43 protein-coding genes and 1 tRNA gene (1 of these 44 cut by a window edge) are annotated in these 44486 nt (G+C 33.9%); 11 read left to right on the forward strand and 33 right to left on the reverse strand.

Annotated elements, in window-relative coordinates; genetic code table 11:
* The 6 genes from MR053_RS12165 to bshC form a co-directional block, all read right to left on the reverse strand.
* Positions 1-400 carry the beginning of a CTP synthase gene (locus MR053_RS12165; RefSeq protein WP_242132700.1) on the reverse strand. It extends 1241 nt beyond the left edge of the window, so the window shows 400 of its 1641 coding nt (coding positions 1-400); its start codon is at positions 398-400; its stop codon lies off the left edge, out of view.
* A 104-nt stretch (positions 401-504) separates the two neighbouring features.
* A complete protein-coding gene (locus MR053_RS12170) occupies positions 505-738 on the reverse strand; it encodes a DUF3820 family protein (RefSeq protein WP_242132701.1) in 234 nt (77 codons plus the stop codon).
* A 22-nt stretch (positions 739-760) separates the two neighbouring features.
* On the reverse strand, positions 761-2695 hold the full coding sequence (locus tag MR053_RS12175) for a PBP1 and LysM peptidoglycan-binding domain-containing protein (RefSeq protein WP_242132702.1): 1935 nt from the start codon (positions 2693-2695) through the stop codon (positions 761-763).
* Positions 2696-2929: 234 nt separating this feature from the next.
* On the reverse strand, positions 2930-4465 hold the full coding sequence (guaA, locus tag MR053_RS12180; protein WP_242132703.1) for a glutamine-hydrolyzing GMP synthase: 1536 nt from the start codon (positions 4463-4465) through the stop codon (positions 2930-2932).
* Between the two features lie 59 nt (positions 4466-4524).
* Entirely contained in the window at positions 4525-5895 is a 1371-nt protein-coding gene (locus MR053_RS12185; protein ID WP_242132704.1) for a pyridoxal phosphate-dependent decarboxylase family protein, read from the reverse strand.
* A gap of 2 nt (positions 5896-5897) precedes the next feature.
* Positions 5898-7499: a bacillithiol biosynthesis cysteine-adding enzyme BshC gene (gene bshC, locus MR053_RS12190; protein WP_242132705.1), complete on the reverse strand. Its 1602-nt coding sequence runs from the start codon at positions 7497-7499 to the stop codon at positions 5898-5900.
* 150 nt (positions 7500-7649) lie between these two features.
* Here bshC and MR053_RS12195 point away from each other — a divergent pair, with 150 nt between their 5' ends.
* A complete protein-coding gene (locus MR053_RS12195) occupies positions 7650-8912 on the forward strand; it encodes a carboxypeptidase-like regulatory domain-containing protein (RefSeq protein ID WP_242132706.1) in 1263 nt (420 codons plus the stop codon).
* On the opposite strand, the gene rimO is transcribed toward MR053_RS12195, so the two are convergent.
* The 15 genes from rimO to recR form a co-directional block, all read right to left on the reverse strand.
* A complete protein-coding gene (gene rimO / locus MR053_RS12200) occupies positions 8909-10210 on the reverse strand; it encodes a 30S ribosomal protein S12 methylthiotransferase RimO (protein ID WP_242132707.1) in 1302 nt (433 codons plus the stop codon). The two genes, MR053_RS12195 and rimO, sit on opposite strands and share 4 nt — an antisense overlap.
* Before the next feature lie 67 nt (positions 10211-10277).
* Complete coding sequence (locus MR053_RS12205) at positions 10278-10706, reverse strand: SRPBCC family protein (protein ID WP_242132708.1); 429 nt, start codon at positions 10704-10706, stop codon at positions 10278-10280.
* Positions 10707-10767: 61 nt separating this feature from the next.
* On the reverse strand, positions 10768-11721 hold the full coding sequence (gene ftsY / locus MR053_RS12210; protein WP_242132709.1) for a signal recognition particle-docking protein FtsY: 954 nt from the start codon (positions 11719-11721) through the stop codon (positions 10768-10770).
* A gap of 250 nt (positions 11722-11971) precedes the next feature.
* Complete coding sequence (locus tag MR053_RS12215) at positions 11972-12124, reverse strand: DUF4295 domain-containing protein (protein ID WP_099565580.1); 153 nt, start codon at positions 12122-12124, stop codon at positions 11972-11974.
* Positions 12125-12130: 6 nt separating this feature from the next.
* Positions 12131-12313: a 50S ribosomal protein L33 gene (gene rpmG, locus MR053_RS12220; protein ID WP_007648529.1), complete on the reverse strand. Its 183-nt coding sequence runs from the start codon at positions 12311-12313 to the stop codon at positions 12131-12133.
* Between the two features lie 24 nt (positions 12314-12337).
* Positions 12338-12574, reverse strand: coding sequence for a 50S ribosomal protein L28 (gene rpmB / locus MR053_RS12225; RefSeq protein WP_242132710.1), 237 nt, complete (start codon positions 12572-12574; stop codon positions 12338-12340).
* A gap of 83 nt (positions 12575-12657) precedes the next feature.
* The gene (locus MR053_RS12230; protein ID WP_242132711.1) at positions 12658-13908 is read right to left on the reverse strand and encodes a competence/damage-inducible protein A; all 1251 of its coding nucleotides are present in this window, start codon (positions 13906-13908) and stop codon (positions 12658-12660) included.
* On the reverse strand, positions 13908-14249 hold the full coding sequence (locus MR053_RS12235) for an Hpt domain-containing protein (RefSeq protein WP_242132712.1): 342 nt from the start codon (positions 14247-14249) through the stop codon (positions 13908-13910). Before MR053_RS12235 ends, MR053_RS12230 begins: the two co-directional genes overlap by 1 nt.
* A gap of 2 nt (positions 14250-14251) precedes the next feature.
* Positions 14252-14863 carry a fumarylacetoacetate hydrolase family protein gene (locus MR053_RS12240; RefSeq protein WP_242132713.1) on the reverse strand — a complete coding sequence of 204 codons (612 nt, stop codon included), beginning with the start codon at positions 14861-14863 and terminating at the stop codon, positions 14252-14254.
* 22 nt (positions 14864-14885) lie between these two features.
* Positions 14886-15662 (reverse strand): 3'-5' exonuclease, encoded by a 777-nt coding sequence (locus tag MR053_RS12245; protein ID WP_242132714.1) that lies wholly within the window; start codon positions 15660-15662, stop codon positions 14886-14888.
* Between the two features lie 97 nt (positions 15663-15759).
* Entirely contained in the window at positions 15760-17076 is a 1317-nt protein-coding gene (locus MR053_RS12250) for a dihydrolipoamide acetyltransferase family protein (RefSeq protein WP_242132715.1), read from the reverse strand.
* A gap of 105 nt (positions 17077-17181) precedes the next feature.
* Positions 17182-17805 (reverse strand): haloacid dehalogenase-like hydrolase, encoded by a 624-nt coding sequence (locus MR053_RS12255; RefSeq protein ID WP_242132716.1) that lies wholly within the window; start codon positions 17803-17805, stop codon positions 17182-17184.
* Positions 17795-18382, reverse strand: a complete 588-nt coding sequence (locus tag MR053_RS12260) for a phosphoribosyltransferase (RefSeq protein WP_242132717.1) — start codon at positions 18380-18382, stop codon at positions 17795-17797. The genes MR053_RS12255 and MR053_RS12260 overlap by 11 nt, the downstream gene beginning before the upstream one ends.
* A gap of 33 nt (positions 18383-18415) precedes the next feature.
* Positions 18416-19312: a glycosyltransferase gene (locus tag MR053_RS12265; protein ID WP_242132718.1), complete on the reverse strand. Its 897-nt coding sequence runs from the start codon at positions 19310-19312 to the stop codon at positions 18416-18418.
* 24 nt (positions 19313-19336) lie between these two features.
* Positions 19337-19954, reverse strand: a complete 618-nt coding sequence (recR, locus tag MR053_RS12270; protein WP_242132719.1) for a recombination mediator RecR — start codon at positions 19952-19954, stop codon at positions 19337-19339.
* Between the two features lie 239 nt (positions 19955-20193).
* On the opposite strand from recR, the gene MR053_RS12275 reads away from it, so the two are divergent.
* Positions 20194-21642 (forward strand): sodium:solute symporter, encoded by a 1449-nt coding sequence (locus MR053_RS12275; protein WP_242132720.1) that lies wholly within the window; start codon positions 20194-20196, stop codon positions 21640-21642.
* Here MR053_RS12275 and MR053_RS12280 read toward each other — a convergent pair.
* Positions 21613-21975 (reverse strand): CoA-binding protein, encoded by a 363-nt coding sequence (locus MR053_RS12280; protein ID WP_242132721.1) that lies wholly within the window; start codon positions 21973-21975, stop codon positions 21613-21615. The two genes, MR053_RS12275 and MR053_RS12280, sit on opposite strands and share 30 nt — an antisense overlap.
* A 98-nt stretch (positions 21976-22073) precedes the next feature.
* Between MR053_RS12280 and MR053_RS12285 the strand changes: the two genes are divergently transcribed.
* Positions 22074-24566: a TonB-dependent receptor domain-containing protein gene (locus MR053_RS12285; RefSeq protein ID WP_242132722.1), complete on the forward strand. Its 2493-nt coding sequence runs from the start codon at positions 22074-22076 to the stop codon at positions 24564-24566.
* Between the two features lie 360 nt (positions 24567-24926).
* On the opposite strand, the gene MR053_RS12290 is transcribed toward MR053_RS12285, so the two are convergent.
* Entirely contained in the window at positions 24927-25934 is a 1008-nt protein-coding gene (locus MR053_RS12290) for a 3-oxoacyl-ACP synthase III family protein (protein WP_242132723.1), read from the reverse strand.
* A gap of 269 nt (positions 25935-26203) precedes the next feature.
* Between MR053_RS12290 and htpG the strand changes: the two genes are divergently transcribed.
* The 3 genes from htpG to MR053_RS12305 all read left to right on the forward strand — a co-directional run bounded on the left by htpG (position 26204) and on the right by MR053_RS12305 (position 30378).
* Positions 26204-28114, forward strand: coding sequence for a molecular chaperone HtpG (gene htpG / locus MR053_RS12295; protein ID WP_242132724.1), 1911 nt, complete (start codon positions 26204-26206; stop codon positions 28112-28114).
* A 277-nt stretch (positions 28115-28391) separates the two neighbouring features.
* Positions 28392-29534 (forward strand): glycoside hydrolase family protein, encoded by a 1143-nt coding sequence (locus tag MR053_RS12300; RefSeq protein WP_242132725.1) that lies wholly within the window; start codon positions 28392-28394, stop codon positions 29532-29534.
* A gap of 211 nt (positions 29535-29745) precedes the next feature.
* On the forward strand, positions 29746-30378 hold the full coding sequence (locus tag MR053_RS12305; RefSeq protein ID WP_242132726.1) for an MOSC domain-containing protein: 633 nt from the start codon (positions 29746-29748) through the stop codon (positions 30376-30378).
* Between the two features lie 8 nt (positions 30379-30386).
* Here the strand turns inward: MR053_RS12305 and MR053_RS12310 are convergent, their stop codons facing one another.
* Together MR053_RS12310 and MR053_RS12315 are read right to left on the reverse strand one after the other, a co-directional pair.
* Positions 30387-30788 (reverse strand): hypothetical protein, encoded by a 402-nt coding sequence (locus tag MR053_RS12310; RefSeq protein WP_242132727.1) that lies wholly within the window; start codon positions 30786-30788, stop codon positions 30387-30389.
* Positions 30769-31359, reverse strand: a complete 591-nt coding sequence (locus tag MR053_RS12315) for an RNA polymerase sigma factor (protein ID WP_242132728.1) — start codon at positions 31357-31359, stop codon at positions 30769-30771. The genes MR053_RS12310 and MR053_RS12315 overlap by 20 nt, the downstream gene beginning before the upstream one ends.
* Before the next feature lie 140 nt (positions 31360-31499).
* On the opposite strand from MR053_RS12315, the gene MR053_RS12320 reads away from it, so the two are divergent.
* Positions 31500-31841, forward strand: a complete 342-nt coding sequence (locus MR053_RS12320; protein WP_242132729.1) for a DUF6249 domain-containing protein — start codon at positions 31500-31502, stop codon at positions 31839-31841.
* 63 nt (positions 31842-31904) lie between these two features.
* Here MR053_RS12320 and MR053_RS12325 read toward each other — a convergent pair whose 3' ends face one another.
* Entirely contained in the window at positions 31905-32570 is a 666-nt protein-coding gene (locus tag MR053_RS12325) for a M15 family metallopeptidase (protein WP_242132730.1), read from the reverse strand.
* Between the two features lie 423 nt (positions 32571-32993).
* Here MR053_RS12325 and MR053_RS12330 point away from each other — a divergent pair, with 423 nt between their 5' ends.
* The 4 genes from MR053_RS12330 to MR053_RS12345 all read left to right on the forward strand — a co-directional run bounded on the left by MR053_RS12330 (position 32994) and on the right by MR053_RS12345 (position 37029).
* Entirely contained in the window at positions 32994-33923 is a 930-nt protein-coding gene (locus MR053_RS12330; RefSeq protein ID WP_242132731.1) for an alpha/beta hydrolase, read from the forward strand.
* Between the two features lie 120 nt (positions 33924-34043).
* The gene (locus MR053_RS12335; protein WP_242132732.1) at positions 34044-34769 is read left to right on the forward strand and encodes a PorT family protein; all 726 of its coding nucleotides are present in this window, start codon (positions 34044-34046) and stop codon (positions 34767-34769) included.
* 244 nt (positions 34770-35013) lie between these two features.
* The gene (locus tag MR053_RS12340) at positions 35014-36279 is read left to right on the forward strand and encodes a DUF819 family protein (protein ID WP_242132733.1); all 1266 of its coding nucleotides are present in this window, start codon (positions 35014-35016) and stop codon (positions 36277-36279) included.
* 48 nt (positions 36280-36327) lie between these two features.
* Entirely contained in the window at positions 36328-37029 is a 702-nt protein-coding gene (locus MR053_RS12345) for a DUF4369 domain-containing protein (RefSeq protein WP_242132734.1), read from the forward strand.
* Between the two features lie 66 nt (positions 37030-37095).
* On the opposite strand, the gene MR053_RS12350 is transcribed toward MR053_RS12345, so the two are convergent.
* The 7 genes from MR053_RS12350 to MR053_RS12380 all read right to left on the reverse strand — a co-directional run.
* Positions 37096-37169: transfer RNA gene (locus tag MR053_RS12350), tRNA-Thr, on the reverse strand.
* A gap of 56 nt (positions 37170-37225) precedes the next feature.
* On the reverse strand, positions 37226-37495 hold the full coding sequence (locus MR053_RS12355; protein ID WP_242132735.1) for a hypothetical protein: 270 nt from the start codon (positions 37493-37495) through the stop codon (positions 37226-37228).
* A gap of 154 nt (positions 37496-37649) precedes the next feature.
* The gene (locus tag MR053_RS12360) at positions 37650-38060 is read right to left on the reverse strand and encodes a 6-pyruvoyl trahydropterin synthase family protein (protein ID WP_242132736.1); all 411 of its coding nucleotides are present in this window, start codon (positions 38058-38060) and stop codon (positions 37650-37652) included.
* Positions 38060-38584, reverse strand: coding sequence for an isopentenyl-diphosphate Delta-isomerase (gene idi / locus MR053_RS12365; protein ID WP_242132737.1), 525 nt, complete (start codon positions 38582-38584; stop codon positions 38060-38062). Before idi ends, MR053_RS12360 begins: the two co-directional genes overlap by 1 nt.
* Positions 38585-38663: 79 nt before the next feature.
* The gene (locus MR053_RS12370; RefSeq protein ID WP_242132738.1) at positions 38664-41330 is read right to left on the reverse strand and encodes an OmpA family protein; all 2667 of its coding nucleotides are present in this window, start codon (positions 41328-41330) and stop codon (positions 38664-38666) included.
* A 7-nt stretch (positions 41331-41337) separates the two neighbouring features.
* Positions 41338-42264, reverse strand: a complete 927-nt coding sequence (locus tag MR053_RS12375; protein ID WP_242132739.1) for a PorP/SprF family type IX secretion system membrane protein — start codon at positions 42262-42264, stop codon at positions 41338-41340.
* 18 nt (positions 42265-42282) lie between these two features.
* On the reverse strand, positions 42283-44486 hold a 2204-nt coding region (locus tag MR053_RS12380; RefSeq protein ID WP_242132740.1), incomplete at its 5' end, for a T9SS type B sorting domain-containing protein.

The raw sequence follows: 44486 nt of genomic DNA on the forward strand, positions 1-44486 counted from the left end.
TTCCTAATATCTGTATGCGATCCTTAATTTCATCAGTTATGTGCGGTACAACCTGAACCGTTTTTCCCAGAAACTCACCTTGACGTTCTTTTTGTATAACACTTTGGTAAATTCGTCCTGTAGTTACATTATTGGCCTGACTAGTTGGGGTGTTTAAAAAACGCTCATAATGGCCTAAGTCCAAATCAGTTTCAGCCCCATCTTCGGTTACATAGCATTCACCATGCTCATATGGGTTTAAAGTTCCAGGATCTACATTAATGTATGGATCTAATTTTTGTATAGTAACCCGATATCCTTGTGCTTGTAAAAGTTTGGCTAAAGATGCTGCTATTATTCCTTTTCCTAATGAAGATGTAACACCACCGGTGACGAAAATGTATTTTGTACTACTTACCATAATGCGCTTATAAACGCAGGCAAATTTACAAAATTAAAACAGTTATAACCGAATAAGTTTTTAGTTATTTAAAGGTGGTTATTAACAAGTCAAGAAAGTTTTTGCTAACTTGTTTTTGAATACTGCCTTTGAATAGTTCTTACCAAATCTTCCAATCCGTTTAACTTTAGCTCATAAACCTGTTTAAGCATATTGCCTAATTTACCCTCGGGAAAACCCTTGTTATGGTACCATACTATATAATACTCAGGTAAATCTATTAAATAACGGTCTTTATACTTGCCATAAGGCATCTTGGCATGAGCCAATTTTATAAGAAAATCTTTGTTGGGCGACACTGCAATAATAATTAGATAAAACCTATGGTCTTACCTCTACAATAGTTAAATCTTGATGTTTTAGCAAATACACCGCTTCGTTATAATAGCCTCCAATCAATTTTTTTTTGTAAGCAAATTTATTTTCCAAATATTCCGTTAGCGGTACTTTGTTTACTGATGCATATAAATCTTCCGAAGATACTAATCGTAATACCACGTCCATAGTTAAATCAAAACCTTTAACCGCTCCATTACTTGGTGCTACAAAATATTTCTTTTCATAATCCTTGACAAACAGACTATAATCATTTTCGTTATATACCCTAGCTCCACTTGCATAATGGAATTGAAGTTTGGAAAGATAGTAGTTTGAAATTTCATCGCCCTCAAATGCCCTATTATAATTTGTAGTGTTTAACCTAATGGACACTTCCTCAATCTCCTCTTTTTTGTTTTCCTTTTGAATTAAGGATGCCAAAATACTTATGACATTAGAAACAAAACCCTCATTTTGAGTTTCTAAAAACACAATGTTGTTTCCTGGCTTCAAAACATTTTCTATATCTTCTTTTATAACATAAAAACTGTCCTTACCATCCTTATCTTTACGAGAATACACCAATTTAGCTTGATTAAACTCACGCTTTAATTCATTGGTTATATCCTGATTTTTAGAATCTGAAATGACTATAATGTTACTTTTTAAGGTATCGGACTTTACAAAACTTATAATCTTATCCTTAAGCAATTCTTCTGGCGTACGTATTTGAAACACATTATCCAATAATCTTAATTTATCACCTGAACCAGTCGGTGATATTATAGGCGTATTATACTTACCTAATTCGGTAGCAGCACGATTAAAATTATTAGAAATTAATGGCCCTATAACGGCGTCTACAGATTCAAAATTATTTTCATTAATAATTCTGGATACCTCACTTATTTCATTTTTTGTATCGTAAACGTCCACCTTAAGTGAAATACCCAATTGCTTTAATGAATCTACAGCCATTAATACCCCTGAATGGAAATCCAATGAAGCCTTTAAATAGGGATCATTCTTGATACTGTTTTTAGTACCTATAATAGAATCATAATCCACACGGTTTAACCTAAAGGGCAACATAATGGCGATATGCTTTTGAGAGAAATCTGAAATACTATCTATTAAATTAATACGATTACTTTCTTCTCCTAGTATGGAATAAGTTTCAGAAAAAGGAATTTTCAGAAGCATACCAACCTTTAATCCACTCTCACTTAAACCCGGATTTAACATTTCCAATTCTTCTTGTGTTACCCCAAGTTTCACTTTTAATCGATAAAAGCCTTCTTTAGGCAATACTTCATAATAGCTATACCTATCATCAATCTTCTTTTTTTCTTCATCTTCAATATTAGGTACATTAATTTCTTGACCAGCTTGCAAAACCTCACCCATATCAGGATTCAAAGCCTCTAATTCCTTTATCGTTATACCATATTTGTAGGCAATACGCCATTTGCCTTCTTTTGGAAGTACTTTGTAAATGTTGGTCGGGTTTACTTCTTCTACAGTTTCCGTAATCTTAAAAACAGGTATTTGCAACTTATCTCCTTTACGCAAGGGGTCGGCATACAAAAAGGTATTATACTTTTTGATCTCATCAACGGTTACTTCATATTGCCTAGCCAAACTGTATAGGGTTTCTTTTTTCTTGACCCTATGGTTTTTAAATCCTTCCAATTCCTTTGTAATGGTTATTTTAGGTTTATTGGCTTTAGAAATAGGAATAATTAATATAGTATTAGGTTTAAGTTTAGTCTTAGAATCTGGATTTAAACTATAAATATCAAAAGGAGTGACATAATACAATTTTGCTATGTCTTCAACTGTTTCGCCTTTTTTTACTTTATGTGTACTAAAGTTTTGAGCTTTAACAGAAACTGTAAACAATAAAGCTAAAGCTAAAACTGAAATTAATTTATTCATATATTGTTTTTTTATAAACCGATGTCAAATAGTTTATATACGATTATTTTAGATAATAAGGATGTATTGCTAAACACATACTTTTCATTTATGCATATAATATGCCAAAAGAACAAAAAGACAAATTATTGGCTTTAAAACTACAGTTTTTATAATTGCAGTAAAACCAACAAAGCTCTAAAAATAGCTAATAAATCTAAACTTAAATAGAAAAATAATTAAAAAGACATGCTTTTACTCCCATTCTATGGTTGCAGGGGGTTTAGAACTAATATCGTAGACTACCCGATTAACACCTTTAACTTTATTTATGATATCGTTAGAAGTCTTTTGCAGAAACTCATACGGTAAGTTAACCCAGTCGGCTGTCATACCATCGGTACTTTCAACAGCTCTTAGTGCCACACACTTTTCGTAGGTACGCTCATCACCCATAACACCAACACTATTGACCGGCAATAACATGGCTCCAGCCTGCCAAACTTTATCGTAAAGCCCCCATGCTTTCAATCCGTTTATAAAGATAGCATCAACTTCCTGCAAAATACGCACTTTTTCTGCAGTAATATCTCCTAATATCCTAATCCCCAAACCAGGCCCTGGAAATGGATGACGTCCTAAGAGTTCGGGATCTATCCCTAATGTAGTACCCACACGCCTTACCTCATCCTTAAACAAAGCCTTTAGTGGTTCAACAATTTTTAGTTTCATAAAATCAGGTAATCCGCCAACATTATGATGACTTTTTATGGTAGCCGAAGGCCCTCCTGTTGCTGAAACACTTTCTATTACATCAGGGTAAATAGTCCCCTGTGCCAACCAAGTCACATCTTCTATTTTATGGGCCTCATCATCAAAAACTTCTATAAAGGCATTACCAATGGCTTTACGTTTTTTCTCCGGATCTTGAATACCCTTTAAAGCTGCCAAGAACCTATCTGATGCATCTACTCCTTTTACGTTAAGCCCCATACCTTCATATTGGTTCAATACATTTTGAAACTCATTTTTACGAAGCAACCCGTTATTAACAAAAATACAATACAAGTTTTTACCAATGGCTCTATTAAGTAAGACAGCTGCTACCGTTGAATCCACTCCACCAGAAAGCCCTAAAACAACTTTATCATCTCCTACTTTTTCCTGTAAGGATTCGACGGTTTCCTCCACAAAAGATTGTGGCGTCCAGTCTTGATGTACACCAGCTATACTTACTAAAAAGTTTTCCAGTAATTGTTTGCCATCGGTAGAATGATATACTTCTGGATGAAACTGAATAGCATAAGTTTCTTCACCATTAATACGGTAAGCGGCATTTACCACATCGTGTGTACTTGCTATAAGCACCGCATTGGTTGGTAATTCTTTAATGGTATCACTATGACTCATCCATACCTGACTACCTGTATGGATATGTGCCAAAAACGGCTCGTTACTCTTTATGAAAGATAAATTTGCACGTCCATATTCACGAGTATTGGAAGGTGCTACTTCACCTCCTGAAAAATGCGCTAAATATTGTGCACCATAACATACAGCCAACAATGGTTTTTTACCACGTATGTTTGTTAAATTTGGATGTAGAGCCTCTTCTCCCCTTACAGAATAAGGGCTACCTGAAAGAATAACAGCCTTGTATTCATCAACATTATTTGGAATTTTGTTAAATGGAATAATTTCGGAGTAGATGTTGAGTTCCCTAACTCGACGCCCAATAAGTTGGGTATATTGTGATCCGAAGTCTAAAATTAATACCTTATCGTGTTGCATGCGCAAAAGTAATAATTGATTTTAGATTGACGAATTACGATTACGATTTTTTTATTTTTTTAAACCATAGACTCCAAAATATCCTCAATATCGGTTTCGGTGGTATCGGGGTTGATAAAACAAAAACGCGATACTGTTTCATAAGTATCTGCTATTTTCCATTTTGTAGGCGTAACCAAAGCAAATCCTTTTTTATGGTTTTCATAGGTCCAATGCCTGTAATCATCTGGCGTCCATCCTATTCTTCTATATAATACACAGGACAAACTAGGTTCCCTCACTAATTCTACATGGGGTTTTTCATTTATCATCTCACCTGCTATTTGAGCTAGCTGCAAGCCACGTTCAACTGCTTCTTTATATTTATTGGTACCGTGTGTTGCCAACGAAAACCAAAGTGGCAAGCCTCTTACCCTTCTTGTAAGTTGTATTTGGTAATCGGCCGGATTAAAACCCTGTGCTCCTTCATCCTTAAATATTTCTAGGTAAGAACCTTCTTGAGAATGTGCTTGTTTGGCCAATTCTGGTTTTTTATATATAACAGCTCCACAATCATAAGGTGAGAACATCCATTTATGTGGATCGACTGTAATGCTATCTGCTTTTTCTATACCCTTAAACAAATGCCTGACAGAATCAGCTACTAGCGCTCCTCCACCATACGCAGCATCGACATGAAACCATAATTTTTCTTTTTCACAGATAGCAGAGATACCTTCCAAATCATCTATAATTCCTGCATTTGTTGTCCCTCCAGTTGCTACTACAGCGAACAATCTTTTTCTTTGATGGTAATTTAAACTACCTATAGTTTTACTAAGGTCATCACCGGTTAACCTCTCTTCGGATTCAACTAATAATATATCTACATCTGCAACTTTTGCCATAGCTTTAATAGAAGAATGCGCTCCAACAGAAGTAATTATTAAGCCTTTTTCTCTTTTATACGTTTCATCTTCCCGCCAATATTCCCTTGCAGTAACAATAGCTGATAGATTAGCTGCTGTTCCGCCACTGGTAAATACGCCAAAGGCTCCTTTTGGTAAACCGGTTAAAGAAACAATCCATTTCATCGCTTCATTTTCACAAAAAATACCACCAGCACCTTCCATCCAGTAAGCTCCATGAATACTGGAGGCCGAAGTAACCAAATCGAACATAATAGCAGCCCTTGTTGGTGATGCGGGTACAAATGCCAGATGCCTTGGGTGATCTATAGGAACCGTAGCTTTCATTAAATACTTCTTCCAAAGATTGAATGCATATTCTCCTCCCACACCTTCTTCTGTAATAGTTTCACCTACCAAAGCCTTAAGCTCTTCTTCCCTTTTGGGCTTTCCTATTTTAGGATTTGTAGATGAAATTCTATCAATAGCATATTTCATCACATCCAATGTCATTTCTATAAGCTCAATATCAATTTTATGCATTACTAAAAGTTTAAAATAAGGAACTCCATTTTTAGAGGTTGTAATTGCCCTATTAGTTTTAGTATAAGGGTATCGCCATATTCTAAATAAAACTCCGAGAAATTAGCATTACGCTCTTGCAAGCCTTGGTTAGGGAACAATTGGTTTTGTAACTCTGTAATTCGTAAAACTTCATCTGAAAGTTTTCTTTTTTGAGCCTTCAACAATCGTTTTTCCAATTTACTTAAGCCTTTCAACTGTTTCACTTCTTGTGCCTTAACGGCTCCCACAAACGATTTTTCAGTTTGATTAGCCATTTTATACAGTTCTTCAAATTGCTGCTTTAAATGTTCTTTTTGAACAGAAAAGTCAATATCGATATTTGATATTTCCCTTACTTTTTTATTGATTAAGGTATCTCTTTTTAAAAAGATATCTTTATTTGAAATTCCTAGATTCTTAAGTTTTTTAAATTGATTTTCAGACTGGATCAACACTGAATTACGCAATAAAAGCATAGGGAATGTAACAGATAATCTATTGAAATAATCTCTCAATTGCAACCAATAGGCCAACTCACCTCCACCACCTATGTAACACAAATTAGGTAAAATGACTTCTTGATACAAGGGTCGCATAATGACATTAGGTGAAAATCGCTCGGGATGTATAGAAATTTCCTTTAATATATCCGTTTTGCTAAACGATATTTTTGTGTTCAATACTTTGTAAATCCCTTCTTCCAAAACAATACGTTCCCGTAAATTACCCCTTAAATAGAATAGATTGATCTCTCTGGGATTTACTTGTATATTATAATTTTCAGGCAATTCACTTACACTCTTATTGGTCTTCGACACAGCTTTAAATGAACTTTGGTTAAGCAGTTCATCTTCAATAAAAGGAACAAATAACTGCTTTAATTCTTTCTGGGCTGCATCTATAATTACCAACCCATAATCCTTGAACAATTCATTGATTAAGTATCTTGTGGCGTCGGTTAAATTATTGTTTTTTAAATAAGTACATTCAAACAACTTTTTAATATAACTTGCATTTTTACTACCTCCTATTTCTTTAGAAAATAAATTATAAACAGTCTCCAATCCTTCAGTTGATAAACCTCCGACAGCTCCTTTTGCCTCTCTGTTCCATTGGATTTTTTTTCCTTTAAAATTGAAAAAATTAATCTCATCAAAATCATGATCTTCGGTGGCCATCCAATATATTGGCACAAAATTGTAATTGGGATACTTATGCTTTAATGTCTTGGTGAGATTTATAACTGAAATAATTTTGTAGAGAAAATATAGTGGTCCAGTAAATATATTTAATTGATGTCCTGTGGTCACCGTGAATGTGTTCTCTTTACTAAGGGAATCAATATTCATCAAGGTTAGCGCCGAGCTTTCAGTTGCTTTATATTGCTTCTTTAGACACTCTACTAAAACAAATCTTGACTGCGCATTAACAGACAGGCTTTTCTCTTCTATTTGTGCTTTGAAATTTTCTATTTTAGGATAACGATTATAAAACGGCGACAAGGTTTGTTTTTCATCTAAATAATCACAAATAAACGACGAAAAAAAGCCCGTGTCCTGATACCTAATATAATCCTGATCCATACTCTAATTAAATTTATGTAAATATACAGCTATTCAATCTCGAATTCTAAAAATTTAGTTAGCAGTCCAGTTATAAAATCGTTAAAAAGTTTAAAAATCAACTAAAATTTTGTAAATTAAAAGCGCTATAAATCTAAATTACCGCTAGTTATGAAAACGAAAATCTTTTTTAAAGCAATCTCCCTTTGTTTAGCTATTATATCATTATCTACCTTAGGCTATGCTCAAATTGATCAAAATTATAAAGAAATTGAAGGGAAAATTATAGACGAGGACACAAAATCACCACTAATATTTGCCGATTTAACTGTTAGCAATTCTAATATTAGTACAGTAACTAACAGTGACGGTGAATTTTTATTAAAAATTCCACTTACCCACTTAAAAGAAACCTTAACCATTTCATATTTGGGTTATCAAGATAAAATTCTAAGTATTGAAAATTTAAAAAACAATTCTAAAATTACATTAACACAAGCTTATACCGAACTAAACGCCATAAACATTACTTCTTTGAAAATGAGTGCCAAACAACTGGTACTGGAAACCCTTAAAAAGAAGCATTCGGCTTACACCAACAATAGTACCTTAATGACAGCATTCTATAGAGAAACTATAAAGAAAAGACGGAGAAATGCTTCTTTATCTGAAGCTGTTGTAAAAATACACAAACAACCCTATAGTAGTTTCAGAAACGACCATATCGAACTTATTAAGGCACGCAAAAGCACCAATTATTCAAGATTAGACACTATTGCCTTAAAATTACAAGGAGGCCCTTTTGGTAATCTTTATACTGATATTATAAAATATCCCGAGTATATTTTTACAGATAAAGGGATAGCGGATTATGATTTTAGCTTTGGTGAAGCTACACAAATAAACAACAACTTAGTCTATGTGGTTAACTTTAAACAAAAGGAACACCTCAATGAACCATTATATTATGGAAAACTTTTTATAGACTCTAAAACGTTAGCGCTTACCAGTGCCGTATATAGTTTGAATGTTGAGAACAAAGAATTGTCCAGTCAAATGTACATTCGTAAAAAACCTAGAAAAGTTGACGTGTATCCAACTGAAGCTTCTTACAGGGTAAACTACCGTACCAGTAATGGTAAATGGCATTATGCCTATAGCAATATTGCATTAACGTTTAAGGTGAATTGGAAAGGTAAACTGTTTAATAGTATTTATACCTTAAGTAGTGAAATGGCTATTACTGATTGGGAATTAAAAGAGTCTAAAATTGCAAATGTTAAAAGTCAGTTGCTGCGGCCTACAACCATTTTAACCGATATGGCTTCTGGGTTTTCAGATCCAATGTTTTGGGGCGAATACAACATTATTGAGCCTGAAAAATCAATAGAATCGGCCATTAAAAAAATACAAAAACAGTTGAAACGGACTTAAACGATCTCTGCATATAGGTCGAAATCTCCTGCATTTGTGATGCTAACATCATAAAACTCACCTGTCTTTAAGTAGGTTTTTGATGCATCTATGAGCACCTCATTATCGACATCGGGTGAGTCAAATTCTGTACGTCCCACAAAATAACCACCTTCCATTCTATCAATAATCACTTTAAAAGTCTTACCTATTTTTTCTTGGTTCAATTCCCAAGAGATTTGTGATTGAATTTCCATGATTTCATTGGCTCGTTCTTGCTTAACCTCCTCGGGCACATCATCCTTTAAAGTAAAGGCATGCGTATTTTCTTCATGAGAATAGGTAAAACAGCCCAGGCGTTCAAAACGCATATCCCTTACCCATTGCTTTAATATTTGAAAATCTTCTTCGGTCTCTCCTGGATAGCCTACTATTAAGGTGGTTCTTACAGCCATGTCTGGCACCATTTCTCTAAACTGCCGTAGCAACTTTATCGTTTTTTCCTTAGTCGTGCCACGACGCATACTTTTTAATATATTATCTGAAATATGCTGCAAGGGAATATCTAAATAGCTACAAATTTTAGGCTCACGATTCATAATTTCCAAAACATCCATAGGAAATCCTGTTGGAAAGGCATAATGCAAACGAATCCACTCAATTCCTTCAACATTTACCAAAGCTTCAAGAAGCTCGGCTAAATTTCTTTTCTTGTATAAATCCAACCCATAATAGGTTAAATCCTGTGCAATAAGAATAAGTTCCTTAACGCCTTTAGTTGCTAATTTTTCAGCTTCAATAATAATTTCTTCTATAGGTGTACTTCTATGTTTACCACGCATTAATGGAATGGCGCAAAACGAACAAGGTCTATCACAGCCTTCCGCTATTTTTAAATAGGCATAATTTTTAGGTGTTGTGGTTAAACGTTCACCAATAAGTTCATGCCTATAATCTGCCCCTAAAACCTTTAACAAACCTGGTAATTCTGTAGTTCCAAAATATTGGTCGACATTAGGTATTTCTTTTTGCAAATCTGGCTTATAACGCTCCGATAGACACCCGGTCACAAAAACTTTATCGATTTCACCTTCTTCTTTCTTTTGAACATATTCAAGTATTGTATTAACACTTTCCTCTTTGGCATTATTAATAAAGCCGCAAGTGTTAATAACAATTATGTTCCCTTCTTGTTCATGCACAACATCTTTACCGCTAGCTTTTAGTTGCCCCATAAGCACTTCGCTGTCGTAAACATTTTTACTACAACCCAGTGTCACCACATTAATCCTGTTCTTTTTAAGTGATTTTGTCCTCATGCCCTTATTTTAAGGCTGCAAAGATACACAAAGGATATGGACTTTAAATAAATTAGTGTTCTACTAGCTAATTCCTTTCTTTAAAAGGTACTATAATACCTTTTTCCAAATAGTTTTTTAAACCATTAAGCAATATGGCCCAACAAAACGAAGCAATCTTAAAATGATTATTGATTTCTTTCCAACCGATATGGCTAAACTCAACATGAGTTTTTCCGTCTATTTCTTCCAAATTAAAACCAAAAGTAGTTGGTAACCAGTCTGTATCACACTTGGTCATCTTAAAATGAATAGACTTATCTGTTTCTAACTTTGAGATTTTGCAATACCAATCATATTGATCGGTAAAGTTTAGATTATAAGTTTCTCCTAATTTCGCTATACCTGAACTTTTGAGCGTCCACCAATTATCAAGATGTTTCGGTTGTGAAACAGCATGAAAGACTTGCTTTGAAGGTACACTTATATTAAAGTTGTGGTATATTTTGAAACTCATAATCTAAAATTATGAAAAAATATTGATTAAGGGCTAGCACTAAATATGATGCTAATGAGTTTTATTTAAAGAAGGAATCTACAAATTCATATTTGTTAAATACTTGTAAATCATCAATACCTTCTCCAACCCCTATATATTTTACTGGGATTTTAAACTGGTCACTAATACCTATAACAACTCCTCCTTTAGCAGTACCATCTAATTTGGTCACCGCTAAAGATGTAACTTCGGTAGCCGCAGTAAATTGTTTGGCCTGTTCGAAAGCATTTTGTCCGGTTGAGCCATCTAACACCAATAAGACATCATGTGGGGCATCGGGAATTACTTTTTGCATGACTCGCTTCACTTTAGTAAGCTCGTTCATTAAATTAACTTTGTTATGTAATCGTCCAGCCGTATCTATAATCACCACTTCTGCATTATGGGATACAGCACTTTTAAGGGTGTCGAAAGCCACAGATGCTGGGTCACTCCCCATATTTTGTTTGACTATTGGAACCTCTACACGATCAGCCCAAACCTGTAATTGATCTATCGCAGCTGCTCTAAAGGTATCGGCCGCTCCTAGAACTACTTTTAAACCTTGCTTTTTAAACTGACTAGCCAATTTACCTATGGTTGTTGTTTTGCCCACACCATTTACCCCGACAACCATGATAACATAAGGTTTTTTATCTTTTGGAATGGCAAACTCCGATTCTTCTCCAACATTGGTTTCACTCAATAAACCTGCAATTTCTTCACGTAAAATTTGGTTCAACTCCTCAGTTCCTAAATATTTGTCTTTGGACACACGCTCTTCAATACGCTCTATTATTTTAAGCGTGGTTTCTACACCTACATCACTTGTAACCAAAACCTCTTCTAGATTATCCAAAACCTCATCATCTACTTTGGATTTTCCAGCGACAGCTTTACTTAATTTATCAAAGAAACTTGATTTTGTTTTTTCCAATCCTTTATCTAGTGTTTCCTTTTTTTCTGAAGAAAATATTTTTTTAAAAAAACTCATTAAATTAAAGTTTATAAGGTTTATGAGTTTAAATGCTTATTTGTATAAACTCTGTTTTGCGTTATGAATTGCAGCAAGCTACCATGTATCGACCTTGATCTTGTTTCAGGGTAACTCCCAATTTACCATTGTCAATTATTATTCCACAGTTTTTTACTGCTATAATGGCAGTAAATTTACTAAAATATAAGTATAAAAAAAGCTGCTTTCAAAATTGAAAGCAGCTTACTTATATTATGAAGTATGCGACTTATTTCTTGTTTAAAAAGTCATTTACTAAATCTGGGCTCATAATAGACTCTACAAACATGTAGGCCCCTGTTTTTGGAGACTTAACCATTTTTATAGCCTTTGTTAATCTTTTAGATCCTGTCTGTAACGATGCTACTGCTTTCTTTGCCATGACTTATTATTTTATCTCTTTGTGAACGGTCATACGCTTAAGGATAGGATTAAATTTTTTAATCTCCATTCTATCTGGCGTATTCTTTTTATTTTTAGTTGTAATGTATCTAGATGTTCCTGGTTGTCCAGATTCTTTATGCTCTGTACATTCTAAGATTACCTGTATTCTATTTCCTTTTTTTGCCATCTTAATTTATTTTAAATACAGCTGTTATTTTAAAAAACCTTTTGATTTTGCTTGTTTAATTGCCTCAGAAATACCTATTTTATTTATAGTTTTTAAAGCAGAAGTAGAAACCTTTAAAGTTATCCATTTATCTTCTTCTGGAATGTAAAAACGTTTCTTAACTAAATTAGCATCAAACTTGCGTTTAGTTCTATTCAATGCATGAGACACATTGTTACCAACCATTGCCTTCTTTCCTGTAAGTTCACAAACTCTTGACATTATTTCTACCTTTAAATTTGTTGTTGTCTAAAAACGAGGTGCAAATATACTAAATCTTTATTTTATAGCAATCTAATTTTTTATCAATTTTTAAAAATTTCTTTTTGCAACATTTCCAAAGCTTTTGATACAGCTTTTCCTATTACTTTAGCACGATAATTTCCAAAATTAAATCTTTCGGAGTATACACTATTTTTTGTTGCTATAGCAATAAACACAGTACCTACTTCGGCATTGGAATCTCCTTTGGTGGGCCCTGCGCTTCCTGTAGTAGCAATGGCATAATCTGCTTTATATAATCGCAATACATGCACAGCCATGGCCTGAGCAACTTGTTCACTAACCACAGAATATTCTTTTATTATTGTTTCTGAAACACCCAAAACATCTATTTTAGATTGTGTTGAGTAGGTCACCACACCTCCTTTTAAATATTGTGAAGCTCCAGCTATTGAAGTAAACAACTGCGCCAACTTTCCTCCCGTACAACTTTCTGCTATAGCCAAAGATTTTCCTAATGCTGTAAGTTTTTTGGCAATAATAGCTTCTTCATTACCATCCTCATCTTCAAAACCAAAAAACTCCTTTTCTATTAAAGGGATTAACCTACTTATTTGTTCATCTACTTCATTTTTTATGTTTTGTTCATCATAACCTCTGGCTGATAAACGCAACCTCATCTTCCCCAAACTGGGCAAATAAGCCAATTTTATATGCTTTGGCAACGCATCTTCCCAAGATTCAATACGATTAGCCAAGGTACTTTCTCCTAATCCGTAAACCAATACCGTTTTATGTAAAATAAAAGGACAGTGGTATTTGTCCTTTAACTTGGAAATGACATCTTGTGTTAATAAAGCTTTCATTTCGTAGGGTACCCCTGGTAGCGATATAAAGGTCTTGTTTTCTTTTTCTAACCACATTCCCGGTGCCGTTCCCAAGGTATTCATCAACACTTTGGCTTTTGTAGGTACTAATGCCTGATCCTTATTTACCTGAAGAAGTGTTTGTCTATTGTATTGTTTCCATAATGATTCTATGTTTTTTAAAACGGAAACATCTAGAACTAAGTTATCGTTAAAATATTCGGCAATTGTTTTTTTGGTAATATCATCTTTTGTAGGCCCCAAACCACCTGTAATTATAATTATGTCAACATGGTTTTCGGCATCCTTTAAGGCCTGTAAAATATGATCTCTATCATCTTGAATTGAAGTAATTTGATATACAGATACCCCTATTTTATTAAGCTCTTTAGCAATAAATGCTGAATTTGTATCAATTACCTGACCAATGAGAAGTTCGTCGCCAATGGTAATTATTTCGGCCTGCATTACAAATTAAAATCAGACTTTATTTCTGTTAATGCATGATCTACAGCAGCTGTAACAATATTGAGTTTCTCAGTAATGTCAACATCAGTTTTTGTAAACTTTCCCCAATCCTGAACCTCAATTAAATCATCTAGAATACCTAGTTCAAACAAATCAATTGTAGGCTTCATTTTATGTGCTGCTTGATACGCTTCTTGGTAATTTTTTGAAGTGACAGCATCTTTTAAGCGCTCAACATCTTCCGACACTTCTTCAACAAAAGTTTCAGCTAATGTTAAGATAAAATCCTCATCGTTATCAGCCAACTCACGTACCCTATATAATTTATAATGTTGTTCCATAATTATTTAACTGTTATTGAAAACATTTGTTTGCTTTCTATAAAACCTATTAGTTTATCGTCGGCTACAACTTTGCCTACGCCAGCAGGTGTGCCCGTAAAGATAACATCTCCAATCTTTAAAGTGAAATATTTTGAGACATATTCTATCAATTCATCAATTTTCCAAAGCATATGGCTTGTATTTCCATTTTGTACAACAGTATCGTTCTTTTTTAAGGAAAATGAAATGTTGTTTAAATCTTCAAACCCATTTTTATCGACCCATTGACCAATAACAGCTGCACCATCGAAGGACTTTGACTTTTCCCACGGTAGTCCTTTTGATTTCAATTTCGCTTGAAGATCACGTGCCGTAAAATCGATACCCAAGCCTATCTCATTATAATATTTGTGGGCAAACTTTTTGTCTATGTATTTACCTATGCGGTTTATCTTAACCAGTATTTCCAATTCATGGTGCACGTCTTCTGAAAAATCCGGAATAAAAAATGGTTGTCTTTTTAGCAGAATTGCAGTATCTGGCTTGAGAAAGACAACTGGCTCTTGTGGTCTTTCGTTTTCCAGTTCCGCAATATGTTCAGCATAATTTCTTCCTATACAGATAATTTTCATGTTTTGGTAAGAATAGTAAGTATTACAATAATTTGTTATTAAAATTACGCAGCTTTATGGCCGTTAACACTTTTTTTGTATATAATGGAAAATCGGCATTAAGCAACCAGCCAAAATACCCTGGTTCGTTCTCTAAAATTTCGGTTACTAATTTGCCCTTATGCTTTCCAAAGGAGAAACATTCTTCTCCTTTTTTATTATAAACAATAAAACCTGCAAAATCCGCAAATTTTTTACGAGAGCTAAACTCTGCTAAAAATTTGGTGTCGTTTTCAATCTCATCGTATTTAGCTATTTGCGCTTTCAATACCTCGTAAGTCGCCATGGTATCTGCTTCCGCACTGTGGGCATCTTCTAAATTTTTATCACAATAAAACTTGTAAGCTGCGCCTAATGTTCGTTGTTCCATCTTATGAAAAATAGTCTGTACATCAATCGTCAACCTATTTTTCATGTCGAAATCCAAATCTGCCCGCAACATCTCCTCTGCCAGCAAGGGAATATCAAAGCGATTGGAATTAAATCCTCCTAAATCGGAATCTTTGATTAAGTTATGAACCTCTTTTGCAATGTCCTTGAATGTAGGTTTGTCAATTACATCCTCATCACTTATACCGTGTATAGCCGTAACCTCCTTGGGAATTGGTATTTCAGGATTCACTAACCAACGATGGTTTTCTTCCTTCCCATTTGGATGCACTTTTAAAACTGCAATTTCCACCACACGATCTGTCGTAATATTTACACCAGTCGTTTCTAGGTCGAAAAAGCAGATAGGTTTAGATAAGTTTAATCGCATGAATTATTTTTTGACTGTAAAGATACTAAACTCAAAAGTCTAGCAAATAAAAAAACCAACCGAAAACGATTGGTCTTTTTATAAATATTCTAGTCATTTATATTTCCCTGTTTATATCCCAAGCTTCCAAATAGTCCTTAACCGCTCTAACAAACTGTCCGCCAAGTGCACCATTCACAACACGATGATCGTATGAGTGCGATAAAAACATTTTGTAACGGATACCTATAAAATCACCTTCTGAAGTTTCAATTACAGCAGGCACTTTACGTATGGCACCCAAAGCCAAAATCCCTACCTGCGGTTGGTTGATTATAGGTGTTCCCATAATGCTTCCAAATGTTCCTACATTAGTAACAGTATAAGTACCTCCTTGTATTTCGTCTGGTTTTAATTGGTTCAACCGAGCACGATTTGCCAAGTCATTAACCTGTTTGGTCATACCCACCAAATTAAGCTGATCGGCATTTTTAATAACGGGCACAATTAAATTCCCATCGGGAAGCGAAGCTGCCATTCCCAAGTTGATGTTTTTCTTCTTAATGATAGTATCTCCTTTAACGGAGATATTCATCATAGGAAAATCTCTTAAAGCCTTAGCTATGGCCTCCATGAATATTGGTGTAAAGGTTAGGTTTTCGCCTTCGCGTTTCATGAAGGTATCCTTAACCTTTTTTCTCCAATTCCAAATTTTGGTAACATCGGCCTCTATAAAACTTTGTACATGTGCAGAGGTTTGAACAGACTCTACCATGTGATGGGCTATAAGTTTACCCATTCTGGTCATTTCTATAATTTCATCCTCTCCACTTGTAACTATTGGCGCATCAGAAGCTTTAGGCATTTGAATTGGGGGAACTGGAACAATAGGCTTTTGCTCTTGTTGTATTTCCCGAGATTTACCTGCCCTACTTTCAACATAATCTAAAATATCATTTTTGGTGACGCGTCCGTCTTTTCCGGTTCCATTAATGGCACCTAGTTCTTCTTGCGACACCCCTTCTTCTTTAGCAATATTTTTAACCAATGGTGAATAAAAACGGGAATCATTCGAGGTAAAGGCAGAGCTAACAGTCTCTCTGGCGATAGATATCGTTTGTTCTACATGCTCAACGGGTTGATTGGTTTCCATTATTTCTGTAGCAATAGACGACGTGGATGGGATATCTTCACCTTCGGTCTCTATAATTGCCAAAACGTCTCCCACTTGAACAACATCATCTACATCAAAACGTTTTTCAAGTAAAACACCTTCCACTTCACTGGGCACTTCGCTATCTACCTTATCGGTAGCAATTTCAACAACTGCCTCGTCCAACTCAATTGTATCTCCAACTTCTTTTAACCAAGAGGTTATTGTTGCCTCTGCAACACTCTCTCCCATTTTTGGTAACCTAAGCTCAAACTTTGCCATATATTTAACGTAATGCTCGATTTTTTAATTTCGTTTGCAAAATTAATAAAAAACCACAGCTTTGTTTAATTATTCTCCACAAAAACTTTCTGTCAAATTCTACAATTAGCCATAGTTAGCAACCTTATAATCTATTTCAAGTGCTTGTAACATTTTTTCAAATCGTATGTTAGGATTAACAATAATATTTCTTTTCGAAATCTTAATTAATGGCAAATCATCAACATGATCTGTAATTAAAAGATCGACAGAATCCAGGCCCTTAGTTTTCAAATAACTTAAAACATTTTCCTTTTTATTTTCCTTTGAGTTTTCATATTCTTTATGATATCTTGAATTTGGATTTTTGGTAGCTATACAAACATCAAACCCCTGTTCTTTTGCTATTATTCTTGAATAAATTTCCGGAGCCGCCGTAGCCAACACTTTCAAGTTGTATTTTTGACTTTGCAATACCATGATATTGCGCTTATAAATACATAAAGAACTAACAAAATCACTCTTATCTATATAAGATCTATTAGCAATAAAACTAAGGAAATAGAACTTTAATTCAGCATGACCAATAATTCTAATTAACCTCATAATAATTAAAAAAAGTACTTGAAAAGATAGAATTATATCGACATTCATAATGCTACGTATCCATACGTATTTAATAAATTGACGAAAAGTATTGGTCGCATAAAGCGTTCCGTCTAAATCAACTACTAAAACTCTAATTTTCAAAATCTTTTCCTTTATAGTCTTTAGACCACGGAAATCTAACTAAGACGTTTTTATATAAAAAATAATCCGGTTTAATTATTGCCTTTTCTATAGTCCATGACAAAACAGCGGTTTTGACAGCAGCTTTCGGAAATTGTTTTTCTAAACTACGTTTTATTAGAAACATTGTTTTTCCTGTATCTATTGCGTCATCAATAATAAGTATATTCTTTAAATCTGGGTTGTGTTCAATATTAATTTTAAACGTTTCCTTTGATAGGCAATTTAAGTTAATTTTACTTAATGATTTTTCTGCTCTCTTAGATTCATATTTTCTTAATTCATCCAAAATTGAGTAAGGCAAAATTTTCATTAAAAACTTAAAAACAAAATTCTTTTTTAAGCCTTCTCCTTTTCTTTGTACTTTAATAGAATAATAAGTTACCTTATTGAATTCTCCTCTTGTTCTAAGCGCATCTCCAAAATGAGCTCCAGCATTTTTTATTTGCACAATAACATCTGGCACAAAATCAATGCTTTCGAAAAGCTCATCGACCTTTTTCAAAAAATCAGCATTGTTTAATGTTATCACTCGCATCAATTGAAAATTTTATTTTTTAAACATAAGATTTTAATCCTTTACATTTATATTAATACTTAAAAACCCCAATTTATAAAAATCAAATAATGTAAGGTTTACGTAGCCTTTTGAAAAAGCATACCTCATTACCGGTTTTAAAACATCAAACAAAAAAGCAAATACATCTTTATATTTGTAGTATTTATAATAGAACCTTAGTAACTTAACATCATCAATAAACTCTTTATCGTAATTTATAAACTTAAGTATATTAACCAAGTTAAGTATTGATTTTTCAACACTAAGAATATAATCTAGGTTATTTTCCAAGTCTCCATTCAAAACTGGGTTATAAATATGAGAAACCATGATACCTGCTTTTTTTAATTGAAAACCAAATAATGTATCTTCATGACCATAGGCATAAATCCTTTCATCGAATTGAACTATTTCAAAGACATTTTTGCTCACAACAAAGTTATTTGTCATGAAAGACCTGTTAGGGTATTTACTTCTAACATCATAGGGCTTTGACTCTTTATAAACTCCATATTTCCATCTTAAAATCTTATTCCTTGCCGGCTTCTCTTTTGGATATATTCTACCTCCACATATTACCGATACATTAGAAAGTTTAATTGATTTTACATAGATTTCTAAAAAATCTAATCTTGGAATAAAAGAATCACAATCCAAAAAAAGCAAATACTCATATTTAGTGAATTCCAGAAACTTGTTTCTTATAACTGCTCTGCCTAAATTATTTTTAAGCTTTATATAAGTATGCTTGGAACACTCTTTGTCATTTAAGGATTTAAAATAAGGGTTTGAACAATCATCAATTAGTATAATTTCAGATGGAACATCTAATCGCTTAGATTGAAGATTTAACTCCACTAGTAGATTTGTAACATCAAAATTATAAATTGGAACACAAATTGAAATCATAAAAAAATAGACAAGTATATTGGCTTACAACTTCAACGACGATTCAAACGGCACCCTGTTTAAAATACTTCTTCCTAAAGTAATCTCGTCTGCATATTCTAATTCGTCACCAACTGAAATTCCTCTTGCTATGGTAGAAACTGCAATTTCACAATCCTGTATTTGCTTGTAAACATAAAAATTAGTAGTATCCCCTTCCATAGTAGAGCTTAAAGCAAAAATCAACTCCTTTACAAAACCTTCTTTAACCTTGTTTACCAAAGGTTCTATGTTCAGATCATGAGGACCTATACCATCCATTGGAGAAATTTTACCTCCCAAAACATGGTAAATACCTTTAAAAGAACCCGTATTCTCAATGGCCATTACGTCGCGAACATCTTCAACCACACATACAATTTCTTTATTTCTTTTAGCGCTTATACATATTTCACAAAATTCTTCATCGCTTATATTATTGCAAGATATACAAAACTTTATTTCATTGCGCATAATTTGTAGAGCACTAGTGAGAGTCTGTGTTTGCTCTTTGGGCTGTCTAAGTATATGTAAAACCAAACGCAATGCAGTGCGCTTTCCTATACCAGGTAGTTGCGCTACTTCATTTACTGCATTTTCAAGTAATTTCGATGAAAAGTCCATTGTTGCTAAAATACTATTTAGACGGTAATTTCATGTGTTAATATTTATTTTTTTTCAAAGGACAAACTTATACTTCGCCCTAAACAAACATGTAACACTAAATTACTATTCCTGTTTTACATCTAATGTTTAGTAATAGATGATTTATTGGTTTAATCTCACCTTTTGAACAAAAAGTACTTAAGCTTTAGATTTTGAATATTAATAGTTGTAATTTAAAACCTTGAATTATATACTACATGACTACAACACAAATAATCTTATTAATATTAGCATACTTTGGGGTGTTAATCCTTATATCCTATTTTACCGGTAAAGAAGATTCTAACGATGCCTTTTTTAAGGCCAATAAATCGGCTCCTTGGTATTTGGTTGCCTTTGGTATGATTGGCGCTTCACTTTCTGGTGTCACATTCATTTCGGTTCCAGGTGCTGTTGAAGCCAAACAATTTGGATATTTACAAGTTGTTTTTGGGTATTTTTTCGGGTATTTAATTATTGCTTATGTATTATTGCCAATTTATTATAAGTTAAATTTAACTTCTATTTACACTTATCTTAAGGACCGATTTGGCAATACCAGTTACAAAACAGGATCTGTTGCCTTTTTAATCTCCAGAACTGTTGGAGCCGCTTTTAGATTATTTTTGGTCTCCAAAGTGCTTCAACTTTTAATTTTTGACCAATACCATATACCTTTTACGGTTACGGTAATAATTACCATTGCACTTATTTGGCTATATACCTTTAAAGGTGGCATTAAGACCATTATTTTTACTGATACACTTCAAACGCTTTTTATGCTCATATCGGTTGTAGTTACTATTGCTTTTTTAGCTTCTGCATTAGATTTAAACAGTATTTCAGAAATATATGCAAATATTAAGGGTAGCCCTATGAGCAAAACCTTTTTCCTTGATGATGTTAATGATGCCCAATATTTTATAAAAAGTTTTTTAGCTGGTATGTTCATTACTATAACTATGACTGGACTTGACCAAGATATGATGCAAAAGAATCTAACCTGCAAAAACTTAAAAGAAGCCCAAAAGAATATGATTTCCTTTAGTATAGTGCTCATTTTCGTGAACATTCTTTTCCTTGCATTGGGCCTTTTGCTTACCCAATATGCCGATATGCATAATATAACCGAAAGAAAAGACGATTTGTTTCCAACCATAGCCATGTTGCCTGAAATTGGCATAATGACTTCAGCATTCTTCCTTTTAGGCTTAATTGCTGCAGCCTATTCCAGTGCAGATTCTGCATTAACCTCATTAACAACCTCTTTCTGTATAGACATAATTGAACTGGATAAAAAACCTAAAGAGTCACAAAAAAAAGTTAGAAAACGTGCCCATATTTTCATAAGTCTTGTATTGGTTGTAATTATCGTACTATTTGACACTATTTTTAAAGATGTTTCGGTTATTTGGGAACTGTTTAAAGCCGCTGGTTATACTTACGGGCCATTATTAGGCCTATTTGCATATGGTATTTTTACCAAAGCAGAGCTCAAAGATAAATACGTTTGGATTATTGCCATCATCGCTCCTATTATATCTTATTTAATAAATACTTACTCAATAGATTTACTAAATGGTTACCAAATTGGATTCGAAATTTTAATTGTAAACGGTCTCCTCACTTTTTTAGGTCTAATACTGATTCGTCGCAAGAAGCACTAAAGTACAGGACGCTTCATACGGAATGTTGTTTGCTTTTAGAGTAGCAAAGAATTCTGGATTTTCTGTCCCTGGATTAAATATTACACGTTCGGGCTTTAATGAAACAATATAATTGTAAAATGTTTTTTGCCGTTTGGGATTTAAATATAAGGTTACCGTATGTACATTGTCATAAAGCACTAATTCAGTTTTAATTTTAACATTACCAATATCACCCTCTCTCTTTCCAAATGCCACCACATCAATGCCGTTAGCCACCAAGCGTTGAACTGCATAATTACTATACCTATTAGGTTTTAAGGATGCCCCAAAAACCAGTGTTCTCTTAATCATTTGTTAAAATAAAGTTAATAAGATATAAATGTAGTAACATAAATCCACATTTAGCGTCTACAATTCAAACATCAATCAAAAAAATACAATCAATCATAATGAAAAGACTATTCTTTTTATGCGCTATACTTTGTTCTTTAATCGCACAAGCCCGCCATATAGATCCTGAAAAAGAAATCGACAAAACTGGTTCTATTACTGGTATTGTATTAGATGCCAATCTAAAGCAACCATTACCTTATGTTAATGTAATAGTAACCGACTCTAACGGTAAAACGTTAACAGGAGGCATTACTAACGACGAAGGCACTTTTGAAATTAAAAAAATAGCTGAAGGCAATATTATTGTTAATATACAATACATAGGATATAAAACCATTAAGAAGAGTCTAAAAATAGGAAAGGGCAAATATAAAATAGACTTAGGTAGTATCTATTTAGAAGAAGAAGCTGAAGGCTTGGATGAAGTTACAGTTGTAGCCGAAGTCTCCACCATACAACAAAAAGTAGACAGAAAAGTAATTACAATAGGTAAGGACTTAGCAGCTAGCGGAACAGCATCCGAACTCATGATAGGAATTCCATCTGTTGGCGTTGATGCTCAAACTGGGGATATTAGTTTACGTGGTAATTCTAATGTACAGGTCATGGTAGACGGTAAATTATCTACTATTCCTACTGCTCAATTGCTAAAGCAAATTCCTTCAACAGCTATTAAGTCTATTGAATTAATCACCAATCCTTCAGCCAAATATAACCCTGAAGGCATGAGCGGCATCATTAATATCGTGCTGCATAAAAACACAATGATGGGGCTTAATGGTAATATAAATACTAGTCTTACCTATGAAAAAGAGCCTAAATTCAATAGTGCCCTTAATATAAATTACAGAAATGGAAAGTTAAATTTTTTTGGCAGCTATAGTAATAATATTTCTAAAAACAGGAATAACGGCAATGTGTTTAGTCCTGAAAACAACTCAGAACAATTCTTTAAAACTTTAGATAAAAGGGAAAACCACCAATATAAAGTTGGTGTCGATGTTTATTTAAATGACCAGCACACCATTTCTGTTTTCACCAACCAAAATATATCCAATAATAATACAACAGGTAAGACAAATGTCATATTCTATAACAACACATCATTTAACCAAGACCAGATTTTTACCAACATTGGAGATAATACCTCTTTTCAATATAATTTTGATTATAAAATTGATTTTGCAAAAGAAGGTTCTAATATAGAATTGGAAATAGACCATAACACCTACAATGGTGAAAACCCCGTGTTTTTTGATCAAATTGCAGGACCCTTAAGCGATTATATAGACTTCAATGATACCAAACGTAGCAATACCACTATTGACTTAGACTATGTAAATCCTTTATCTGAAAATTCAAAGTTAGAATTGGGTTTACAAGCACGTTTATTCAATACCGATATTGTTTATGCTTCAACTGGTGAATCCTATAACGAATTTGGAGATTTAGTGCCTACACCTAGTACAAATTTTGATTACACTAGAGATATTTATTCCGCTTATGCCACCTATAGTAAAAAATTGGATAAATGGACTTATCAAATAGGGGCTAGACTTGAAAATGTTAATGTTGATGCTATTGCGCTTCAACAGGATGTAGTAACAAATGAAGTTACAGAAATAGCATTCGACAATGATTATTTTCAAGTATATCCTTCTTTATTTATAACGCATTCACCTTCTGACAAAAATTCCTATCAATTTAGTTATAGCCGCCGTGTAGACCGACCAGGCATTGGTCAGGTAAACCCTATTAAAGAATGGAGTGCCCCTTTAATATCTTCTTATGGAAAACAAGATTTGGAACCTCAATTCACCAACTCTATTGAATTAAACTATACTAGAAACTTAAACAACAGAAAAGGTAGCGTAACTGCTGGTTTATTCTATCGTGCCATATCCGATGAAATCAATAGAGTACTATTTGTAGATCGAACCGATGTTACTTCTGGTCGTGTAATTTTAAGCCACGATAATTTTGACAATACTTCTGCTTTTGGAATTGAAATATCTAGTAACTACAGGCCTTTTAAATGGTGGAGTATTAATAGTAGTTTCGACTTATACTCACAAACCCAAAAAGGAATTGCTGAAAATATTAAAGATGGTGTTCTTTTAGAAAATGCAACTATATCCGATATTGAAACTAATGTAACCGAAGTTGATAATGCGGCTTGGAATTTAAGAATGTTTAACAATTATAGTCTTAACCAAAAATTAACGCTTACAGCTTTTGGGTTTTACAGAGGTGAAAATAAATCGCTACAATTTGATGTTAACCCCATGTATTTTGTTAATCTAGGCATGCGCTATAGTTTCCTCGAAGACAACCGAGCCACTTTTGGATTTAATTACAATGATATTTTCAATACTATGAAATTTAGTTTTGATGGTCAAAGACCATATCCTTCTAAAGGTACTTTTAACTGGGAAAGCAACACTTGGAGCGTTAGTTTGAACTACAGGTTTGGTGGCGGAAAGTATCGTGCTAAATCTCGAAAAACAAGAGAGGACAATATTAAATCAAATAACAGAGGGTTCCTGTAAAACATAAATTCATTCACTAAAAGTGTCCATAAGCCATATGGACACTTTTTTCTTTTTTTTTCACTACCGCACAATAAAAAATATTATTGTACGTTATAGAAATGTACCAAGCGAAGTTAATTATTTAGAGTTAGTCACCTAAAAGAAAAATTCGTATGACAAAGAGTACTAAATTTTAAAAACCCGGGAGTAAATGGATTCCGGGTTTTTTTGTTAAATTTTGTTAATACTGCAATATTTCACAAACTTTTACGTCTAATATATATACTTCACGAAATTTTTAGTGTTAGTTGGAGTTGATTAATAGCTAAAAAAACCTGAAACTACCGTTTCAGGTTTTTTGATTTTTACAAATATATGCTACCATTTTAAGATCACACTTCCCCAAGTAAACCCGCTTCCAAATGCAGCTAAAACGACAGTATCCCCCTCTTTGATCTTTCCTTCTTCCCATGCCTCAGTTAAGGCAATTACTACTGAAGCCGCCGTAGTATTTCCATATTTTTGGATGTTATTAAACACTTGGTGGTCCTGCAAACCAAACTTCTTTTGGATAAACTGGGAAATTCTAAGATTGGCTTGATGCGGTATTAACATGTCTATATCTTCTTTCTTCAAATTATTAGCCTGTAACCCTTCTACAATAGCCTCACTAAAACGAACAACGGCATGCTTAAATACAAATGTTCCGTTCATATAAGGATAATAAGAGGTATCGTCTGGATTATTGGCCTCTAAAATTTCCGGTACCCAGTGTTTTATGCTAGGGCCTGCCACGATAAGTTCTTCGGCATATTTACCTTCTGAATGTAAATGTGACGATAATATTCCTTTTGTATTATCTTCTGTTCTACTTAATACAGCAGCACCAGCGCCATCACCAAAAATAACAGTAACACCTCTTCCTCTGGTAGTTTTATCGAGACCTCCTGAATGATATTCTGCCCCTATAACCAAAATATTTTTATACATACCCGTTTTTATAAATTGGTCGGCTACTGCAACAGCATACACAAAGCCAGTGCACTGGTTTCGAACATCCAAAGCTCCAACCGTTGGCATATCCAGCATATTTTGTATTTGCACACCACAGCCTGGAAAGTAATAGTCTGGGCTTAATGTTGCAAAGACAATAAAATCAATATCATCCTTAGTCAATCCTGAACGTTCAATGGCAATCTTAGCCGCCTTGGCTCCCATAACTGCCGATGTGTCGTCACTGCCATCCTTTATCCATCGACGCTCTTTAATTCCTGTCCGTTCCTGTATCCATTCGTCAGTGGTATCCATCATTTTAGATAAATCATTGTTAGTTACCACATTATCAGGAACATATTTTCCTAAACCTATTATTCTAGAATTGTACATAGTCAATTATTTTAAGCAATACAAATTACGATAACTGTTATTAAATTCCAATTATATAAATTCAAATTCCAAAACACTTAATATATAGATATGTGTTCTTGAATTTTGTGTTTTGTAAGTTTTGAAAGATTATATTTTAAAAAAGAAGATGTGTCAGTTTGTCACTTTTTTTGGCTTGGTATTTTTTTTGACTAAATCTTTAAGACGAATTAAAATTTTAAGTTGAATGGTTTTCCGCATAGGCCGGAAAAGAAAAATAAACAAATATTATGACAAAAGGAAACATTAATGTATCGGTAGAAAACATCTTCCCACTCATTAAAAAATTCTTATACAGCGACCACGAAATCTTTTTACGTGAGCTTATTAGTAATGCTACAGATGCCACATTAAAACTAAAGCACCTTGCCAACGTTGGCGATGCTAAAGTTGAATACGGCAATCCGCAAATTGAAGTTAAAATTGATAAAAAAGGCAAAAAACTCCACATCATCGATCAAGGTTTGGGGATGACGGCCGAAGAAGTTGAAAAGTATATTAACGAAGTGGCTTTTTCCGGTGCCGAAGAATTTCTAGATAAATACAAGGATTCTGCCAAAGACACTGGCATTATAGGTCATTTTGGTTTAGGGTTTTACTCTGCTTTTATGGTAGCCAATAAAGTAGAAATCATAACCAAATCATACAAAGATGAGCCGGCTGCCCACTGGACTTGCGATGGCTCTCCCGAGTTTACTCTAGAACCACACGACAAGACCGAAAGAGGAACCGAAATCATTCTTCATATATCTGATGATGAAAAAGAATTCTTAGAAGAATCCCGTATTCGTGAGTTATTGTTAAAATATAATAAGTTCATGCCTATCCCAATTAAATTTGGAACCAAGGAAATAAATGACCCTGAGCATGAACCGCAAACTATAACCGACAAAGACGGCAAGGAAACTAAAGAACCTCATAGAAAAATAACGGTTGACGATATTATAAATAATCCAAACCCTGCATGGACCAAACAGCCCACAGATTTAAAGGATGACGATTACAAAAACTTCTACAGGGAATTGTATCCTATGCAGTTTGAAGAGCCTTTGTTTAATATTCATTTAAACGTGGACTACCCGTTCAACCTAACTGGGATATTGTATTTCCCTAAAATGACCAACGACCTTAACATTCAAAAAGATCGTATTCAACTATACCAAAATCAGGTGTTTGTAACCGATAATGTAGAAGGCATTGTTCCTGAATTCTTGACTATGCTTCGTGGTGTCATTGACTCACCAGACATCCCTCTTAACGTATCGCGTTCCTACCTACAAGCCGATGGGGCTGTTAAAAAGATTTCGTCCTATATAACACGTAAAGTAGCCGATAAATTAAAATCGTTATTCAACAATAACCGTGAAGATTTTGAAAATAAATGGAACGACATTAAAATTGTTATTGAATACGGAATGCTTTCGGAAGAAAAATTCTTTGAAAAAGCTGATGCTTTTGCCCTATACCCAACAGTTGATGGGAAGTACTATACCTACGAAGAACTTTACAATAAAATTAAAGCTAAACAAACCGATAAGGACGATAAATTAATCATCCTTTATGCTGCAGACAAAGACGCGCAACACAGCTATATTGAAGCAGCTAAAGACAAAGGTTATGAGGTATTACTTTTAGACTCTCCAATTGTGTCGCATTTGATGCAAAAATTGGAAACTACTAAGGAGAAAATCTCTTTTACTCGTGTAGATGCAGACCATATTGATAATTTAATCAAGAAGAACGATACAACTATTTCTAAATTAGATGATGACCAAAAGAAAGCCTTAGATGAGTTATTGAAAGAAGTCATTCCTTCAGAAAAATTCATGGTACAACTTGAGGCTATGGATAGCAAAGCATCACCATTTATAATAACACAACCCGAGTTTATGCGACGTATGAAAGAAATGCAACAAACTGGTGGTGGCGGTATGTTTGGCATGGGTGGTATGCCAGAAATGTACAATTTGGTAGTGAACACCAATCATGATTTGGTAAGCGAAATTTTAAATACTAAAACCAAAAAGAAACAAGAACGTTTAATAAACCAAAGTTTAGACTTGGCCCGTTTGTCGCAAGGCTTACTTAAGGGAGAAGAATTGACCAATTTTATTAAACGTAGCTACGACATGATAAAATAGATATCATTGCGAGGAGGTCATTGAGGCTCTCGAAATGAAAGTCGCAGCAATCTTTTTATAAATTTCTAAACCACTTTGTTTAACAAGGTGGTTTTTGTTTTGGTAGAAAGTTGACTTTGTAAAAATTATCAACTAACTTTGTTTAACTACCGATAAACAATATTATAACGTTTTTTATCTTAAAGTTGTATTGCATTGGAAACGATAATATATTACCGCCAGTTATATGATTAATGTTATATCTGATAGTGAAAGAATTTTTAAAATATCAAAAAGTATGAGAACTGTAACACATATTGTTTTGATAATTATTAGCATGAGCCTTTTTTATGCATGCTCTGAAAAAGAAGTAAAAATGTACCCATCAACTGAAGAATCACTTCCTTCAGTTTCTCGTGAATTTGTTGATAATCTTGAATATCTTGGAGTAATTCTCGATAGACCAAACTATCACACTTGGGGAACATCTGTTGTTCAAAGTGAAGATGGTAAATTTCACATGTATGCTTGTCAATGGAAAATAAAACATAAATTTTCTGCATGGAGTACTGAGTCCGAGGTCAATTATTTTAAGGCGGATAATCCAGAAGGCCCATACCAATTTGTAAAGACAATTCTAAGTGCAAGACCAGGGGGCGATAAAGATGGTGTATGGAATCGCTACACGGCTCACAATCCAGAGGTAAAGATTATTGATGGAAAATACGTTTTAACTTATATTTCATACCCTGAAAAAGGAGCTATTTCAGATGCCAAAATTGGAATGAAAATTGCCAAAAACCCTGAAGGTCCATGGCAAGATGTTGGGATGATTATGCAAAAGGCTTCTGAAGCAGGTTACCCATCATACAAAAGTTTGAGAGGGACAGATAATAATTCACTCGTAAAGTTTCGCGATAAATACTTTTTGTTCTTTATGTATAATCCTCGAATGGTGCCAATGAAAACTAATAAAGGAAGTAGGCATGATAATACTTCACTCGGAGTAGCAGTTGCAGATAAACTTGAAGGTCCATACATTGAACAAGTTGGATCGGTATTTGCGGCTCCTGCTGGAAAAAAAGTGGAAGACCTCTGTGCCTATGTTAATGAAGATGGTATAATCTCAGCTACAATGTGCGATAATTATGGCATGTACTCAGTAGATGGCGGTATATATTCAGAAATGGATTTGGGTCATTTTGAAAGAACAGGAGAGGTTGTGATGGTGCCGAAGTCTATTGCATGGGAAGCCCGTCCAAAAATGTTTCCGAATCAAGATTTCTCTAAAGGAAAGACTGTTTATGGCAACAACAAATATGAGCGGCCTAAAATAATAATGGTTGATGAGGTTCCTTCTTACTTGTTTTTGCCTAGTGGCTTTAATGATGAAGGTAAACCGTGGACAGCACTTCATGGATTCAAAATAAACAAGAAATAGCTTATAATATTTCAGATTACTTCATCACCAACTAGGAATAGTTTATATCTGATCTACCCAAAATCAAACGCAATACAACAATAAATATAGTGCATTGGGCAGTTAGTGCTAAAAATGAAGACTATAGAAATGAATAAACATAATAGTAAATTCAAAAATTGGAGCAGTAATGTAATGCCAAACACAAGATATTCAAACCGTTAAACGATCCATGAAAATAACCTCTACCAATATTGCCAAACCAACCACCATCACCTGGCGAGGGAAGCAAATCACTACGGGTATTTATAAAACGCCCACCCATGGCCCCATTTATCTTGGCAAAAATGACGTGACGCAAGACGAAGTGACCGATAGAAGGCATCATGGCGGTGCGTTTAAGGCCTGCTATCTGTTTTCGGCAGAGCAATACCCCTACTGGAAAAATTTATACCCCCACTTAGACTGGAATTGGGGTATGTTTGGAGAAAATCTAACTGTAGCTAGATTGAATGAAACCCAAATACAAATTGGTGATATTTATAAAGTTGGAGGGGCACTCATACAAATTACCCAACCCAGGGAACCTTGCTTTAAATTAGGTGTAAAATTTGGCTCCCAACTGGTTTTAAAACAGTTTATAGAACATGGTCATTCTGGCACTTACATTAGAGTGCTGGAGGAAGGGCATGTTAAAGTTGGAGATGAACTTTCTTTAGTAAAGCAATCCAACAATAGCTTAAGCACTTATGCTCTTAACCATTTGTTGTTTGCCAAGACCAAAGACAAAACACTTTTGGAATTAGCTATAAACAATGTGGCATTACCTTTAAAAAAGCGGGAAAAACTAAAAGCCTTTTTATAATGCCCCAACTATGTCTCAAATCGTTTATCTAAATGATGTTTTAAGATAGGAATCTGAATGCTCAGCATTAATCCAAAAAGCACAATGCTATACGTAACTGTTTTGGAGAATTTAAAGTCTGGTAAATAATTAGAAGGTAAACTAAAATCTATCTTATTGAACCAGCCCAATCCTTCTGTCTGGTTTGCAAAAAACAAGACATAAAGAAATACAACTAAAAATAAACCGATAACAAAAAACCACACTGTTTTAGATATTAAGGGTCTATACACTGTAGCTTTATTTTCAGCTATGGCATTCACATTTGCCATCACAGTATTGGTAAAATTAAAAGACGGACGCTCAATGGCAGTATCCTCCATTACTTTTTTGGTTAAATCATCTATATAGTTATCGGCGTTCTCTTTCATAATCTTCTATTAATTCTGGTTCTAATTGTTGCTTTAAAATAGTTGCTATTTTTTTTCGGCTTCTAAATAATTTCACTTTTACGTTATTGGGTGTTAATCCAATCGTTTTCGATATTTCCTCTAAGGTCAATTCTTCATAGTAATACAATGTTAGTAAAAAAGCGTCATCACTTGGCAACATATCCAAACATTTTTTAATGGCTTGCTCCCTTTCTTCGTTTTCTAATTTATCTAAGGCATTATCAATTGTTTTCACTTCATGGGCTGTAAATTCATTGATGGCTATATTATTTATACGCTTTTTATTTTTCTTTAATCGATCTAAACCGGCATTGTACGCTATTTTATAAATCCATGTTGAAAACTTTGAATCCCCTTTAAATCTATTCAGTGATTTATAGACTTTAATAAAAGTGTCCTGCGCCACTTCTTCGGCCTCTTCCCTGTTTTTAAGCATTCTAAGGGTTAAGGTGAACACCAAATCCTTATAACGATCTACTAAAACGGTAAACGCTTTGGTATCGCCTTCAATAATTTGTTTAATATAATATTGATCGTCGTTGGTGGTCATTTTTTATGTAAGACGACAACCCTTTTCTTTAGGTTACAGAATACCTTGAAAAATATTTAAGAAAAAGTGTAACCTAAATGAAACAACTGCCGTCTTAAGTTACAAACACATTAAAATTAATCAATTAAAAACAAACAATTATGGTTGAAGTATTAATTCCAATTAGCTTTTTTCTACTAGTTTTCGGTGTATTCTACCTTTATTTATCTACAAGAAACAAAGAACGTTTAGCACTTATTGACAAAGGTGCTGATGCTAGTATTTTTGTTAGTGGTAAAAAACGCACTCTAACCGTCTGGAAAGCATTATTCTTAAATCTTGCTTTACTCTTAATGGGTATAGGGGCTGGTATATTCATTTCTGGATTATTAACATTGTTCGGAATGGATCCCGATATATCTGAACCTGGCGCCATCACCTTTATGGCGGGTCTAGGACTATTAACCGGCTTTAATATGAGTAAGAATTTGGATAAAGAATAAAGCAACAACATTAATCAAAAAACGCAAAACCTGTTTTTCCTACATTAAGGAAAGCAGGTTTTTTTATTCAATAGGAAAATCGAAATAAGTATTAGGGTAGAGCTCATTTCGCAAGGTAAAGTGCCACCATTCTTTTGGATAGTTTATAAAACCGTGCTTTTGCATCACCGTTTGTAATAATAGCCTGTTCGCTTTTTGTGACTCTGTTAAATCCTCGTGGTCTACCCAAGAAATTGGTCCAAAAAAGTCGTAGGGACTCCCCATATCCAAAGGGTTTCCTGTGTTACCGTCAATAATCGTTAAATCTACCGTACTACCCCGACTATGCCCAGATTTAGACGCTATATAGCCTTCCTTAAATAAATCCTCCTTATTTACTTCTGGGTAAAACTCACCTTTTTTTAGGGTATCATTTAATTGCCTAGCCCAAACCATAAACTCATCAACAGCGCGTTGCGGTCTATAGCCATCATACACTTTTAAACGCAAATTCATAATTTGAAGCTCCTCTTGAACTAATTTTAAAGCTTCAGCTGTTGATTTAGTTAGTATTAGTTTATTTACCATATAACCATTCATAGTTCTGCCAACAAAATTATTTTTCCCATAATATCTTAATTCAACATCTAAATTGGGGATAACAGTTTTAGCATCAACAAATCCTTCTGGTAATTGAGCGATAGAAAAACCATAAATAAACAAAGACAGGTAAAATATAAGATGCTTCATAAAAAGCTAAATTATGCAAAATAAAAGTAGGAAATATTGAGGTACAAAAAAACCGGGTTCCCTCAAACCCGGTTCTCTTTTAATTTGCTTAATTCATGAAGTAGATTTAGGGTCTCTATATCGACATCATAATGCAAATATTAATTAATTAATCCATTGAACTAAAAAGTATGTTATTTAGTACACTTCAAAAGTAAAAATATAAATGAAACGAAACGATTAAAAACATATATAATCGATGAAATACATATTTTTTTAACATTAAAAGATGAATAGGCATCTATAATCGATGAAATACATATTTTAACAAATAGCAATGTTTCAATTTTAGGCAAGAATTTGAGTAACTGCAATACTAAAAACCAAAATTAAACAGTTACTATTTAATGGTTATATTGAATTATATTTACCTAAATTTTAGCTATGACTTTTAGATTATTCGTTTTCGCATTTTTTATTCAAGGTTTCCTTTTTTCACAAACGCAAACATTCACAGAAAAAAACCTTGTTATAAATAGACATGTTGACGGCACATTAACCTCACCTGCTAACAACACAGCCTATTTAGCGATTATTATAGGTGGTTCTGGACCAACAGACCGAGATGGCAACCAAAACTTCCTAAAAAATAATGCACTTAAAAAACTGGCCCATGAGCTAGCTGAAAAAGGGATTGCTACATTTAGATATGATAAACGTATTGTTAAACAAATAAGGCTTAGAAACATAGACCCCAATATTATGTTTAATGACTTTGTAGAGGATGCTATAGCTGTCATTGATTATTTTAAAACCAATGAAGATTATAGTAAGATATATGTTATTGGACACAGTCAAGGTAGTTTGGTAGGCATATTAGCTTCTAAGAAGAACGTAGAAGGCTTTATCTCATTAGCTGGAGCTGGACAAAATATAGGAGATGTACTTATCGAGCAAATTAGTAAAACGGCTCCCCAATTTGCCGATCAATCCACATCTATAATCAACAATCTAAAAAAGGGTAAGCTGGTAAATGATTATCCGGAGGCCTTAACCTCAATTTTCAAAAAAGACATTCAACCTTTTATGATAAATTGGATGCAATACAATCCTTCCGAATCTATTAAAACCCTCAAAATACCCATATTAATAATTAATGGATCTAAAGATTTACAAGTAAGTAATAATGAAGCCAATCTGCTAAAAGAAGCTGTGCCAAATGCTTCTTTAAAAATTATTCAAGATATGAACCATGTACTAGTTCCTATAGTTGGAGATGATCTTGAAAATTCAAAATCTTATAACGAGCCTAATAGAAAAATTTCCATAGAACTCATAGAACACATTGTAACATTCATAGAATCAGATAAATAACTTGCATTACAACGAAATTCTTCATTTTAAAGTAAAAAGTTACTGCTTATCGTAATTTCATTGGTTTTTTTGGTATTTAATTATATATTTCAAAACAATTATTACCAAATCTATAACATAATGAAAGCTATTCACCTACTATTAGCCTTATGCTTTTATTTTAATTCATCTACATTATTGCTTTCGCAAGACTATATTTTTGGATTAAAAGTGGGTCTAATTACCAATACGATTGGAGATATAAATTCGAGGGGCGGATCGATTGCTGCTAGTAAGGCCGATGAAGTTTTTTCTCCTAAAAAAGACATTGGATATCAAATTGGAGGTTATTTTATCGCCGAATTTAAAAGTTTCTTTATCAAACCCGAATTAAATTATGTGTCTTTGGAAAACCATTATGATTTTCCAAACAGAGCATCAAAATGGATGGCAACAAAATTTGAAATACCCATATTATTTGGATTGGAGATTGCAAAACATGTTTCAATATACGCCGGCCCAAGTTTTAATTTCTTTAGTGATATACAGCTAGAAGGTGTACAGGTAACATCATATAGTGATGGTGGTCCGGATATAGAAAAAAACACCACAAGTTTAAATTTTGGAATTTTAGCACGATATAACCGGTTTAGTGTTGATTTAAGATATGAAATAGGCACAAAATCCACTCAAGAAGAACTTCTGGATATCAATCATAGTGCTTTTGGAGTTAACTTAGCCGATTTAAGATCTTATACCCCTAAGACATTGAGCCTAAGTTTCTCTGTAGATATTTTTAGAACAGATGGTACCAGCGTAGCAGACCTATTTAAAAGTAACGACAAATGCGGTTGTCCTTATAAATAGTAAAACAGAAAGCATAAAAAAAGCATCCAAGAAAGGATGCTTTTTTACTAACTAACCAACCAAAAATATGATTTACAATCTAAAGTTTAAAGTAACCACTCAATAAACTTATTTATAGAATGTAACATTTTAAGAATATCAACTATCGTGCCAAACTTTAAAATTTTTATTTTATCATTCAAAAATCCCTAATCTTTTTTAATTGTAAACTATTTGGTATTTTGTAGCTCAAACTATGAAATCTATGGAAAACACTCCTCTAATCACTAATGACGCTATTGTTTTTGGTATTTTAATATTGTGCCTTGGCTTTGTATTTTTCACAGAATCCAAAAACTCTGGTTTTTGGCATAAGTTTTACAAAATAGTCCCTGGACTTTTAATGTGTTATCTACTACCAGCCATCTTCAGTTCTTTTGGGGTTATTTCGCCTGAAGAAACCAAAACGTATTTCGTCGCCAGTCGATATTTACTCCCCGCCTCTTTAGTTCTTCTAACCATTAGCGTTGATTTAAAAGCTGTTTTCAATTTGGGGTGGCGTGCATTGGTTATGTTCCTTACAGGTACAATGGGTATTATTATAGGTGGTCCATTAGCCATTTTGCTTATATCCACATTTTCTCCAGACACTGTTGGAGGCGTGGGGTTTGATGCCGTTTGGCGTGGTTTGGCAACCTTGGCTGGAAGCTGGATAGGCGGCGGTGCCAACCAAGCAGCGATGCTAGAAATCTATCAGTTCAATCCCAATAAATATGGAGGTATGGTACTTGTTGATATTGTTGTTGCCAATATATGGATGGCATTTTTATTGATTGGTATAGGTAAAAAGCATAAGATAGACAAATGGTTAGGAGCCAATAATACAGCTATTGACAAGCTTCAACAAAAAGTACAAGATTTTGCTGAAAGTGTAAAACGCAACCCTACACTCACAGACTATATGGTTATTCTTACCTTTGCTTTTGTTACTGTTGGGATTGCTCATTGGGGAGCCGATTCGATTTCAACTTTCCTTAATACAAATTTTGAAGCTGTTAGCAACCCAAAAAGCACATGGTCTTCATTTGGAAGTCAGTTTTTCTGGCTAATTTCTATAGCTACATTATTAGGTGTTCTGCTATCATTTACTAAAGCAAAAAATTACGAAGGTGCCGGTGCCAGTAAAATAGGTAGTGTTTTTATTTACATATTAGTGGCTACCATTGGAATGAAAATGGATTTGAGCAAACTTTTTGAAAACCCAGGTTTGATTATGATTGGTTTAGTTTGGATGGCCATTCATGCTGGCCTGCTAATCTTAGTTGCTAAGCTTATTAAAGCACCTTACTTTTTCCTTGCAGTAGGTAGTCAGGCCAATGTTGGCGGTGCTGCTTCAGCTCCTGTTGTAGCAGCGGCATTTCATCCTTCTTTAGCAACAGTTGGTGCTTTATTGGCAGTTTTTGGTTATGTTGTGGGCACATATGGAGCAATGCTTTGTGCCGAATTGATGAGAATTGTTTCAGGAGGTTAATTTTAAATATTTTTTTAAGATATTTGCGCTTCAAATTTACAACTTATAATGAGAAAAGTTTTATTGTTATGTACAGCTCTTCTAGCATTTTCGTGTGGTAATGAGCAACCCGATTTAATTGTAAGAACATCGATTAAAGGTCTAAAAAAAGGAACCGTTTATTTAAAAAAGGTAAAAGACACTTCTTTAATTACTATTGACTCTGTAGTGATTAATGGAAACTCTATGTTTGAATTAAAGAGTGACTTGGAATCACCTGAAGTCTTCTATTTATATTTGGACAAAAATGATGGCAAAAATGATAGAATTACCTTTTTTGCAGATAAAGGCGTTACCGAAATTAATACCACCCTAAAAAACTTTGTTTTTGATGCCAAGATAAAAGGCTCTGAGCAGCAGAAAGTTCTGGAAGACTACCAATTATTAATGTCCCGAATCACCCATAGAAATTTAGATTTGATCAAGGAAAGTTTTGACGCTCAAAAAAATGGCGATTCATCTGCATTTATCGATTATGAAAAAAAACAGAATAATATTATAAAAAGTAAATATTTACAAACTGTAAATTTTGCCATTAATAATAGTGATAGTGAAGTAGCCCCTTATTTGGCGTTAACTGAAATTTATAATGCGAAAATTAATTTTTTGGACACTATAAACAAATCGCTTACACCAAAAGTAAAAGTTTCTAAATATGGAAAGGAATTGGATGCCTTTATTAAGGAAATAAAGGCAAAAGAAAACAAATAAACAAACCCTTCTCCAAAAAGAAATTAGAAAAAAACCGAATATCTTTCGATATTCGGTTTTTTTTTGAGCCTCCAGAGGGACTCGAACCCACGACCTGCTGATTACAAATCAGCTGCTCTAGCCAGCTGAGCTATGGAGGCATTAATGGCTGCAAATATAATAGCAAAAATCATATTTGTAAAGGGCCATTAAAATTTTATCCTAACTTATTAATCTTTTCAATTAAAGCTCTTCCCCTAGTTTCCAGCTCTTGATTAATTGCTTTAAAATGCGCTTTTGGATCCTCTACATTTTTAGCATTTACCTTTGCAATCAACTCATCAAAAGTTTCAATAGCTTCATCTATTATAGCATCACTTTGTTTTGTGTCTTTATCGGTGTTTGCATATTCCCAGATGTAAACTGCTTCAATAATATCCCCTAAAACATAATTAATATCCTTTTTTAGGTTTCTAACATTTGCCATGTTTCTTTGTTTTAAATTATGCAACAAAATTAAACATAAACTTCAAATAGCACTACATTTTTGGAATCTATTTTAAAGTATTGAAAGTAATAACTAGACGTTCTTAATCTAAAGACATCAGACCAAAATAAGTAAGGATTTAATAGTGAAAAGGCTAATTTCCAGAATAAGTAACAAAATTACGTGGAGTCTCATAAAGCGTAATCTCTAAATCTAAATGGGAATCGATCTGTGGTTTTATTTTGTTATAAATAACAACAGCAATGTTTTCGGCAGTTGGATTTAACTCTTTAAACTCCCCTAGTTCTTCATTTAAATTTTTATGGTCGAATTTTTCTTCAACTTCAGTTTCAATGATATGTTTTAAAACCTTCATATCCATAACAAATCCAGTCTCAGGATGAATCTCTCCAGTAACAGAAACAATCAATTCATAATTATGTCCATGATAGTTAGGATTAGCGCATTTACCAAAAACAGTTGCATTCCTAGCATCTGTCCAGTCGGCATTGTACAATCTATGTGCCGCATTAAAATGGGCTTTTCTGCTTACTTTAACTTTCATTACTGTTCTGGTTTTATATGCGGATAAAATTTATCGAAGATTACCTTAAACCATTCTGTATAAATTTCTGGATGTTTTTTTATATCTTTTCTTACGGCTTCCAAAGGCATCCACTTCCAATCAGCAACTTCTTCTTTGTTAATTTTAGGATTTTTATCGTATTTTCCTAAAAGTATATGGTCATATTCATATTCGGTTAATCCATTGTCAAAAGGGGCTTTGTAAATAAATGAAATCGATTCCTCAAGGTCTACCACAAATCCCATTTCTTCCTGCAAACGTCTTTTTCCAGCTTCTATATTGGTTTCACCATCCCGTTGATGACTACAACAGGTATTGGTCCACAAGCCAGGTGAATGGTATTTACTTAATGCTCTTTGCTGTAACATCAATTCGTTGTTATTATTAAAAATAAATACGGAAAAGGCACGATGCAACAGAGCTTTTTCATGAGCTTCCATTTTTGGCATTAACCCTATTTGCTCATTTTTTTCATTTACCAGTATGACATTATCTTCTTTCATGGAATAAAAATACCGCCTAATATTTAATTACACCAATTTCAATAGCTAAAAAAATCATAATAATTAAACTCTCTTAGTCTTACATCTTGGTAACTATAAATTCACTTCGTCTATTTAATTGATGTTCTGCTTCACTACATTCTACATCACCTATTCCATTTATTTTTAAAATCCATATTTCTTTATTATAAGTTCCTTCTAACTTAGACTGACTTGCTATCTTAGCACTCTTGAAAGAATCGAACCTTTTTATATACACATAAGTAAAATTATTGGTAGGGTTAAAAAAGGAATCGGCAGCTAGGCCTTGTTGTTTTAGTATCTCAATAAACTTGATAGCATTTGTTTTAGATTTAAAAACATTTGCAATCAAATAATATCCACTTTTCACACCTTGGGTATCCTGAAAATTATGATATGTGATTTTTTCCTTAGCATTTGATGCATCACTATTATCATCTTTATTTGATAAACCATTAGCTTGCAAATGGTCATATCTTAAATCACCATTATCTACTTTTAAAATCCACATTTCATCTTGGTAATTACCATCTATTTTAGATTTATATGAAGCGACCGCTTCTTGCCAAGTATCGAAATATTCAAGATATACATACTTCCAATTGTTATTTCGATTAGTGAAATATTCAGGGCTATATCCTTTTTCCTTAAGCGACTGCATAAACTTTTTGAAATAAAAATTTCGGCTGTACACATTTCCTATTATATAGTAACCGCTTTTTGTTCCTGCAATTTCCCTAGTACCATAAAACTTAATGCTATCTGCTTCTATAACTTTGTTAAAATTGATATTATCTTCCTCTATTAATTTAACCAATGCTAAATCTTTAATAGATGTTTTTATATTTATATCTCCTCCACAATTACACTTATTAACTGGCTGACTCTCTCCATAACCTATTGCTTTTAGCCTGTTTGAAGCAATTCCATTTTCTATAAGATATTGCATTGTAGATTGAGCCCTTCGGTTCGATAAGGATTTATTGTATTTTACCGTTCCCCTACAATCTGTATGGCTTCTTATTTCAATTTCCATATTAGGATATTCCTTCAACACATTCAATAGCTTTTGTAGTTCTACTTGAGCATCGTATCGAATATTATACTTATCGAAATCAAAATAAATTATTGGGATATCTAGTATTTGTGCAAGATCATCACCTTCACTAATTAGGTGTTCGTCTTTATCTAAAAATAATTCAATTAAAAGGCTATTGGTAGAAGAAGGAGTAGTAAAGCGTTTCTCAACCCCAACATAGCCTTTTTTATCAGCCCTAATTAAATATTCTTTATTACATTCTAATTCTAACACAAACCTGTATACATCCTCTAACTTCATGGTTAAAATTTCATTTCCTTTATTGTCAAAAAGTTTAATATTAGAATCTACAATAGCAATATTTTTACCTGATTCTTTAACAATCCCATCTAATATAGGCTTACATTCAGGTATAAGAAATGCATATATATCATCATCACCTTTCCCTCCATCTCTATTTGAAGACAAATACCCCTCGACAGATTCTTGATCTTCAGCGTAAGCAAAATCTTCAAAAGAACTGTTCATTGGTTTCCCTAAATTATCTATAAAAATCTTATCTCCATTTTTATATTTGTCTTCAAAATTTCGGGCCACAAAAATATCTAAGCCCCCTAAACCTAAATGGCCATTTGATGCAAAAAACAAATCGCCTTTGGCATTTATAAAGGGAAAGGATTCTTCTCCTTCAGTATTTATAACATTACCTAAATTTTCTGGGACACCTAATCTTCCATCTGAATTAATTTCAACCCTAAAAATATCTGACAGGCCTATAGTACCAGGCATATCAGAAGCAAAATACATAACTGTCCCCGCCTTATTAATTGATGGGTGGGCTACACTATATTCATCAGAATTAAAATGCACGGATGTAATACCACCCCACTCGCCATTGGGGAGCATTGATGCTTTGAATATCTTTAATCGATTAACTCCTTCAGAATCCTCTTTATATGTTTTCTTATAATAATTGTTTCTGGTAAAAAACATGTATTTTGCGTCCGCTGTAAAAGCTGCCGAAGACTCATGAAATTTAGAATTAACTTCTTTGCTATATTTCTTTTCTTCAAGATATTCACCTAAATCAATCTTATTTGCATAATACAAATCCAAAAAAGGTTGTTCATTCCAATTATACCGTTTTCCCTTTCCTCTTGTTGAAGCAAATACTAATTGATTTTTATATTGGGTTCCTCCAAAATCGGAGTACTCCGAATTAATGTTAATATTTATTAGGTCTATATCTTGGTCATCTTTTATAATATCTGATAAATATTCTACATTGTTTACAAAAGCTCTCCCTCTGCTATCTTCTGGTTTCTCCTTAAAAAACTTGGCCATCCAGATATTTGCCTCCTCATATTCCTCTATACCCTTAAGGCTTTGAGCATATCTGAAATAATATTCAGGGTCAAGGGTCGGATCTTTCATTCTCATTAAATAACCATACCATTTGGCTGCTTCTTTTAGGTTATTATTAAAATAATATGAATTGGCTAGTTTTTTAAAAAGCTCTACAGATCTGTATCCTTTTTCAGCAACCTTTAATAACACCTCGGTTGTTTTTATATAAGCAAAATTATCATAATCCTTTTCCACACTCTTTATTATTTTTTCTTGTGAAAAAGAACCATTAGTAAAAAGAATTAAACTTACTATAAATATGTTTTTAAATAACTTCATATACATGCTAAAAGAATCTTGGTGATAAAAGTTTTCCCAATTTTGCTAATTCAAATCTAAACATGATTTCATGTGTACCACTATTATAATTATTAAATCCAGTGGTGGTTAAATCATATGCATAACCCAAATATATATTTTTATTTATTTGGAATCCAGTTAATACACTAATAGAATCCTCCCATCTCCATGCCAATCCAAAAGTTAGCTTCTCATTGAACAACATATTGGCTGAAAAATCTACTATTAAAGGAGCACCTGATACCGCTTTAACTAAAAAAGCGGGCTTAAATTTTGTTGTTTTAGATAAATCAAACACATAACCTCCGATGATGTAATAATGCATTCTTTCTGAAGCTACAGATTCTTGAAAATCATTATAATGCTTTGTAGTTATAATATTAGGAATAGACATCCCTAAATACCAGTTATTGGAATACAGGTAAAATCCTGAACCTACAACAGCTGAAAATAAATTTAAATTTTCATTGAAAGCATTATCAGGGTCACGGTGTATGCCTTTACTCCAATCCAATTTTAATTGTTGAAAACCTGCTTTAAAACCAAAAGAAAAGTATGCTCCTCTATCATCAAAAGGAATGGTATACGAAAAATTAGTATTCACAGACATCTCGCTAGCTGGTCCAAGAGCATCATTAACTACTACTAATCCCAGCCCTGACCTACCATTATTTATTGGGCTATGAATCCCTAATGATTGCGTTTCGGGAGCCCCATCAACCCCAACCCATTGTGTTCTATACAACCCAACAATGCTTAATGTCTCCCTTTGTCCGGCATAGGCTGGATTCACTACCATTGTGTTATACATATATTGCGTATACTGTGGCTCTTGCTGAGCCTGAGTATTATACAGAAACAAAACACCAAAGATTAATGTTATCCCTTTTATTTTATGTAACTTTTTAATCATTGCAACTTTCTGAATATTTTATCTGTTTATATACAACCAACCTATCCTAGGTTTAGATCCATCTTTAAGATCTAAAACATAATAGTAGGTCCCCGTTGGTAATTTTTCTGAACCATTTATTATTAAACTTTCGTTAGAAGTACCATCCCAATCATTTTGATATCCTCGAACTTCATAAACCTTTGTTCCCCAACGATTATAGACCTCTAACTTACTTTCTGGATAACGTTCAACACAATCTATAACAAATGTATCGTTATCACCATCACCATTAGGTGAAAATTCATTATAAATAGTCAAACAATTTGGTTCAACAAAAGCCTCTGCTCGGTTATTGTCGGGATTAATATCGATTCCGTTTTCAACATCTTGTATTTCAGCTACATTTATGTAATCTCCCATTGGAAGAACTTTCACCGTAATCTCTAATATTTCAATACCTCCTCCTGATATATTTGGAATCACCCATAAACCATTTAAATCAGAGTAAGATCCAGAAGTAATTGTGACTGATACAAATTCATATCCACTCGGAATAACTTCATTAATCTCTACATTAGTTGCATCAAAATCACTTAAATTAGAAACAACAATTGTGAAAACAACGAGATCTCCCACTAATACTTCTGTCCTATCAACTGTCTTCTCAATCTCCAAATCTAAAGTATTTATTGGAGTAACAGCTGTATCTGATTCTGGTGTATCAATCTCAACAGAAGTAACGGAAGCCTCATTCACTAAGTCTAGTCCGGCAAGTGCATCATCCCAAGTAACTGTATAAGTTATAGTGTAAGTCCAAACTTCATCAACATCTAATGCATTATCATTGTTTGAATCTCCAGATGGGCCTGACAAAACACCTTGAGTTCCATCAGGTAAAAGATCTTGAACATCAACATTATGAAGTGCTGTATTTCCATTGTTTTCAAGTGTTATTTCGTATTCCAAAACTTGACCCACAAAAGTCACAATATTAGGAGTCGTTGTTTGAGTTTTGGTTATCACAACACTTGCATTACAGCCATTATCACTTAAAGTGGTTATACTTGAAGAAATGGTTTCACATAAATTAATACTATCTCGAACAGCAATTGTATAATCACCAACCATGAGATCGTTGAATGTATTAGAAGATTGGTATGTGACTCCACCATCAATACTATACTCTAAATTAGTGCCAGTCGCTGTAATTGTAATCGTTCCATCATCCAACGCTGGGCAACTACTAAATGTTGGATCAGTAAAAGCAATATCATCAATGATAGGAAGAATGTTCATTGTAAGGGTTATAGCAACTCGAGAGGTACTCACGCAATTTTGTGAAATATCTCTAGCCTCTGCATAATACGTCCCAGGTCCACTCGGAGTGAAAGTAGTGCTATCTGCTAACAATAATGTTCCGTCAGATGCTTGATTATACCAATCAACTATCTCCCCCGATCTAACAGTAACTGATAATTCTGGAATAGGGTCGCCTTCACAATATAATTGGTCACCGGAACTTACAGGTTCAGGTATACTAGTAATTATTACAACCTGATCTTGTGAGCTTACATTTCCATTACCATCAGTATACTCCCATGTAACCGTATAAGTTCCTGTAACATTATAATAGGTAGGATCTGTTGTAGTTCCAACAATAGTTCCTGAACAATTATCTGTTGCTGTTGGAGGAGTTAAAGTAACTGAACATTCAGAAGTCACTCCCGGTAGCGTAGTAATATCTGGTACAGGTGCCGTACTATCAACTACAGTAATGACCTGGTCACAGGTAGAACTATTGTTATTGGCATCGGTAGCCGTCCAGGTCCTGGTGATCACGGAATTGTTGCCCGTACCTGCTGCTACCACATCCACAAAGGTGATAACCGGAGCACCGTCACAGTTGTCCGTCGCTGTGGCACTGCCCGTACTAGAAGGAGTGCTGTCTGCATCACAGGCTATGGTAAGATCCGATGGACAGGTGATAACCGGTGGGGCCGTGTCCTCAATGGTAATGACCTGGTCACAGGTAGAACTATTGTTATTGGCATCGGTAGCCGTCCAGGTCCTGGTGATCACGGAATTGTTGCCCGTACCTGCTGCTACCACATCCACAAAGGTGATAACCGGAGCACCGTCACAGTTGTCCGTCGCTGTGGCACTGCCCGTACTAGAAGGAGTGCTGTCTGCATCACAGGCTATGGTAAGATCCGATGGACAGGTGATAACCGGTGGGGCCG

This window comes from Aestuariivivens marinum (assembly GCF_022662175.1).
Classification (GTDB): Bacteria; Bacteroidota; Bacteroidia; order Flavobacteriales; family Flavobacteriaceae; genus Aestuariivivens; species Aestuariivivens marinum.

Bases quoted from the DNA above. Each gene is read 5' to 3' on its own strand.
- MR053_RS12370 (WP_242132738.1), bottom strand. From the start codon at position 41,330: ATGAAGTTATTTAAAAACATATTTATAGTAAGTTTAATTCTTTTTACT.
- MR053_RS12310 (WP_242132727.1), bottom strand. From the start codon at position 30,788: ATGAAAGAGAACGCCGATAACTATATAGATGATTTAACCAAAAAAGTA.
- MR053_RS12240 (WP_242132713.1), bottom strand. From the start codon at position 14,863: ATGAAAATTATCTGTATAGGAAGAAATTATGCTGAACATATTGCGGAA.
- MR053_RS12245 (WP_242132714.1), bottom strand. From the start codon at position 15,662: ATGCGATTAAACTTATCTAAACCTATCTGCTTTTTCGACCTAGAAACG.
- MR053_RS12325 (WP_242132730.1), bottom strand. From the start codon at position 32,570: ATGAAGCATCTTATATTTTACCTGTCTTTGTTTATTTATGGTTTTTCT.
- MR053_RS12215 (WP_099565580.1), bottom strand. From the start codon at position 12,124: ATGGCAAAGAAAGCAGTAGCATCGTTACAGACAGGATCTAAAAGATTA.
- rimO (WP_242132707.1), bottom strand. From the start codon at position 10,210: ATGAGGACAAAATCACTTAAAAAGAACAGGATTAATGTGGTGACACTG.
- rpmB (WP_242132710.1), bottom strand. From the start codon at position 12,574: ATGTCAAGAGTTTGTGAACTTACAGGAAAGAAGGCAATGGTTGGTAAC.
- MR053_RS12345 (WP_242132734.1), top strand. From the start codon at position 36,328: ATGAGAAAAGTTTTATTGTTATGTACAGCTCTTCTAGCATTTTCGTGT.
- bshC (WP_242132705.1), bottom strand. From the start codon at position 7,499: ATGGATCAGGATTATATTAGGTATCAGGACACGGGCTTTTTTTCGTCG.
- MR053_RS12360 (WP_242132736.1), bottom strand. From the start codon at position 38,060: ATGAAAGTTAAAGTAAGCAGAAAAGCCCATTTTAATGCGGCACATAGA.
- MR053_RS12230 (WP_242132711.1), bottom strand. From the start codon at position 13,908: ATGCAGGCCGAAATAATTACCATTGGCGACGAACTTCTCATTGGTCAG.
- MR053_RS12335 (WP_242132732.1), top strand. From the start codon at position 34,044: ATGAAAGCTATTCACCTACTATTAGCCTTATGCTTTTATTTTAATTCA.
- MR053_RS12205 (WP_242132708.1), bottom strand. From the start codon at position 10,706: ATGAGTTTCAAAATATACCACAACTTTAATATAAGTGTACCTTCAAAG.
- MR053_RS12260 (WP_242132717.1), bottom strand. From the start codon at position 18,382: ATGCGAGTGATAACATTAAACAATGCTGATTTTTTGAAAAAGGTCGAT.
- MR053_RS12355 (WP_242132735.1), bottom strand. From the start codon at position 37,495: ATGGCAAATGTTAGAAACCTAAAAAAGGATATTAATTATGTTTTAGGG.
- MR053_RS12315 (WP_242132728.1), bottom strand. From the start codon at position 31,359: ATGACCACCAACGACGATCAATATTATATTAAACAAATTATTGAAGGC.
- MR053_RS12280 (WP_242132721.1), bottom strand. From the start codon at position 21,975: ATGATTAAGAGAACACTGGTTTTTGGGGCATCCTTAAAACCTAATAGG.
- htpG (WP_242132724.1), top strand. From the start codon at position 26,204: ATGACAAAAGGAAACATTAATGTATCGGTAGAAAACATCTTCCCACTC.
- MR053_RS12320 (WP_242132729.1), top strand. From the start codon at position 31,500: ATGGTTGAAGTATTAATTCCAATTAGCTTTTTTCTACTAGTTTTCGGT.
- MR053_RS12195 (WP_242132706.1), top strand. From the start codon at position 7,650: ATGAAAACGAAAATCTTTTTTAAAGCAATCTCCCTTTGTTTAGCTATT.
- MR053_RS12185 (WP_242132704.1), bottom strand. From the start codon at position 5,895: ATGCATAAAATTGATATTGAGCTTATAGAAATGACATTGGATGTGATG.
- guaA (WP_242132703.1), bottom strand. From the start codon at position 4,465: ATGCAACACGATAAGGTATTAATTTTAGACTTCGGATCACAATATACC.
- MR053_RS12290 (WP_242132723.1), bottom strand. From the start codon at position 25,934: ATGTACAATTCTAGAATAATAGGTTTAGGAAAATATGTTCCTGATAAT.
- recR (WP_242132719.1), bottom strand. From the start codon at position 19,954: ATGGACTTTTCATCGAAATTACTTGAAAATGCAGTAAATGAAGTAGCG.
- MR053_RS12250 (WP_242132715.1), bottom strand. From the start codon at position 17,076: ATGGCAAAGTTTGAGCTTAGGTTACCAAAAATGGGAGAGAGTGTTGCA.
- MR053_RS12305 (WP_242132726.1), top strand. From the start codon at position 29,746: ATGAAAATAACCTCTACCAATATTGCCAAACCAACCACCATCACCTGG.
- MR053_RS12375 (WP_242132739.1), bottom strand. From the start codon at position 42,264: ATGATTAAAAAGTTACATAAAATAAAAGGGATAACATTAATCTTTGGT.
- MR053_RS12275 (WP_242132720.1), top strand. From the start codon at position 20,194: ATGACTACAACACAAATAATCTTATTAATATTAGCATACTTTGGGGTG.
- MR053_RS12265 (WP_242132718.1), bottom strand. From the start codon at position 19,312: ATGATTTCAATTTGTGTTCCAATTTATAATTTTGATGTTACAAATCTA.
- rpmG (WP_007648529.1), bottom strand. From the start codon at position 12,313: ATGGCAAAAAAAGGAAATAGAATACAGGTAATCTTAGAATGTACAGAG.
- MR053_RS12175 (WP_242132702.1), bottom strand. From the start codon at position 2,695: ATGAATAAATTAATTTCAGTTTTAGCTTTAGCTTTATTGTTTACAGTT.
- MR053_RS12340 (WP_242132733.1), top strand. From the start codon at position 35,014: ATGGAAAACACTCCTCTAATCACTAATGACGCTATTGTTTTTGGTATT.
- MR053_RS12330 (WP_242132731.1), top strand. From the start codon at position 32,994: ATGACTTTTAGATTATTCGTTTTCGCATTTTTTATTCAAGGTTTCCTT.
- MR053_RS12235 (WP_242132712.1), bottom strand. From the start codon at position 14,249: ATGGAACAACATTATAAATTATATAGGGTACGTGAGTTGGCTGATAAC.
- MR053_RS12285 (WP_242132722.1), top strand. From the start codon at position 22,074: ATGAAAAGACTATTCTTTTTATGCGCTATACTTTGTTCTTTAATCGCA.
- MR053_RS12300 (WP_242132725.1), top strand. From the start codon at position 28,392: ATGAGAACTGTAACACATATTGTTTTGATAATTATTAGCATGAGCCTT.
- idi (WP_242132737.1), bottom strand. From the start codon at position 38,584: ATGAAAGAAGATAATGTCATACTGGTAAATGAAAAAAATGAGCAAATA.
- ftsY (WP_242132709.1), bottom strand. From the start codon at position 11,721: ATGAGTTTTTTTAAAAAAATATTTTCTTCAGAAAAAAAGGAAACACTA.